This is a genomic window from Winogradskyella flava (assembly GCF_014243395.1).
In the GTDB taxonomy this organism is placed as follows: domain Bacteria; phylum Bacteroidota; class Bacteroidia; order Flavobacteriales; family Flavobacteriaceae; genus Winogradskyella; species Winogradskyella flava.
In genome coordinates this window covers 57,672-115,342 of record NZ_JACLCP010000001.1, presented here as the reverse complement: position 1 = coordinate 115,342, position 57,671 = coordinate 57,672, and the positions used below count along the sequence as shown (strand labels likewise).

Genomic DNA, 57,671 nt, shown 5'->3' with positions numbered 1-57,671 from the left:
TTTAGTCAAGAACATAGCTTCAATAAAACATATTGTTGTTGAAACAGAGAATGATGCTTTATTATTGGAAAACAACCTGATAAAGAAGTATCAACCTAAGTACAATGTGATGCTTAAGGATGATAAATCTTATCCCTGGATTTGCGTGAAAAACGAACGTTTTTCTAGAGTCTTTCCAACTCGAAGAGTAATTAAGGATGGTTCGGAATACTTTGGGCCTTACACCAGTATGAAAACGGTTAAAACACTTCTTGGATTGATAAAAGGGATTTATCAACTAAGAACATGTAATTACGATTTGTCCGAAGCCAAAATCGAAGCTGGAAAATATAAAGTTTGCCTTGAGTACCATCTTGGAAACTGCAAGGGACCTTGTGAGGGTCTTGAAACAGAAGAAGAATACCATGTTAACATCACCGCAATTCGAGAAATTTTAAAGGGAAATTTTAAGGATTCGCTACAGCAGTTTAGAAAGCAAATGAAAGATCATGCCGCTGCAATGCAATTTGAAGATGCCCAAAAAATAAAGGAGAAACTTGAAATTTTAGAAAATTATCAGTCCAAGTCTACAATTGTGAATCCTAAGATTAGTAATGTAGATGTGTTTTCTATAGTGAGTGATGAAACCTATGCCTATATTAATTTTTTACAATTGAGTTATGGGTCTATTATAAGATCTCATACGTTGGAACTTAAAAAGAAACTGCAAGAGTCTGACAAAGAACTTTTAGAGATAGCCATTACTGAAATTCGTCAGCGATTCAATTCTAATTCCAAAGAGGTATACGTGCCACTTAAGGTAGATCTAGGAGATGATGTTAAAGTGACCATCCCTAAGCTTGGAGATAAGAAAAGTATAGTAGACTTATCCAAACGCAATGCCATGTATTATCGTATGGATAAGTTAAAACAAATCAAGATTGTTGATCCAGATCGTCATGCCAATAGAATTATGGCACAGATGAAAGCTGATTTGCGTTTGTCTGAAGAACCAAGACATATTGAATGTTTCGATAATTCCAATATCCAAGGTTCTAATCCTGTAGCTGCTTGTGTTGTTTTTAAAAACGGAAAACCAAGTAAAAAAGATTATCGCCATTTCAATATAAAAACGGTTGAAGGTCCAGATGATTTTGCCTCAATGGAAGAGGTGGTTTTTAGACGTTACAAACGTTTATTGGAAGAAGATCAACCATTGCCACAACTTATAATCATTGATGGTGGGAAAGGACAACTATCTTCTGCTTTAAAGAGTCTTGATCTGTTGGGATTGAGAGGAAAAATAGCAATCATCGGAATTGCTAAACGTTTAGAAGAATTATTTTATCCAGATGATCCAATTCCACTATATTTAGACAAGAAAAGCGAAACTTTAAAAATCATTCAGCAATTACGTAATGAAGCACATCGCTTTGGTATAGAGCATCACCGAAATAGACGAAGCAAAGGTGCTTTAAAGACTGAACTCGAAGATATTCCAGGTGTTGGAGAACAAACAATTATCGATTTAATGAAACGTTTTAAAACCGTAAAGCGAATCGCCAATGCCAAATTAGACGAACTAGAGGCTGTCGTTGGCGTATCTCGAGCTAGCAAAGTGTATAATTATTATCATAAAGAATAAAGCTAATTGAAGTTGCCCCTAACATATTGCCTAAGGAATAGAATAGTGCTGCTGGTATTTGTACTGTTATGTTTTGTTTTAAGTACAAACAGTTCATATGCCCAAGAGGAAAATGAACCAAAAGTTGGATTGGTGCTGAGTGGTGGTGGCGCTAAAGGTTTTGCACACATAGGAGTATTAAAGGTAATCGATAGTCTTGGTATAAAAATAGATTATGTTGCAGGTACGAGTATGGGTGCCATAATAGGGTCGTTATATGCTTCTGGTTATTCGGGTAAACAGCTTGAGGAACTTTTCAATAAACAAGATTTTGATGTATTGATAAATGATGCTTTTCCTAGGGCGTCTAAGCCATTTTATGAGCGCGAAAATGCCGAAAAGTATGCTGTAAGCTTACCTTTTGAGAATTTTAAAATCAGCCTACCTTCTGCCTTATCTAGAGGGCAAAATGTATATAATCTTTTGTACGAATTGATGCTTCCGGTAAATGAGATAAGAGATTTTAAGAAATTACCTATTCCTTTCTTTTGTATAACCACAAATATTGAAACTGGTGAGTCTATCGTTATGGAGAACGGTAGATTAGCCGAAGCAGTTACCGCTAGCGGAGCTTTGCCCTCATTATTTCAGCCTGTAGTTTTAGGCGAGGATATTCTCATAGATGGAGGTGTCACCAATAATTTCCCTGTTGAACAGTTAAGGGCCAAGGGCATGGACATTATAATTGGCGTAGATGTCCAGGATGCGCTTCGGGATAGGGAATCCTTAAAATCTGCACCAGATATTCTATTACAGATCAATAATTTCCGTACCATAAATGCCATGAAAAACAAGGCGCCACTTACGGATATCTACATTAAACCGGACATTAGCAATTATTCTGTAGTGTCTTTTAGTGAAGGTGAAGATATTATTGCTAATGGAGAAGCTGCAGCAAGAGCTAATATCTCTCAGTTGAAAAGTATCAAGAAAAATAAGAACTCATTTGTGGAAAGACAAAAAATTGAGCTTTTGGACAGCATAAAAATCAACTCGATTAAAATACAGGGTAATGATCATTATACGCGATCTTATGTACTGGGCAAGTTAAAATTTAAAAATGATGAAAAATTAAGCTATGAGGATTTTAAAGACGGTATTAATAATCTCATTGCGACCAATAACTTTGATACATTTAGATACTGTTTAGAGCCAAGTAAAGATAATTTGGGCTATAAGTTAACAGGTGAATTGAGAGAGTCTGAAACCACCACATTTCTTAAGCTTGGTATACACTACGACGGACTTTATAAAAGTGCTATATTGGCAAACCTTACAAAAAAACGGTTATTATTTAATAACGATATTGCTTCCTTGGATGTTATTCTTGGCGATAACTCTAGATACAATTTTGATTACTTTATTGACAAAGGGTTCTATTTAAGTATTGGTGTAAAATCTAGATATAATCAATTCAATAAAAATGTAAATGCACTTTTAGCTTTAGAAGAAGATTCTCCCTTACTGGAAGATTTGAATAAAATAGATGTAGAACTTACAGATTTTACCAATCAAGTCTATTTACAGACCATATTCAGAAAGGATTTTGCTTTGCGTTTAGGTGCTGAGCATAAGCGACTTAAGATTACATCAGAAACGCTAATTGATGAAAATCAAGAAGATGAAGTAACGTTTGATAATACTGATTATTTCAGTGTTTTTGGTAACTTGATTTTTGATGATTATGATAATCCATTATTTCCTAAAAGAGGATTTTATTTTAACGGTGACTTTCATTTATATTTAAATGCCGCAGGACTTAATAAGGATTTTGAAGAATTTTCAATAGCAAAAGCCGATATAGGTTATGCGTTTAGTTTTAATAACAAGGTGGCCTTAAAGACAGAAGCTAGTGGTGGTTTTAAAATAGGAGATAATTCTACAACGACCTTAGGTTTTGGTTTAGGTGGCTATGCCAATAATTTTATCAATAATTTTCAATCATTTTATGGATATGATTATCTAGCACTTTCTGGAGATAGTTTTGTGAAAGCGATGTTTACTTTGGACTATGAGATTTTTAAGAAGCACCACATTCTTTTTTCTGCCAATTATGCGAATATAGAAGACGGAATTTTTGAAACAGGTGAGTGGCTAACAGCTCCCGATTATAGTGGTTATGCTCTAGGATATTCACTAGAAACTTTTCTTGGTCCATTAGAGGCCAAATATACCTATTCACCAGATATAGGTGAGAGCTATTGGTTTTTTAATCTTGGATTTTGGTTTTAAGGCAAAAATCATCAACTTTGTAATACTATGAAATCATTCTGGGAAAATCTAAAACTTCATTTACACTTCCTTATCAAAAGGAATCCAGAATAGATATGCATTTTTTGTACCTTTAATCAGTTTTATTTATACAAATAAACGTATAAACAATTCAACATTTAAACAAAACGACAAATGCCATTTTATCATAAATTAGGAGAAATTCCACCAAAGCGACATACCCAATTTAAAAAACCAGATGGTAGCTTTTATTACGAGCAATTATTCGGCACCATTGGTTTTGATGGTATGTCTACAAATAGCTATCACGAGCAGCGTCCAACTCAGGTTAAGGACATAAGAAAACAATACAGCATTGCACCAAAAGTTGCAAAAGCAAATAACATTCAATCCTATCGCTTTCATGGCTTCAAAGTTAAGCCAGAGCAGGATTATCTAGATAGTAGAAAAATAGTTTTAACAAACACGGATTGTAATATTATCCTAGCTGCACCAAAAGAATCTACAAGAGACTATTTTTATAAGAATACTGATGCCGACGAATTAATCTTTATCCATAAGGGTTCAGGTAAATTAAGAACACATCTAGGTAATCTCGATTTTAAATATGGTGATTATCTTTTAGTGCCAAGAGGAATTATCTACAAACTCGATTTTGATACGGAAGACAACCGATTATTTATTGTAGAATCCTATAGACCAATTTATACACCTAAGCGTTATCGCAATTGGTTTGGACAATTATTAGAACATTCACCATTTTGTGAGCGGGATTTGCGTCAACCACAAGAATTGGAAACATATAACGAATCGGGCGATTTTCTTATCAAAATAAAAAAGCAAGACGAGATTATAGAAATGGTTTATGCGTCACATCCGTTTGATGTTATAGGTTATGATGGTTATAATTATCCTTATGCTTTTTCAATTCATGATTTTGAGCCAATAACTGGTCGTGTACATCAGCCACCTCCTGTCCATCAAACTTTTGAAACGGATGCTTTTGTGGTTTGTAGTTTTGTGCCACGTTTATATGATTACCACCCATTAGCTGTGCCTGCACCATATAATCACAGCAACATTGATAGTGATGAGGTACTATATTACGTAGATGGAGATTTTATGAGTAGAAATGATATTGAAGCTGGGCATATATCATTGCATCCTGCTGGTATTCCGCATGGTCCACATCCAGGTGCGATGGAACGTAGCATAGGCAAGGTAAAGACAGATGAATTGGCTGTGATGGTAGATACCTTTAAGCCGTTAAAAGTTACCGAAGAGGCAATTAAAATTGCTGACGATGATTATTTTAAATCTTGGTTAGAGTAGTTTAATAAGGATATTACATTTATGAATCACAATAAATTACCGGCAGATCCTTTATCATTAGTTTTAGGAATTTTAGCGTTAGTTATAGGCATAGCAGGTTGCTGTTGTTATGGAATTACGGCCATTGTGCCTTTAATTTTGGGAATCATAGGTTTGGTAACAGCCAATAAAAGTTTGAGGCAATATGGAGAAAACCCTGAGTTCTATTCATACCAATCTAGAAGCAATGTCAATACCGCAAAGGTTATAAATATTATTGCTATTGTAATGAACGGTATTATCGTTCTTTTTGCAATTGCCGCAATCGCCTTTTATGGTACAATGTTATCGTCAGGTGTCTTTGAAGAGTTGCGAAAGAATTCTAGATATAATGATTTTGACAATTACGATGAAGAAATGGATACAATTTGGGATGACGATTATGACATGGAAATTGAGGAAGATTCCGTGAATATAGATGCCTTACTTAAAGAAGAAATAGAAACTAAAGAATCAGATATAAATTAATTTATAATGAGTAAAGAAGTTAAAAGTGTAAACTACGGTTTAGAAAAAATATTTGAAGGAGCCCAAGATTTTTTACCGCTTCTAGGAACGGATTATGTCGAATTTTATGTGGGTAACGCAAAGCAAGCAGCCCACTTTTATAAAACGGCATTTGGATTTCAGTCATTTGCATATAGAGGATTGGAAACGGGAAGTAAAGACACGGTGTCTTATGTTTTAAAGCAAGACAAAATTAGACTCGTACTCACTACACCTTTAAATTCAAAAAGCCCGATAAACGACCATATCGTTAAACATGGTGATGGTGTTAAAGTTGTAGCACTTTGGGTGGATGATGCGCGTAAATCGTATGAAGAAACAACCAAACGAGGCGCAAAATCTTATATGGAACCCGTGGTTGAGAAAGATGAATTTGGAGAGGTTGTGAGAGCTGGAATTTGCACATATGGCGATACAGTGCACATGTTTGTTGAAAGAAAAAATTATAATGGTGTATTCATGCCCGGCTTTGAAGAATGGAAGAGTGATTATAATCCAGCCTCCGTTGGTTTAAAGTATATTGACCACATGGTAGGTAATGTCGGTTGGGGAGAAATGAATACTTGGGTAAAATGGTATGAAGATGTCATGGGATTTGTGAATTTCCTTTCGTTTGATGATAAGCAAATCCATACGGAATATTCTGCATTGATGAGCAAGGTAATGAGTAACGGAAATGGAAGAATAAAATTTCCAATAAACGAACCAGCAGAAGGTAAAAAACGTTCTCAGATAGAAGAGTACTTGGATTTTTATGAAGGTCCAGGTGTACAGCATATTGCTGTTGCAACAGACGATATCATAAAAACGGTCTCAGCATTACGTAAAAGAGGTGTGGAGTTTTTATCTATACCTCCAGAAGAATATTACAGAGCAGTACCAGGACGACTAGAGGAGTTTAGCCATGAACTTCGAGAAGATATTGAAACTTTGAAAAGTTTAGGTATAATGATTGACGCAGATGAAGAAGGTTATCTACTTCAAATTTTTACAAAACCCATTGAAGATCGCCCTACCTTGTTTTTCGAAATTATTCAGCGCATGGGAGCACGTGGTTTTGGTGCTGGAAACTTTAAAGCTTTGTTTGAAAGTATTGAGCGAGAGCAGGCGAAACGAGGCACGCTGTAAAAATAGAAAGCACGTTTAGTCCCCTATGGCTAAACGTGCTACTAAAAAACCAACTCTAAAATTACAAATACACATTAACCGATGTAAAGTGTGTGTATGATGGTTTGCTCTATTTTAGTATCGCGGAAATATAAAAATGTGAGCATTTATCGGAAAAAATCATAAATCAACTAAGGTTTTTGCGTGTATTTCAGAGTTTTAATAGATTTGGAATAGTAATTGTATTTAAGATAATTGTAACATAATAATTGTTGCACATTATTTAAATTTACAAACTGGAGGTTATGAAATATCTATTTACATTAATACTATTTTTTGCTGGGCTAAATGCATTGACGACGCAAAAGGATTCCGCCTTTCAGGAAGGTGAATGGTTTAAATTTAGAATGAGCTATAGTGGTTGGTTTAAAGCTGGTGAAGCCACTTTAAACGTCAGTCAAAAAAAACTAAAGGGTAAGCAAGTGTATCACGTTGTGGGCAAAGGGAAAACTACAGGTGCAGTTAATTTATTTTTTAAAGTAAGGGATCGATATGAAAGCTATTTCGATAAAGAAACCGGTACACCTTATAAATTTATAAGAAAAATTGATGAGGGCGGACACACAAAAGATATCGAGATAAATTTTAACCATAGAGAGAAAAAAGCTATTGTAAATAACAAGAAGAAGAAGAAAGTAGATACATTTACTACTACCCAAGATGTTCAGGATATGGTGTCCATGTACTATCATTTAAGAAATAATATCGATGTATCTTCCTTAAGACGTGGAGATGAAATAAGGACCAATATGTTCTTTGATGAAGAAAACTACGGTTTTAAGTTAAAATATTTGGGAAGAGAAACCGTTGAGGTTGATATTAATGGTACAGAAGTAAAAGTAAAATCACTAAAGTTTAGACCTTATGTTATGGCGGGACGTGTGTTTAAAGAAGAAGAAAGCTTAACACTTTGGGTTAGTGATGATAAAAATAGAATACCACTAAAAATAAAAGCGGATTTGGCTGTTGGTTCACTTCGAGCGGATCTTGTTGCTTTCAAGGGATTAAAGCACTCTTTTAAGACCATACATTAAAATTAATTTATGCCAGACCAACATAATTACGATGACATTATAGGAGCGCTTCAAGAGAAGTACAATAAAATAGACCAAGATACAGACGACCATTTATACGGCTTGCTTTATAGCAAGCCGATTACATATTGGGACTATATACAAACCGATGCATTGCTTAATCTTCAGATTCAGCGTACAACCCTTCCAGATGAGATGGTATTTATCGCATATCATCAAATTAACGAGCTTATTTTTAAAATGATACTCTGGGAAATCTCCCAAGTTGCCGAAAAGAACAACTTAGATGTCATCTTTTTTGAAAATAAAATAATGCGTATCAGTCGTTATTTTGATATGTTAACTACTTCCTTCAATATTATGAGAGAAGGTATGGAGGTAGAACAATACATGAAGTTTAGGTATACCCTAACTCCAGCCAGTGGTTTTCAAAGTGCTCAATATCGATTAATTGAGTTTGCTTCAACTGAACTTATCAATCTTATTGATTATAGATTCCGAAAAGATATTGATAGAAATACGCCATATACACATGCCTTTGAGCATTTATATTGGCAAGCTGCAGGAAAAGATCATAAAACAGGAAAAAAATCAACGCTTTTAATTAATTTTGAAAACCGTTATAAGGACGAGTTTCTAAGATTTATGGAAGCGTACAATACCAAAAATCTGTGGACGCGGTTTAAGGAGTTGCCACAAGATGATCAAAAAGATATAGACTTGGTAAAAGCAATGCGTCATTTTGATTATACGGTAAACGTCACTTGGGTAATGGCACACTATAACGCGGCTAGGCATTATATCGATAGTGGAATTGGTGATGGTGAGGCTACAGGGGGAAGTGATTGGAAAAAATATATGCATCCAAAGTATCAAAGACGTATATTCTTTCCGGATCTATGGACCGAAGAAGAATTAAAAAATTGGGGAAATAATTAATAATTAGCATAATTAATGCACTTAAGACGACTAATGGCAATTACTGCAATAGCAGTATTTGTTTTTGCATGTAAAGAAGATAATTCAGCAGAAGAGACTTACGAAAAGGAGATTGCCGAGATAGCAGAAGAAGAGACAATTCTTGAGTTCGGTTATGATCTTAAGCAGTACGAATTTAAAAGAGATACAATAAAAAAGGGAGATACCTTTGGTATTATTTTAGAACGGAATAATATCGGTTATCCTAAAATTTATCAAATAGCTGAAAAAGCAAAAGACACTTTTGATATTGCTACTAAACTTCAGGTTGGTAAGCCATATACCTTATTGTTTTCAAAAGAGAATTTAAGCGATAGTCTTCAGAAACCTACAACATTTATCTACCAGCAAACTTTGGAAGAATACGTGGTCATAGACTTCAAAGACTCTATTCAAGCCTACACAAGTAGAAAACCAATAACTTATGTTCAGAAAACAGCTACTGGTGTCATAGAGAACAATATTTCAGAGACGTTAGAGAAAAAAGGCTTAAGTCATATGTTAGCTTATAAAATGGCAGATGATATTTATGCATGGACCATTGATTTTAGACGTCTTCAAAAAGGAGATCGCTTTAAAGTTATGTATACAGACAAATATATTGACGACACTATTTATGCTGGAGTACATAACGTAAAAGCAGCCTATTTTGAACATAATGGGGATTCGCTTTATGCCTTTGAGTTTAAAACGGATTCTATTAAAAATATTATAGATTATTTTAATGAAGACGCTAAAAATTTGCGCCGTGCATTTTTAAAAATGCCTGTCAAGTTTGGACGATTGTCTTCACGATACAATCTTAAGCGAAGAATTGCTTATTACGGATATAAAGTAAGACCTCATAAAGGAACTGATTTTGCAGCACCAATTGGCACACCTATCATGGCAACAGCAAACGGAACTGTTGTTGAATCCCGGAGAAGAGGAGGCAATGGGAAATATGTAAAAATTAGGCATAATGATACTTATAGTACCCAGTATTTACATATGAAAGCCCAAAATGTTAAAAAAGGTCAGTTTGTAAAACAAGGAGATATAATTGGATGGGTTGGTATGACGGGTAATTCTGGTGGTCCTCATGTGTGTTATCGTTTTTGGAAGAACGGAAAACAGGTTGATCCTTTCAGACAAAAATTGCCTGAAGCCAAACCGATTTCAGATAGCTTAAAGGTGAGGTATTTAGAATATATTAAACCCATAAAACAGCAACTGGATAACATACATTTCTTAGAAGCTGAACCAATAGAGCAAGAAAATACCATAACCGAAGACCAAATTACAGATATCCAATAAATGGCATTACAGGCTACCAATCCGACAACTACAAAATCTTGGAAGAAACTACAATCGCACTTTCAGGGCATAAAGTCTAAAGATTTAAGAGAATTGTTCGCGTCTGACAACAGTAGAGCAAATGATCTAACAATTAAATGGGATGATTTTTATGTTGATTTCTCCAAAAATCGGATATCAACTGAAACAATCAACCTGTTGACTGAACTGGCAGATGAGGTGGATTTGAGAGATGCTATCTCAAAATATTTTGAAGGAGATGTCATCAACGCTACAGAAAGTAGAGCAGTATTACATACGGCTTTAAGAGCTTCAAAGTCGGCACAAGTGTTTGTAGACGGCGAAAATATAATTCCAGAGGTTTATGAGGTAAGACAAAAGATTAAAAATTTTACTAAAGCTATTGTCACTGGTGATCATAAAGGATTTACTGGTAAGACCATAACCGATGTTGTTAATATAGGTATAGGTGGTTCAGATCTTGGTCCAGCTATGGTTGTAGATTCGCTTCAGTATTATAAAAATCATCTGAGCACGCATTTTGTAAGCAATGTAGATGGAGATCACTATCAGGAAATAATAAAAAATTTAAACCCAGAGACTACGCTTTTTGTTATAGTTTCTAAAACCTTTTCTACGCAAGAAACCTTATCTAATGCTAATTCCATTAGAGCTTGGTTCTTGGAATCTCAACCTAAAGAAGCAGTGTCAAAGCATTTTGTAGCAGTGTCTACAAATATAGATAGCGTTAAAGCATTTGGTATTGATGAAGGCAATATTTTCCCAATGAAGGATTGGGTTGGTGGTCGTTTTTCTCTTTGGAGTGCTGTTGGCCTATCTATAAGTTTAGCTTTAGGCTATGAAAATTTTGAAAGCTTGCTGACTGGTGCTCGAAAAATGGACGAACATTTTAGAGACACCGATCTTGATCAGAATATCCCTGTGATTTCGGCACTGTTAACCATTTGGTATAACAATTTCTTTAATGCTGAAAGCGAGGCTATAATTCCTTACACCCAATATCTAAACCAATTCGCAACTTATTTACAGCAAGGTATTATGGAAAGTAATGGTAAATATGTAGATAGAACAGGTAAAGAAGTAGACTATCAAACGGGCACGATTATCTGGGGTGAGCCTGGAACAAATTCGCAACATGCTTTTTTTCAGTTAATCCATCAAGGCACTAAATTAATTCCTGCTGACTTTATAGGTTTTGTAGAATCACTTCACGGAAATAAAGATCATCATGACAAATTAATGTCTAATTATTTTGCGCAGACAGAAGCATTAATGAATGGTAAAACTAATGCCGAAGTCTCAACTGAGTTAAAGGAACAAAACCTTTCAGAAAAGGAAATCGAAAAGTTATTGCCTTACAAAGTCTTTAAAGGCAATAAGCCTACTACTTCTATTCTAATCCAAAAATTAACACCTGAGAGTCTAGGGAAACTTATAGCGATGTATGAACATAAAATATTTGTTCAAGGCATTATATGGAACATCTATAGCTATGACCAATTTGGTGTAGAATTGGGTAAACAACTAGCAAAAACAATACTTAAGGAACTTGAGGTTGGAAAAAATTCTACAGGTCACGATTCATCTACTCAAAACTTGATAGACTTTTATAAGAATAATTGTTAAAACTTGTTAAAAAGTTTTAATAAATTTTGCTATGCGCGCATATTAATTGGTAATTCAATAATTAACTTCGTACCCTTAAATTGTTAACATTTTCTTAATGTTTTAGAACTAGTATTGCGTAATTTTGCGCTGATTTAAAAAACCAATTAACTTAAATTTTATATGAAAAAATTTAATCAATTTTTATTTGCAACTGTATTGATGCTCTTCACTACTGTTGCTTTTGCTCAAAGCACTATCAAAGGTAAAGTTATTGATGGTGACTTGAATTCGCCGCTTCCTGGTGCGAACATCATCGTAAAAGGAACAACTAATGGTGCGACTTCAAATTTTGATGGTGATTTTACCTTGACAGCAGAATCTAATTCTGGTGAAATTGTAATTTCTTATGTAGGCTATGTGAGTCAAACATTAGCTTTCAATGGTGATACTGACTTAGGAACTATTACCCTCATGTCAAGCGATGTAGGCTTGGATGAAATTATGATTGTGGCATCTGTTGCTGTCGATCGTAAGACGCCTGTTGCTGTTTCAACAGTAAAAGCTGCGGACATTCAGTTGAAGTTGGGTACTCAAGAGTTTCCTGAAGTATTAAAATCTACACCTGGTATTTATGCTACTAAAGCCGGTGGTGGTTTTGGTGATGGCCGTGTTAACTTGCGTGGATTTAGCTCAGAGAACGTTGCAGTTATGATCAATGGTGTTCCTGTTAATGATATGGAAAACGGTCGTGTATTTTGGAGTAACTGGGCAGGTCTTGGTGACGTGACAAGCTCTATGCAGGTGCAAAGAGGACTTGGTGCTGCAAGAGTTGCTGTACCATCAGTTGGAGGAACAATCAATATCTTAACAAAGACAACTGACGTTGAAGCAGGTGGAAATATTTTAACTACTTTGGGTAATGACGGTTACCAAAAATTTGGTGTGACTTACTCTACAGGTTTAATGGATAATGGTTTTGCTGCAACAGTTTCTGCGGCTAAAACAGATGGTGACGGTTATGTAAGAGGCACGCAGTTTAACGCAGTATCTTACTTTGTTAATATATCTAAAGAGATCAATGACCAACATAAATTAGCTTTCACTGCTTTTGGTGCAAAGCAACGTCATGGTCAAAGACAAAACAGACACCTAATTGATACTTATAGAAGAAGCGAAGATGGAATTAAGTATAACTCAGATTGGGGTTACAAAAATGGTGAGGTAACTTTCATTGAGGATAACTTCTATCATAAACCACAAATTTCTTTAAATCACTATTGGGATATAAATGATAATACAAGTATCTCAACGGCTGCTTATGTTTCTTTCGGAACTGGTGGTGGAGGTGGTACTCTAGGTAGTGACGCTGTAACTTTAGGTGATGATGCAGATGGAAGATTTAAGTTCCAAAGTTCAGAATACCGTATTGGTGAGTTCGGACCTTTAGATTTTGACCGTATAGTTGAGGAGAACATTGCAAATGGAGCCAATGGTTCTAGCGCGGCTCTTAGAGCATCCCGTAACGACCACAACTGGTATGGTGTTTTATCTACTTTGAAGTCAAATATAAATGATGACTTGGTGTTATTAGCAGGTCTTGACTGGAGAAGTTATACAGGGAAACATTTTAGAGAAGTTACAGATCTATTAGGTGGTCAGTTCATTATCAACGAAGATGATGTTAATAATCCAACAGGAGTTGCGAGAGTTGGCGATAAGGTGGCTTATAATAATGATGGAATAGTTGGCTGGTTAGGCTTTTTCGGTCAATTAGAGTATGATGTTAATGAAAACTTTAATACTTTCATCGCTCTTAATGCTGCGAATACATCTTATAAAAGAAAAGATTATTTCAACTATTTAGATGGAGACGATTTACAAGAAACAGATACTTATAATTTCTTTGCTTTCGGAGCTAAAGGTGGTGCTAATTATAGATTAACGCCAGAGCACAATGTATTTGCAAATTTTGGTTATTTTGAAAGAGCACCGGATTTTGATGCGGTTTTTCCAGAATTTAACAATGAAGAAATTAATGATGATGCCGAGAACCAAAAAATTATTAGTTTTGAATTAGGTTATGGTTATAGAGGTGAGCGTTTATCTGCCAATGTCAACGTTTATAGAACATCATGGAGAGATAGAACGGAAACTATTCCATTTCAATTAAACCCGGATGAGACAGGATTTGCGAATATTTTAGGGGTAAATGCAATTCACCAAGGTATTGAAGTTGATTTTGTATACAAAGCAACAGACAAATTAAACCTAACAGGTATGTTGTCTTTAGGTGACTGGAGATGGGAAGAAGACATCACAGATGTTAATATTTTGGACGAAGATCAAAACGTTGTAGAGGTTGTTAATTTGTTTATTGAAGATGTACCAGTTGGTGATGCTGCTCAAACCACTTTTGCTCTTGGTGCAGATTATAGATTTGGATTAGATACTAGGTTATCATTAGATTACAATTACTTTGATCGTTTGTATGCGGATTTCGATCCAAGTGATAGAGGTGATGAGAATGCAGCAGATCCATGGCAGGTTCCAGCTTATGGTGTTTTTGACGTTGCTATGACGCACGGGTTTGATTTTGGTCCCTTTAGAGCTTCATTAATTGCCAGAATGAATAATATATTAAATACGCATTATATTGCAGATGCATTAGATGGTTCAGGATCTAATGCCCAGACTGCTTTGGTATATTATGGTTTTGGTAGAACATTTAGTGTAGGCGCAACCTTAAAATTTTAAAAAAATAGAAAAATGAAAAGAATAGTTTATTTATTAATCGCTATTTCGGCTATAATTTCAATAGGTTGTAACCCTGTTGAAGATATTAATAGTGATCTAGCGGAACAGGCAGAACCTATTATTGGTACTGATGAGTTTACACTTACTTCAGATGATTATGCTGATCTTGTTGATCAAGGAGATGGAGATCCAGATTTTTACGAAATGTTTGAGGCATTTAGCGATGTTGACGATGCAAAGGTTATTTTACCGCCATTCTTAGCGGATAAATATCCGTTTTGGGGAGACGGATCATCAGTGACAGTTATTTTTAACTTGTTTGATGGTAATCCAGAAGATGTTAGCGCATTTACTGGTGCGGATGTTTACAATCTTGGTTCTGGTGATTACCCAACTAGTAATAGTAATGCGTTTTTGCTAGAGGAAGATCCAGAAATGACACTAGAAGACGTATTAGCGGATCAATTTGGGACACCTACCGATGGACAAGTTGTAAGATTGGGATATAATAGATTCACACAAGCACCTGAAGTTGGTTTAGCTAGTGTTTATGAGGTCGCTTTTCCAGATAGTTATGATGATTTTGAGTTAGTTTCAGTTTCAGGTCCTGATGCCCTTGGTTGGACAGTGGGTTCTGCAAATGTTCAGGGTTCTGGTTTTGATGGTGGAGCAAATGCCCTTGAGGAATGGCTAATATCTCCAGGAATTGATTTAACCGGAGAATCGGGTTTATCTTTTCAAATTACTCAAGAAATAGATTTCTTAGGTGATCCTGATCTTATTGATATTTTAATATCTACAGATTATACTACTGGTTCAGACCCTATGATGGCTACATGGACAGCCTTACCTTTTGATAAAACAATATATGGCAGTTTGACAATATCAGAAGATTTCGATTTCTCAGCATATGATGGTGAGAGTATTCATGTGGGTCTTAAGTATAGTTCTACAGATTCTGATTCTCCAAGATGGAGAGTTCAAGATTTTGCTATAAGAACGACTGGTTTTTCTGGTTCTACTGAGTCTTTATCTGCATACTACAAATATTCAGACGGTTCTTGGGATGATGTAGATGGTGTATACTATTTGAGTGCAGCAGATTACGATTCTATGGGTGAATCTTCTGGGCAACCTGGACGTTTTGATAATTTTAGTGGATCAACGCTTCCTGCGAACTACTTACCTCAGTTTTTAAACATCACTTATCCATTTGCACAAGAAGAAGATGAGCTATTTGTTATCTATAGATTCTTTCAAGGAGGTGATGTAGGAACTGTTACTAAAGGAAATCTATACACTTTTACGAATGGTGAGTGGGTTCCAAGTATATCATCCCTACAATTTGGTTTAGAAGCTGGAATTTGGGTACCAGATAATACTATAAGATATACGTTAACTGCAGGAGATTATGCTGCGGTAGTGAGTGGACTAACAGGTGTGGCAGGTTTTGAAGCTGCTGTAGGAAACCTTGACAGTTTTGGTAATTTTAGTAGAACAGGTGGTAGTACCAATTGGTCTGATGAAATGATATTAACAGCCTTAAACATAGTACTGGATAATTTAAATCCAAGTGCAGAAGAAGGACAAAAATATATCGTAACAGTCGCAACATGGGCTCCAGGTAATTCAACTGAGGACTTCGCAGTTATTAAAACAGGCGGAGAATGGATTTACCAAGAGTAATAATTATATCACAAAATAAAATAAAAGCAGCCAACTACTGGCTGCTTTTTTTATGTAGCTAAATGAGGTCTCATACTTTCCAAGGTAGACATTACATAATTCGCTCAATATCCTTTTTTAGATAGTCTGAAGAGATAAATACAACTGTGTAGTAGTTCCTCATTTAAAGAATATAAAATAGAATGCAAGGTCTTAATACGTAAAAACTTTATGTGTAAACTATAAAAGGTAAATGTTATTTAACTAAAAAAAGCCGAAACTAATGTTTCGGCTTTTTTAATGATTAATAGCACATTAATATACTAACAAAGCTTTTTTGTCTTAACTTTAATTTGAAGACTTTTTCTGTAAGCTTTAATACTTATAATTTCATTACTTTTTTTACGGTTGATTTTTAAAACCTTAGCTTTCGTCTTAGCGGAGATAGTAGCTTTCTTAACGATAGGCTGGTCGACTTTAATAGTCTCAGCGATTTCAGTTTTACTGTGAGCTGCAACATCTTGCTGAGCTAATCCAGCGAAAGACATTGTTAAAAATAATATGATGACTAAACTTTTTTTCATAATATGTGAGGGATTTGGGTTCATTTCCACAACAAAGAAACATCGGTTTGTGTGTTAATGATGAAATTTTTGGATGAAAGCAGTGATAATTAGATAACTGACATTTGTTAGCCAAAAATATCGACGAAATGCATAAAATGGACTTGTAGCCCTTTAAAATCACTATTTTTATTGATAAAAAAACGTGAGAATTGGACTAAATGAGGCGGTTTGTCAATAATATCGATGAAGTGCACCATATTGATAGAATGTTATAAAAAGATAAATAAATAGATGAAAGATTATCCAGATAATCCCTATTTCAAGTTGTTTAAAAAACAACAAGAAAAGCAATTGAATATTGGACAAACAAGCTATACCTATAGAATAGGACTTTTAAAGAAGTTACAACTAGCTGTAGAAAAAACATATAGGAGTCAAATTATTGACGCTTTACATAAAGATTTAGGAAAGCCAAAAGTTGAAACTGAACTTACAGAAATCTATCAGATAATTAGTGAGATTAAATTTGCAAAACGTCATTTGCATCGATGGATGCGAAAGCAAAAAGTTAAAACACCACTGTCAATGCTAGGGGCAAGCTCTTACTATATCTATGAACCTAAAGGTGTCTGTTTAATTATTTCTCCATGGAATTTCCCATTTAATTTAACCTTTGGTCCATTGGTTTCTGCAATAGCAGCAGGTTGTTCTGCAATTATAAAGCCCTCCGAAATGACACCAAATGCATCTGCCTTAATGAAAGATATTGTTAATGACATATTTTCTGAAGATGATGTCGCTTTGGTTGAAGGCGAAGTCGAAACTTCTACGCAATTATTAGAACTCCCTTTTAATCACATATTCTTTACAGGTTCCCCAAATGTTGGAAAGATTGTAATGACAGCTGCCGCTAGGAGCCTCTCTTCAGTAACTTTAGAACTAGGAGGAAAATCGCCTACGATTATAGATAGATCTGCAGATATAGACAAAGCAGCTAAAAGAATTGTTTGGGGAAAATTCATCAATGCAGGACAAATATGTGTATCTCCAGATTATATATTGATAGATGAGACTCTTAAAGCGCAGTTTATTGAGGTATGTAAAAAATGGATCAGTCATTTTTATACGGAGCAAGCCCAAAACTCTGATGCTTATGGAAGAATTGTGACTCAAAAGCATTTTGACCGATTAAAATCCCATATTGAAAATGCCAAATCGTTAGAAGCTAATGTGGACATTGGAGGTAATTTTGAAAAGGCATCGAAATTTATAGAACCGACCATAATGTCTAGTTTAAAACCGGAAGCTACATTGTTGAACGAAGAAATCTTTGGCCCGATTTTACCAATAGTAACTTATAATACCTTAGACGAGGCTATAGATTACATCAACTCGAAAGAACGCCCTTTAGCTTTGTATATCTACAGCAAGAGTAGAACCAACGTTAAAAAAGTAATGCAACATACTAGAGCAGGAGGCACATGTATTAATAGCAATGTCATTCATTATGCCAACCACAACTTACCATTTGGTGGTGTTAATAACAGTGGTATAGGCAAGAGTCATGGGTTCTACGGATTTAAAGCTTTTAGTAACCAACGTGCAGTCGTGAAACAATATACATTTGGTATCAACGAATGGTTATTTCCACCTTATACTAATTATAAAGAGAAGCTAGCTAGATTCACAGTAAAGTGGTTTTAAGCTTTATTAAAATAATCGGACTGAATCTGCTCATTGACTCCATATTGAAATTTGGTCACACTAAACCATTGATGAATTGAGTAACTTCCTATATCTCCTTTTTTGTTTACTGCAATATAACCCACTTGAAAATCTTTATAGTTACTATTGGGCTTATTCACAATTCTACTAATTGCTTCTTCACAAGCGTTTTGAGGTGATTTACCTTGGCGCATTAATTCTACAACTAAAAAGCTGCCAACGGTTTTCACAACTTCTTCACCTAATCCTGTAGCCACACAAGCACCAATCTCATTATCTACAAATAAACCTGATCCTATTATTGGAGAATCACCAACGCGTCCACCCATTTTGTATGCTAATCCGCTAGTAGTACAAGCACCAGAAATATCTCCGTTTTGGTCTATCGCTAACATACCGATGGTGTCATGATTTTCAATATTGATGATAGGTTTATACTTGGCTTCAATTTTCCATTTCTTCCACGCTTTTTTGGAAGCATTAGTTAATAAATCCTCAGGTTCAAAACCTTTTGAGATGGCAAATTGTTTGGCGCCTTCACCAGCTAACATGACGTGAGGCGTATCTTCCATCACCTTTCTAGCCACAGAAACCGCATGTGTAATATTTTGAAGATAAACAACCGAACCACAGTTACCATAATTATCCATAATGCAGGCATCCAACGTGACATTACCATCGCGATCCGGTAGCCCTCCTTTACCAACGGACTGTCCTTTTTCATTGGCTTCTTCGACTCTGCAACCTTCCTCAACAGCATCGAGAGCATTACCTCCTGCCTGTAAAACTTCCATTGCTTTAGCTGTGGCTTCTTTAACATGCCATGTGGCAATGACTAAGGGTAACTTGGCTTTAGAGCTACTTTCAGAACTAACAATCGCAGTTTTAGAATCTTCAGCGGGTTTGTCAGCACAGCCTATTAAAGACTTACCTATAGTTAATCCTGCTCCAGTTAATGCGGTATTTTTAATAAATTTTCTACGATTCATAACTAGACTATTTTAGTATTCTACACCTTGCTTATCAAGCACTGTTTTCGTTCTAAATGCATAAAATAGTAGGTACACGAAACAAGCCACAGCAATCCAATAAGACGACTGAATAGTAAATACATCAGCCAATTTTCCTTGAACAGGTGGTATTATGGCACCACCTAAAATCATCATAATTAAAAAAGCAGAACCTTGGGAGGTATATTTTCCTAAACCTGCAATACTTAATGTGAAAATACACGGCCACATGATTGAACAGAATAACCCGCCAGATAAGAAAGCAAATAAGGCCACATTCCCTGAAGCGAATAAGCCAATTAGCATCGCTACAATTCCAAACAAACTAAATATTTTCAAAGTCTTAACGGGTTTGTCTTTAGCCAAAAAGAACCCAAATATTTGAACGGCGATACAAATCGCAAAGAATACCATTTCGTTAGTGCTGAAATTTAATTCAAATGATGTTGATAATGATTGTGCTGAATTGGCTAGAATAATAACAGCAAATGCAATATAAGGTACAATAATGAGTAAGATTTTCTTTAAACCTTTGCTTGGATTAAAAACGGTTATAGCTCCAACCCAACGGCCAATCATTAATCCGCCCCAATATAAAGAGATGTATTTTCCTATTTCTGAATCACTTAGAATAGGTAGATCAATGGCGTTTAAATTGGTGTTTCCAATAGCTTGCTTCAAAAGTTCTCCTAGGTTACTGCCAATGGTAACTTCTACACCAACATACATAAAGATAGCTAACATCCCTAAAACGAGTTGCGGATATTTCATCGCTCCCCAACCTTCTGGTTTTTTAGAAGCGCTAGAATTAGCAATAAAAACGGCTGCAATTACAGCAAAGAGTGCAACGAATAAAACGATTAAACGGGTTTGCTCTAGATCTTCTGTAGCTTTTGCATTACCAGAATAAGTACTAAATATATATCCGAAACAACCTACAATTACAAGTGTTAATATGATTAATAAGTTACGTGCTTTATTGGCCGGTTCAAAAGCAGTATCAGATTTTAATGCAGGTAATTTTTTTGAGAAATGGAATAGTGCAGCAGCTGCTAAAAACAAAGCTCCGACACCTAAATACAAACTTTGCACAGTGACTAAGGTGATCTCATTATTAGTAATCATTTGTGCCAACTCGTCTGTACTCCAAGTTGCAGAACCAAAAATAACAAGACTAACAACGATAGGTCCAATGGTTGTTCCAAACGAATTGATACCACCTGCTAAGTTTAAGCGATGAGAGCCTGTTTTTGGATCTCCTAGTGCGATGGCAAAAGGATTTGCTGCCGTTTGCTGTAAGGAGAAGCCCAAGCCTACTATGAACAGGGCTACAAGCACTAAATAAAACACACCAGTTTGCCCTTGTTCTGCTCCAGCAGTTGATGGATACATCACAAATGCGCCGATAGCTGAGAGCAACAATCCATATACGATTCCATTTTTATAGCCCCAATTGTTTAATATATCTTTTTTGATCGAACCTGATAAAATAAATAAAAGTAAAGCGCCTATATAGTAAGCACCATAAAACGCAAAATCTACCAGTTGCGATTGAAATTGATCGATATTAAAATAGGTTTTACAGAATGGAATAAATACACCGTTGGATGCGGCTATAAAGCCCCAGAAAAAGAATACGGTGACTAAAGTTGCTAATGCAGATTTGTTGTTTTGATTGCTCATATTTAGTTATTGTTAGTTAGGTTCTAGTTCTTGACCGAATTGAATTCTATAGCCATTACAGTCGTAAATGGCAAATTCACGCATGCCATATTCAAAAATTTCTATGGGATAGCAAATATCAACCTTGTCTTTGAGTATTTGCCAAATGACATCGATATCATCGACATAAATATATAAACCACCAGTGAAAACGGGTTTGGGATGTTTGTCTTCATGAAACCTTGAAGACAGCATAATGCCAACATCATCCTTTTGTACAAAAGCCCATTTATCATTGTCGCGACTAATACACTCAAAGTCGAGTAGCGATTGGTAGAATGTTATGGTTTCATCCATATTCTCAACCTCTAATGTTGGTACCAATGCGTTAAATGCCATATTTAGTCAATTGAAATTTCATCTACAAAAATCCAGGTCCTACCATCCATAGGATAACCCAAATGCCATTCGGGAAGTGCTCCCATTTTCTTGGCAATAATCTTTACATATTTATAACTATCATCTGGAACTTTAAATTCAATGGTTTTTATATCCAGATTACTATTTCGCTTTGCGGCATCAATTTTTTGTGATGGTAAAGCTTTAAAGTTTTTGTTGTCTTTAGAAACTGAACATTCTACTTCTGTAGGATAAAAAATCCAAGCGCTTTGATCTTGCAAAAAGTTTACGCTTACGGTTGAAATTGCTTTTTTAGACCCTAAGTCAACTATAGCAACCAAGTCTTGGTCATGATAGCCTTGCCAGCTACCCGTTCTATAGTTTTTTGTACTTCGTATGCCATCGATCAGGGCGTCATTGCCACCTGCAGAATATTGATTGGCGTAGTCGCTTTCTAGGCTTATACTCAGGTTTGGATCTATTTTATAAAAAGGTGTGGTGAGTTCAGGGCTTTTTAAATCACCTTTTTCAGAGTATAACTTCAGTTCGGTATCGTTTATAATTGTAAAAGGCTTTGTGTAAGTTTGAAAATCACCATTATCTAGCGCAAAGAATATTTTGGCATCAGCTTCTGAAGTATTTAGAACCACTTCAGTAGAATCTCTAAATGTGATATCTCCTTTGGCAATAAATGGCGATGGTAATATTATGTGATCTGTAATTTCAGTTTTTGGATGTTGTACGTCTTTAGTTCCCCAAACCCCTGGACTATGGGTCATGTAAAACTCTAGTGTGCCACCACTCATTATTTCATCATGAGTGATATAGGTTCTTTCTAATTTTTCGCCATTTAGGTATACATATTCAATGTATATAGAGGTATCACTAAGGTTGTGACTTTTTATAGTAAAGGTATTCCCATTCTCTAGATGGATAGAGGCTTTATCAAAAAGTGGAGTACCAATGATATATTGATTACTTGCAGGCGTTACAGGATAAAATCCCATTGATGAAAATACATACCAAGCACTCATTTGACCGCAATCTTCGTTGCCTGAAACACCATCTGGGTCGTTTTTATAGAGTTCAGTTAAGATTTGATGAACTTTCTCTTGTGTTTTATGAGGTCGTCCTACAAAATTATAGAGATAGGCCATGTGATGGCTAGGTTCATTGCCATGTGCATACTGACCAATTAAGCCTGTGATATCCGATTGTTCCCGACCAGAAGTTTCAGTCTTGGCATTGAACAATTCATCAAGTTGAGCTTCTAGTTTATCTTTTCCTCCTAGCAGATTTATAAAACCTGAAATATCCTGAGGTACATAAAAACTGTATTGCCAAGCGTTTGCCTCGGTATAATTAAAGTTGACTTCATAAGGGTCGAAAGGTGCAAACCAAGTGTTTCTAAAACGACCTCTCATAAATTTAGTTTTAGGATCAAAGGTGTTTTTATAGTATTGTGCACGTTGAATATAGGTCTTATAATCTTCAAATTTACCCATTTCTTTCGCCATTTGTGATATCGTCCAATCGTCATAAGCGTATTCTAGCGTCTTTGAAACAGATTCACTTTCTTCATCCACAGGAATAAAGCCATATGTTTTATAAGCCTCTAAACCAAACTTATCTCTGGTGGCTGAATGCTTCATAGCTTCAAATGCTTTTTCTATATCATATCCTCTAATCCCTTTTAAATAAGCATCAGCCAATACAGGAACAGCATGGTAGCCAATCATGCAGTCTGTATAGTTGCCTGCTAAATCCCACATTGGCATGATACCTCCTTCATCGTATTTAGCCAGAAACGTATTGATGAAATGATTGGTGCGTTCTTGTTCAATAATGGTGTATAAAGGATGTGCAGCTCTATAAGTATCCCAAAGCGAAAACACCGTGTAGTAGTCAAAATCGGCTTGATGAATTTCTAAATCCATGCCTCTGTAACGACCGTCTACGTCCTGATATCGGTTTGGAGCTATCATGGTATGGTATAGTGCCGTATAGAAATTGGTTTTTCTATCTAAGTCATCACTTTCAATAACAATTTTTTCCAGTTGATTTTCCCAATACTTTTGGGCTTCTTTTTTTACAGTTTCAAAATCTTTATTACCAATTTCGGCTGTCATGTTTTCTTTTGCTCCATGCTCATCCACAGCGCTAATTCCGGTTTTAACATATAAAGGTTCATTATTGGGATTGTCAAAAAGTAGAACTGCTTTTTTGCTTTCAAACTTGTAATTTTTTGAAATCGCTGTGCCATCATCATCATAAACAATGGTTTTAATAGGATGTGAAAATTTTATATGATAAAACAAACGCTGATCCTTTGCCCAAGCTTCAGAATGCCTGAAACCATTTATTTCGTAGTCGTTTAACTTGTTGATTCTATAATCCAATAACTTATCTCGGTGAGCTAAATCTAAAACGATATACTGATTGTCACTTGCAGGAAATTGATACTTGTGTATGCCACTTCTCAAGGAAACAGTAAGTTCAACATCAATTTTGATAGAATCTAAATGCACTTTATAATAACCTGGTTCGGCAATTTCATTATCATGGGAAAAATGTGCGCGATAGCCACTTTTGCCATCAGACCCATTATTGAAAGTGATCTTATTTGTTGGCATTAACAACACATCACCATAATCACTGATACCTGTACCACTTAAATGTGTATGTGAAAAACCATAAATATAGTCATCAGTGTAGTGATATCCAGAACAGCCATCCCAACCTTCTAATCGTGTATCTGGACTGAGTTGCATCATGCCATAGGGCAATGTCGCACCAGGATAGGTATGACCATGACCACCTGTGCCAATAAAAGTGTTAACATAATTTATTAAGGGCTGGTCTTTTTGTGCTTCGGGAATTGTAGATGACTCTTTGCAGCTTAAAACTAAAGCAAGAACAATTAAAACACTGGTTAGTTTAGAGGTCATCAAAAAGATTGCTAATTTTAATGCATCTAATATACTAAAATGGATGCCAAGAAAGTAGCTATACTTTTCCTTTTATGCTTTATCTTTTTAGGATGCAAAGAAAAGACTGCTCTCGAAATTGAGCCTAAGATTATTCCTATTCCACAAAATCAAACAGTGGGTGAAGGGAGTTTTGTGATCAACCAATCCACAGGAATACAATATTCAAATACGTTTAAAACTTCTGCTGAATTTCTAATCGCTTTTATTGAAGGTGGAAGTACTATTAGACTTAAGGATTCGAACGATATCGAGTTTATTTTGGATACTACAATAGAAAATGACGAAGGTTATGCTTTAAAAATTCAACCCAATAAAATTGAAATAAGGGCAAAAAAAGACCGAGGTGCTTTCTATGCAGTTCAAACACTAAGACAATTATTTCCAGAGAGATTTGAAAATGAAAGTTATTTTAAAGATGAAGTTATAATTCCTAGTTTAACAATTAAAGATCAACCGCAATTCTCTTATAGAGGCATGCACTTAGATGTAGGGCGTCATATGTATTCCGTGGAATTTATTAAAAAATACATCGATGCTTTAGCCATGCTGAAGATGAACACTTTTCATTGGCATTTAACTGAAGATCAAGGTTGGCGCATCGAAATAAAGAAGTATCCAAAACTTCAAGAGGTTGCTGCTTTCCGAGATGAAACTTTAGTTGGTCATTATAGTGATCAACCGCATCAATTTGATGGTAAAAAATACGGAGGCTTTTACACCCAAGACCAGATAAAAGATATCGTTGCTTATGCGGAAGAACGTTTTGTAACTATAATTCCCGAGATTGAAATGCCAGGTCATAGTCAGGCGGCCATTGCGGCTTATCCAGAATTGGGTTGTACAGGAGAACAAGTTAAGGTCGCTAATAAATGGGGCGTTTTTGAAGACATTTATTGCACAAAAGATGACACCTTTAAGTTTCTCGAAGATGTTTTGGACGAGGTCTTGGAGCTCTTTCCAAGCAAATACGTTCATATTGGCGGTGATGAAGCGCCAAAAACGCGCTGGAAAGCTTGTGAGAATTGTCAAGCACTAATCAAGTCTGAAGACTTGAAGGATGAACACGAACTTCAAAACTATTTTATTACAAGAATAGAGAAATATCTCAATTCCAAAGGACGACAAATCATTGGTTGGGATGAAATTTTGGAAGGTGGTTTAGCACCAAATGCCACCGTAATGTCTTGGCGAGGAATCAATGGCGCCGTGGAAGCAGCAAAATCTGGTCATAATGTGGTGATGACACCGACATCTCATTGTTATTTTGATTATTATCAATCTGATAATGAAGATGAACCAACTGCTATAGGTGGATTTCTGACTTTAGAAAAAGTCTATGGATTCAATCCAATTCCTGAAGTGCTAACCGATGAAGAAGCTAAATATGTACTTGGTGCTCAAGGCAATATTTGGACAGAATATATGCCAACAGAAGATCAGGTAGAGTATATGGCATTCCCGAGACTATTAGCTATGAGTGAGGTTCTTTGGTCAAATTTTGAACAGAAAAATTATGATGATTTTGTACTGAGATTAGAGAACTTTCATAAAAGATTGGATGCTCTAGATATTAATTATGCCAATCATTTATATGAGGTTGATGGTGAAATAATAAAGGAAGAAGGAGAGACAAAATTAGCTTTAAATACCTTGATTAAAGATGGTAAGATAATTAGAGTAACTTTAAATGGTGATGAACCTAACTATGAATCTAGAGTATATACTAAGCCAATCGTTTTGGATACGTCAAGAACAATTAAAGCAGCAGTTTTTAAATATAATTCAAAAGAAAAGTTAGGAAAAACGTTTATGCAAAGCATTAACTATCATAAAGCTATTGGCGCAAAGATTTCCATAAATAAAGCACCACACAAAGCATATTCTGGGAGTGGTGCAGAAGGTCTAGTTAATGGAATTAATGGAAGTGACTCGCGTTTTGGAGATAAGGAATGGTTAGGGTTTTGGGGAGAAGATATTATAGTAGAAATTGATTTAGGTGAAGAAAAAAAAATTAATTCCATCGAGACTAGATTTTATAATGGCAATGGGCAATGGATCTACGCTCCTAAAGAAGTTTTATTTGCTTTTGACAATGAACAATACCAATCATTTAAATTAAATGATGAAAGCTTATTGATCAATTTTAAATCTGATTTTTCAGGTAAAAGAGCTAAGAAGATATATGTAAAAGTCCAAAATTTTGGGACTATCCCTGAAGGCAAGCAAGGCGCTGGTAATAAAGCTTGGACCTTTATTGATGAGATTATAATCAACTAATATGCTTCTAGAAATCTGTGCCAACTCATACCAATCCGCAAAAAATGCTCAAGAGGCGGGAGCACGTCGTATCGAATTGTGCCAAGAATTATCGGTTGGAGGGATTACACCTTCTTTTGGTTTTATGGCCAATGTTTTGTGTAATTTGACAATACCGGTTTTTGTTTTAATAAGACCACGAGGTGGGAATTTTGTATACACAGAAGATGAATTCGAAATCATGAAGCTCAATATTCAAAAAGCTAGAGATATCGGTTGTCAAGGTATAGTTTCAGGCGTTTTAAATACCGATAATACTATTGATGTAGATCGAACAAAAGAGTTAATTTTTTACTCAAGACCATTGTCATTTACATTTCATCGTGCCTTTGATGAGGTCGTTAATCCTAAGGAGTCTTTAAAGCAATTAATTGACTTAGGGGTGAATCGTGTGTTGACTTCAGGGCAACAACCAACTGCTGAAGAGGGTCTAGAACTATTAAAAACGTTGAATGAAATGACAAATGGAAGAATTACAATTCTTGCTGGTGGAGGTATACATTCTAAAAACGCCATCAAATTCAAGGAAGTTGGTTTAAAGGAGATACATGCCTCAGCGTCATCCCAACACCAAGATGATAATTCATTATTCTCTATGCCGCTAACGTATTCAGATCCTATAAAAATCAAAGCTATTTTAGATGTTATATCTTAACAGTGCTGTCATTTCGAGCGCAGTCGAGAAGTCATTATTAGTGTTGATACTAATATGTTTTAGTTGTCAGCCTAAACATGATGTCCCTGTAACTATTGAGCTGAACAATAATTGGCAATTCAAGAAAGCAACAGATTCTGTTTGGCATTCTGCAACCGTTCCTGGCAATGTATTTTCAGATTTACTCGACCATAAGCTGATTGAAGACCCGTTCATTGGTAATAACGAAGAAAAAGTACAGTGGGTTTCGGAAACGGATTGGGAGTATAAAACAACATTTTCATTAAATGAAGAAACACTGCAAAAGAAACATTTAGAACTCAATTTTGAAGGCTTAGACACCTATGCTTCGGTATATTTAAATGATAGCTTAATCCTAAAAGCTAATAATGCATTTAGGGCATGGGATGTAGATGTAAAACCAATTTTAAAAGAGGAAAATGAATTGCGATTGATATTTGAACCTACTTTAAAATATGAAGAGGCTGAAAAGGAAAAACTACCTTATGAGCTGCCCGAGGGTAATCGTATTTTTACTCGAAAAGCGCAGTTTCAATACGGTTGGGATTGGGGACCAAAATTAAATACAACTGGGATTTGGAGACCAATAGAATTAATCGCCTGGAATAATGTTAAGACGGATGACATACTTATTATCCAAGAAGAACTGAGAGATGATATGGCAATTATAAGTGTTGGTTTGTTAACTCAATTTGGAGATAAAGAGGACCTAACTTTAGATTTTTACATAAATGATTCACTATATAAAACCTTTGATTCTTATAAAGGTCCTGGTATTACATTTAGTATCGAAAATCCAAAACGTTGGTGGCCGCACAATATAGGCAAACCTTATCTATACGATTTAAAATTTATTTTTAGAGATGGAAGAAATATTTTAGATAGTACTTCTGTAAAAACAGGTTTGCGAACTATAGAATTAATCACCGAAAAAGATAACATCGGAGAGTCGTTTTATTTTGAAGTCAATAATGTACCTGTATATGCCAAAGGCGCGAATTACATTCCACAACATAGCTTTCAAGATAAAGTCACATACGCTCATTATGAAAAATTGTTAAACGATGTTGTTGATGCCAATATGAATATGCTTAGAGTTTGGGGAGGCGGTATTTATGAGAACGATATTTTTTATGACTTATGCGATGAAAAAGGAATACTAGTGTGGCAAGATTTCATGTTTGCTTGTGCCATGTATCCTGGTAATGAGGATTTTTTAGAGAATGTGCATCAAGAAGCTTCTTATAATATAAATCGATTAAGAAATCATGCGTCAATTGCCCTTTGGTGTGGTAACAATGAAAGTTCCGAAGGTTGGCAGCGTTGGGGCTGGCAAGCGGATAGAAGTGAAACCGAAAAAGAAGAAATTTGGAGTAACTATTTGAAAGTCTTTGACTCTATTTTACCGAATACGGTTTCAACTTTAACCGATACACCTTATTGGGAATCTTCACCCAAATACGGAAGAGGAAATCCCAAATACAAAACTGAAGGTGACGCGCATGATTGGTGGATTTGGCACGATGGCTATCCTTTTGAACATCTAGAAGAGAATGTACCACGCCTTATGAGCGAGTTTGGCTTTCAATCCTTACCTAGTTATGAGACGATTCGCTATATCAATCAAAATGATGCTATTGAAATAGCTCCTGCAGGTTTTAAAAATCATCAAAAGCATTCTAGGGGGTTTCAAATTATTGAGGATTATATGAAACGTGATTTTCCGGTACCAAATAACGCTGAAGATTATGTGTATATGAGTCAGTTACTTCAAGCTCATGGAATAACCAAGGGTATAGAAGCACAACGAAGGGCTAAACCCTATAATATGGGAACTTTGTATTGGCAACTCAACGATTGTTGGCCGGCAGTGTCATGGTCTAGTATTGATTATTTTGGCAATTGGAAAGCACTGCATTATAAAGCAAAACATAGTTTTGAAGATGTTTTAATTTCTTCAAAAGTTGAAAATAATATATTGAAAACTTGGATAGTCAACGATAATCTAAATTCTGAAAAAGGAACACTTTCAACGCAACTGATGACTTTTGATGGGACCGTTCTCTGGAAAAATTCCAAAGAAATCAAGGTGGATTCTATTTCGAGCGTAATAAAGCGTCAATTGGATTTAAGAACTATAAAATTCAACAAGAATGAAACGGTGTTAGTTTCAACATTCAACAATTCAACATCTAACTTTTATTTCGCTAAGCCAAAAGAGTTAAAATTAAAACAAGAGTCCATTCAAAAAAAAATAACCAAATCAAAAACTGGTTTTACGATTGAACTACGCAGTAAAACACTTCAAAAAGATGTGTTCGTATTTACAAAAAGTAAAGGGCATTTTTCGGATAATTATTTTGATTTGCTTCCAAACCAAACTAAAACGATCGAATTTTTAACGGAAAATGAGGATTCAGTCAATTTTAACATCAAGAGCTTTAACAATTTCATAAGATAAGGCGTTTGGCATATTAGTATCTTTGTGGGCTAAATTACAAGTATGGCACGTTGGGTTATTTTTATAATCATCTATCTATTGTTATCAGTTTATGGTTTTCAAGCTATAAAAACGATAACCAAACAAAGTTGGATACATTATGTATTTATAGCTATTGCTATACTTGTTGTAGGTAATTTTATATTTCAGTTCGCGGCATCCTCAGAAGGTCGTGTTTTAACTCCAGCAAAAAGTTATGCTTTCGGATTTTTATTAGCTTTTATGTCATTAACTCTTGTGCTGGTTCCCATTCTTTTAGGTGAAGACATTATAAGAGGTGCTCTAGGTTTATATGACAAGTTGGTTACTAAAGAAACTTTCTATTTGCCATCGCGTAGAAGATTTGTAAGCCAGATTGCATTGGGCTTAGCAGCAATTCCTTTTGCGTCGTTACTTTATGGTATGTATAGAGGTAAGTATCAATTTAGAGTTTTGAATTATACATTGCATTTTGATGATTTACCAGACGCATTCGATGGTTATCGCATTACGCAAATAAGTGATATTCATTCTGGTAGTTTTGATAATAAGGAGAAGATAGAATATGCTATTGATTTAATAAATGAGCAGCAATCAGACGTTCTGTTATTTACTGGAGATATGGTAAATAATAAGGCTTCTGAAATGCTACCTTGGAAAGAAACGTTTTCGAAACTTAAGGCCAAGGACGGGAAGTTTTCAGTTTTAGGCAATCACGATTACGGTGATTATGTAGACTGGTCCTCAAAAGAAGAGAAAGCGCAAAACCTCGAGGATTTAAAAGCTATTCAGAAAGAGATTGGTTTTGATCTGTTATTGAATGAGCATCGCTATTTGAAAAAAAATGGTCAGCAACTGGCTTTAGTAGGTGTAGAAAATTGGGGCAAAGGCGGTTTTAAGAAAGCAGGCGATTTAAAGAAAGCTTCTAGTTTAATAGACAAAGATGATTTTAAGATACTTATGAGTCACGACCCAAGCCATTGGGATGCTGAAGTTGTTAATGATGATTACCACTATCACCTTACGCTTAGCGGTCATACACACGGCATGCAATTCGGTATAGAAATTCCGGGCTGGATTAAATGGAGTCCTGTAAAATGGCGGTATAAGCAATGGGCTGGTATATACGAGTCCGTTGGGCAATATATCAATGTTAATAGAGGTTTTGGATACTTGGGTTATCCTGGTCGTGTCGGGATATGGCCAGAAATTACTGTTATAGAGCTTAAAAAAGGAACAAAAGACTCATAATTGCTAACAATTGCTTATTTTTATCTTGTTGATTACAAAGGCACTAGATTTGATATTAAAAATTCTAGAAGACTTGTAAAACACATTTGACTAAAACTATAACCTATGTCAAAATTTGGGGAATTAATAGATGTCGATATTCCGGTGCTATTAGACTTCTATACGGAATTGAATGACCAATCCGTAGCCATGCATCCTGTGCTAAGGGATGTAGCTGCAGCTCTTGGCGATAAGGCAAAAGTCATTAAAATTAACGTAGATAAGAACAAAGAGTTGGCAGAAGCACTTCGCGTTAAAGGTTTACCAACGTTAATTATCTATAAAAATGGTGAAATGAAATGGAGGCATAGTGGAGAACAAGATGCTGACACTTTAATAGGTATCATTCAAGAGTACGTTTAGGCCAAGGTCATAAAGACATATCCCTTTTTTTTATAATATTCCAAGATTTTCGGTAGTGTATATTTTAGGTTCTTTGATGCCTTTACACTATCGTGAAAAACAATAATACTCCCTTCTTTCGCTGCTGAAATCACATTGCTAAGACATTGTTCTTCGGACACAGATTTATCCCAATCATAGGACAACACATCCCATAGAATAATTTTGTATCCTAACTCTTGAAGTTTTTTACTTTGCTTGGTTTTAAATTTTCCATATGGAGGTCTAAAAAGCTTGGAAGAATTTAGATCATATGATTCTGCAAAATGAGAATTTTGAATTTGAAATGTTATTACAGAATCAGTAAGTTCTGTGTTACCTACATAGCCTTTAGTCTTGCTTTTCCAACCTTTCAGATGGTCATAAGTATGATTGCCGACGGCATGACCTTGGGACAAAATGTTTTGAAAAATATCGACATTGGATTCAATATTCTTACCAATGCAGAAAAAGGTAGCTTTGGCATTATACTCTGCCAAAACATGTAGTACCCAATCCGTAATTTCCGGAGTCGGACCATCATCAAAAGTCAAATACAATTCTTTTTTGTCTGTATTTATACTCCAGACAAAATTTGGAAATAATGTTTTAACAAATCCAGGTGTCTTGGCTGGAATTATCTTCATATTTTAATTTTCTGGAGCGATAGAATCTGGGATACTATCTCTTAAAATTGAATTGATGTCGAGATCATCTATGCTAGTCGGCACTTCTTCTTCAGCTGGTCCCATAAGTTTATCTAATAGACTTAAATAACTATTGAATTTTTTGGTTTCTTCCAAGGCAAAGTCCTTTTCATCATAAATTACCAACAAGTCTACAAGTGCTCTATAACGCTGAACATCTAAATAAATATCTTCTATTAATCGCATTTGGTCATTTTCGTCCATGCTACTGTAATAGATTAAATTTTCTTGATATTTTTTGGCTACATCCTTGTAAAGAGCACGTCCTTTTTCAACATTCTCAACTTCATAATAAGCACTTATGTAGGGTTCTAATAATGAATAGAAACCAAAAGTATCAACTGGCATTTTATCCATAGCCAAATCCGCTATTTCTTCAGCTTTTTCTAACTTATTTTCATTAATTAGGATTTCAATTAATCTGGCCAAATTACCTCTGTAAGTAATACCATTTCTTCGTGTCTCAATATCATGATAGATATCTTCTCCACTACCACCCCAATTCCATTCTTTTACCATATCGTACATAAGATCTGAATCGACACGGCCCATATCGTAAGGATTAGCTCTATCCACAGGAGTTTTGATAGGAACCAACTTATAGCACATACCGTCTAGTTGAAGATAATCTTTAAGCCATATGTAATCATCAGCACCAAAAGCACCACCCGTAAAATAAATAGGACGTTCCCAATTGTTGTTGGCAATGATATCCAACATCAATAATCTATTCTTATAGATGTAACTGCCTTCAATTTCTGCATAGAGGTTATCTACTATTTTATCGGCATCTTTTGATTTAACAGTGCCATTTTTAAGCACTTCAGCTTTATTAACTGGGATACTTATATTTCGTGTTGGAAAGTAATTTGTATTTAAAAGATGGCTTGGATATTGTCTAGAGTCTTCGCCTTGTTTTTCTACAACAAACTTAAATTTAGTACTTGCCTTTTCGCTTGAGATAAAATCCATGAAATCCTTAATAGGTAGAGTATCCTTTGTGATTTCACGTCTAATTATAACGTCTCTTGTGCCTCCTCTATACTGTTTGTGGGTTAATTGTGATGGTATTGGGTCGCTCTCATAAGCTTTGCGCTTCATTTGATCTATATACCAATCTGTTTGGAACAGACTTGTGTTAACCACACGTACATCTGTTCTTACGCCTTCAATTTCTTGCAGATACCATAGTGGGAATGAGTCATTATCTCCAATGGTAAAAAGTATGGCATTAGGCGCACAAGATTCTAGGTATTTTCTAGCCATGGCATTTGCTGTATACTTACCAGAACGATCATGATCATCCCAATTATTAGCTGCTAAGATGCCTGGCACAACAACTAAACAAGCTAATGTCACAGCAGGAGCTAATAATTTAGATTTGATGTTCGACTTTAAAAGATCATAAATCGCATAAACGCCGAAGCCTATCCAAATGGCAAATACGTAGAATGAACCCACAACGGAATAATCACGTTCGCGTGGTTCAAAAGGTCTAACGTTGGTGTAGAATTGAATGGCGATACCAGTCAACAAGAAAAATACCAATAGCACCCAAAAACGTTTGGCGTCAGAATATAATAAAAAGAAGAAACCAACAAGACCTAGTAGTAATGGTAAAAAGTAATAGGTATTTCTAGCTTTATTATCTAGTACATCTGTAGGCAGATCATCTTGAGATATGCCTAAGTGAATTTCGTCAATAAATTTTATACCAGAAATCCAGTTACCATTAAAGTCATCATATCTTCCTTGTATGTCATTTTGTCGCCCAGTGAAATTCCACATAAAATAACGCCAATACATATAACCAAACTGATACTGAAACATGTACGTGATATTATCAAAAAACGATGGCTTTTCTATTTCCAAATATTGTTGACCATAGCGTCTTAAAAATTGATCATAACCTTCATAATCTATCTCTCCATTTCTTACGCGCATTCTAAAGTCATTCACAATTTGGTCGAAACGGCGCTTTTCCTGCACAGAATATTGCCCAGCTTCTTCCTCAGAATAGCCATAATTTAATGCTTCATTGTAGGCGCGTGTTTGTAAATCTGGTTTGACCTTAAAATCAATAAGACCTGTAAACATCATATAATTTTCCGCATGTTCGCTACTCCACATTCTAGGAAGTATTGAAGCATGATCGTGATTATAATTTTGCTTGCTGTTTTCCCAGTCATTAATAATGGCATATTTGCCTAACTCTTCATCACGTTCATAATTCTTTTTGTCATCTACGAAAGGTTCGTTATCATCTGCTCCAGAATAAATCTCAGTAAACTGAGGTCCGTAAAACAAATGCGTTTCAGGATATTGTTCTAGATTGTAATAGGCTAGAAGCTCTCGTGCATCTGATGGATCATTTTCGTTTATTATGACATTGGCATTAGCACGAATTGGGAGCATCATCCACGACGAAAACCCAATAAAAATAAACATTAAGCAAAGTACCAAGGTATTGGCATGGATCATACCTTTTTTGCGCGTATAGTTCAATCCAAAATAAAATAGGGCAATCACCATTAAACCTGTAATAATAGTTCCTGAATTAAAAGGTAATCCAATGGAGTTGACGAAGAAAACTTCTAAATACCCAAACAATTTTAAAGTAGAAGGTAATAATAGTTTGAATATGAAAAGAAGTATTGCAGCAGAAGCTACATTAGCAATAATAAAGTTCTTAACTGTTATGGTTTTATAGTTCTTAAAGTAATAAATAAGACCAATGGCAGGAATAGTCAATAAGCCCATAAAATGAACACCAAATGATAAACCAATAACAAACGCGATAAGGATGAGCCAACGATTACCTCTAGGTTTGTGCATGTCTTGTTCCCAACGCAGGGCGAGATAAAACATGATTGCCATAATCAATGTTGCCATGGCGTATACCTCTGTTTCAACAGCATTGAACCAAAAAGAATCCGTAAATGTGAATGCTAAACTACCAACCAAAGCACTTCCTAAAATAGCCATGCCTTTGCTTGAACTAGAATCTTTATCGTATTTGACCAGTTTGACCAATAGTATACCAATGGTCCAGAACATAAAAAGAATAGTGAAAGCACTTGCGGTAGCACTCATCATATTCATTATCATTCCTATTTGAGAAGGCTCCAATGCAAACATAGAGAAAAAAGCTCCCATCATTTGAAATAAAGGCGCTCCGGGTGGATGTCCAACTTGTAACTTGGATGAGGTTAGGATATACTCCCCTGCATCCCAAAAACTTACTGTTGGCTCAATGGTTAGGGCATAAGTTACAAATGCGACCGCGAATGCGAACCATGCCAATATGTTATTCCACTTTTTAAAGTTAAAATCTGTCATTCAAAATGGTAGTTATTGATGCTGGCGAATTTACTAATTATTATAGTAATGCCTAAGTTTTTAAGTTAACGTTAAGTAATTTCAATTATTTTTCTTCATTTTTTTTGCCCAAGACAAACTTTGTTTTAAATTTGCACCCTCAATTTGAGAGATTGGCCTATGGTGTAACTGGCAACACGTCTGGTTTTGGTCCAGAAGAGTCTAGGTTCGAGCCCTAGTAGGCCAACAAAAAATCCTAATCGAATTCGATTAGGATTTTTTATTTCAAAATAATTCAAAGTTAGATTTTAAACGTAATCACAGGTCGTTTAGCATGGTTAACCAAATCCTCACTTATACTACTGTTAAAGAAGTGAGCAATACCTTGCCTGCCGTGAGTGCTGATACCAATAAGATCGGCATCGATTTCTGCAGAAAAGTTCAATATCCCTTGTTCTACGCTAACATCATTATGCACATTGGTAGTGTAATTTTCAAACGTCTGTCCTGAGATAAAATCATTGATTCTCACTCTTGATTCGTAGGTTGTTAAAAAATTATTGGCCGTATTAACCAATAGCAAGTGAATTTTAGCATCAAATATTTTAGCAAATGCAATGGCCTGCTCATATGTTTTTTTATTGTCGTTTTTAAAGTCAGATGCAAACACAAAATCCTTAATGTTAAAACTAGCATGATAATTTTTTATAACTAACACAGGGACATCAGAAGTTCTGACAACTTTTTCGGCATTAGACCCAATAAACATTTCCTTAAGTCCTGAAGCACCATGAGATCCCATAACTATAAGGTCAATATCAAATTCTTTGCAGGATTCTTTAATTTCATTAAATGTAATATCAGCTTTCACAGTTTCGTATACCGTGATACCCTCTAAAAAATCACGCTCCATCAAATCTTCAAACTTTTTGTGTGCCAATTTCATAAAGAATAGGGTCTCTGGGATGTCGCTCTGCACGGCTCCAGGATCTATTTGCTGCATAGGTATTTCCATCATATGCAATAAGTAAATCTCGGCATTGTGCTTTTTGGCCAGCATCGCTGCTACCCTCAACGCATTTTCTGCTTGCTCCGAGAAATCGGTAGGGACTAAAATTTTATTCATTGTGTTGTTGATTTGTGTTAGTCTTATAAATTTAGGAAAATAAATCCACTTAAATGAGCTTTGAAAAATTAATATAAATATTGTATATTTGCACCGTTGTTTACGGAAACGAAAAGGCGAGAGGACGAAAAGTCCTCTCTTTTTATATTGAAAAATGTTCAGGAAAAAGGTAGAGGATTTACTACAAAATGCATTAGAGGAAAGACAAGATTTATTCTTAATAGATTTTAGTTTGTCAGAAAATAATGCTGTCAAAGTAGTAATTGATGGTGATAATGGCGTTTTAGTAGAGGACTGTATGTTCATAAGTAGAGCTATTGAGCATAATCTAGATAGAGATGAGCACGACTTTTCTCTAGAAGTATTATCCTCTGGTGCTACAACCCCTTTGATCTTACCAAGACAATACACAAAACATGTAGGTAGAAGTTTAGAGGTAAAGACTACTGACGGACAAAGTTTTGAAGGCGAGCTGATAGAGGCCAATGATGAAGGTGTAATTCTAAGATGGAAAGCCAGAGAACCTAAACCAGTAGGCAAAGGAAAAGTAACGGTTACAAAGGAGGCAAATGTTGCCTTTAACGATATTAAAGAAGCAAAAGTTAAGATAAAATTTTAATTCATATCAATTATGGAAAATGTAGCGTTAATTGAATCATTTTCAGAATTTAAGGACGATAAATTAATAGATAGAGTTACGCTGATGGCAATTCTTGAAGATGTATTGCGTAATGCCTTAAAGAAAAAATATGGTGATGACGATAATTTTGATATTATTATAAATCCAGATAAAGGAGATTTAGAAATTTGGAGAAATAGAATAGTTGTGGCAGATGGTGAAGTTGAAGAGCCAAATCAAGAAATTGAATTATCTGAGGCACAAAAAATAGAACCTGATTTTGAAGTTGGTGAAGATGTTGCAGAAGAAGTGAAGTTGATAGATTTAGGACGTCGTTCTATTTTGGCATTGAGACAAAACTTGATTTCTAAAATTCATGAGCATGACAACACCAATATTTACAAGCAATTTAAGGAGTTAGAAGGAGAAATTTATACTGCAGAAGTACACCACATTCGCCATAGGGCAATTATTTTGTTAGATGACGATGGTAATGAAATTATTCTTCCAAAGGACAGGCAAATACCTTCAGATTTCTTCAGAAAGGGAGAAAATGTGAGAGGAATTATTGAGAGTGTCGAATTAAAAGGCAGTAAGCCAGCAATAATAATGTCTAGAACATCTCCTATGTTTTTGGAGAAATTATTTGAACAGGAGATTCCTGAGGTATTCGATGGTTTAATCACGGTGAAGAAAGTAGTACGTATTCCTGGTGAGAAAGCAAAAGTGGCTGTGGATTCTTATGATGATAGAATTGATCCAGTTGGAGCTTGTGTTGGTATGAAAGGATCTAGAATCCACGGGATTGTTCGTGAATTAGGAAACGAAAATATTGACGTTATCAACTATACCAATAATATTCAGCTTTTTGTAACTAGAGCATTAAGTCCAGCACGTGTCACTTCATTAAAGCTTGATGAAGAAAATATGAGAGCTGAGGTATTGCTAAAACCAGAAGAAGTATCTAAAGCTATTGGTAGAGGTGGTCACAATATTCGTTTAGCTGGTCAATTAACAGGTTATGAGATAGATGTATTTAGGGAAGGTGCAGAAGAGGATGTAGAATTAAAGGAATTCTCTGACGAAATCGATTCTTGGATTATAGACGAATTCAGCAAAGCTGGTTTAGATACAGCAAAAAGCATTCTAGAACAAGATGTGGATGATTTAGTGAAGCGAACAGATCTTGAAGAGGAAACAATATTAGAAGTTATTCGAATTCTTAAGGAAGAGTTTGAAGACTAAACAATTTAACTTTTAAAATCATATGAAGTTAAATTGATAAAACAGATTTAAGTATATTACAGCGATTTATGGCTCAAATTAGAATAAATAAAGTATTAAGGGAATTAAATATCTCATTGGATCGTGCCGTGGACTTTTTAGAGTCCAAAGGTATCGAAATTGAGAAGAGTCCTAATACTAAAATTTCACAAGAGGTTTACGACACGCTTTCTGATGAATTTCAGACGGATGCAACTAAGCGTGAAAAAGCTCAAGAAGTTAGTGAAGCTAAACTCAAGGAGAAAGAGAAACTTCGTGAGGAGCGTGAACGCGAAATAGAAGAAAAAGAAAAGGTAGAAGCCTCAAAGGAAACTGTAGTAAAGGCCAAGGCAGATTTAAGTGGTCCTAAGCAAATCGGTAAAATCGATTTAGATAAAAAACCAAAGGCTAAGGAAGAGAAAAAAGAAGCAGAAGAGAAGCCCAAAGAAAAGGTAACTGTAAAAGCTGAAAAGCCTGAAAAGAAAGAAGAAAAACATAAGAAAAAGACTGATAAACCAGAGCCTACAAAGAAGAAACAGGAAAAAGAAGAAGTACCTGCAGAACCCGTTGAGGAAACATTAAAGACACAATATAAAAAACTTTCAGGTCCAACGACTACAGGAAAGAAAATAGACCTTACCCAATTTAATAAACCTAAAAAGAAGAAAGAAGAAAAACCAGCAGACTCCAAAGACGCTGGTAATAAACGCAAAAGACGTCGCATCAGCAAAGGCGGTGCCGATTCGGGTAAACCAAATTTCGATAATAGAAGAGGAGGGCAAAAAGGAAGAGGAAATACTAGACCTAAAGTGGTTAAGGAAGAGCCTAGCGAAGAAGAAGTGCAGAAGCAAATTCGTGAGACTTTAGAGAAACTACAAGGAAAGTCGAGTAAAGGAAAAGGTGCAAAATACAGAAGAGAAAAGAGAGATCAACACCGTCAACAGACAGAAATTGATCAGGAAATAGCAGCAGCAGAAAGTAAAACACTTAAGGTTACAGAATTTGTAACGGTAAGTGAAATTGCAACTATGATGGATGTTGGTGTTACGGAAGTAATTTCTGCATGTATGTCTTTAGGTATGATGGTGACCATGAACCAAAGACTAGATGCCGAAACTTTAACTATTGTAGCCGAGGAGTTTGGCTACGATGTAGAGTTTATTACTGCAGATATTGAAGAATCTATTGAAGAAGCTCAAGATGATCCTAAGGATTTAAAACCTAGAGCTCCAATTGTAACGGTAATGGGTCACGTTGACCACGGTAAAACATCTTTATTGGATTACATTCGTGAAGAGAATGTAATTGCAGGAGAATCTGGAGGAATCACACAGCATATTGGTGCTTACGGTGTAGAACTACAGGATGGGCAAAAAATAGCATTCTTAGATACACCTGGTCACGAAGCCTTTACGGCGATGCGTGCCCGTGGTGCACAAGTCACGGATATTGCTATTATTGTTGTGGCAGCAGATGATGCTATAATGCCACAAACAAAGGAGGCCATTTCTCATGCGCAAGCCGCTGGTGTTCCTATAGTTTTTGCAATAAACAAAATTGATAAACCCGATGCTAACCCAGAAAAGGTAAAGGAACAATTAGCAGCCATGAATCTTTTAGTAGAAGATTGGGGAGGGAAAATTCAATCTCATGACATTTCTGCTAAAATGGGAACTGGTGTTAAAGAATTACTAGAAAAAGTATTACTTGAAGCCGAATTGTTAGAGCTAAAAGCAAACCCTAATAAACCGGCAATCGGTACTGTAGTAGAAGCTTACCTAGACAAAGGTAGAGGTTATGTTTCTACGATATTAGTACAGGCTGGTACTTTAAGAGTTGGTGATTATGTATTAGCAGGAAAGAATAGTGGTAAGGTAAAAGCCATGCAAGATGAGCGTGGTAATGATGTCGAAGCAGCGGGTCCTGCGACTCCAGTATCTATACTAGGTTTAGATGGAGCACCACAAGCTGGTGATAAATTTAATGTCTTCGAAGATGAGCGTGAAGCGAAACAAATTGCCACCAAACGTACTCAATTACAACGTGAGCAGTCGGTGAGAACACAACGTCATATTACACTTGACGAGATTGGAAGACGTATCGCTTTAGGTGATTTCCAAGAATTGAATATTATCCTTAAAGGTGATGTGGATGGTTCTGTTGAAGCATTGACTGATTCATTCCAAAAATTATCGACTGAAGAAATACAGGTTAATATTATCCATAAAGGTGTTGGTGCCATTACTGAAAGTGATGTGCTATTGGCTACAGCTTCCGATGCAATTATTGTCGGATTTAACGTGCGACCAGTTGGAAATGCAAGGATGATAGCCGATAAGGAAGAAATTGATATTAGAACATACTCAATTATCTATGCAGCCATTAACGATCTTAAAGACGCTATGGAAGGTATGCTATCTCCAGAGGTTAAGGAGGAAGTTACTGGTACTGCCGAGATTAGGGAAACCTTTAAAATTTCTAAAATAGGAACCATCGCAGGTTGTATGGTGACTAACGGTAAGATTTATAGAAATTCAGGAATTCGTTTAATTAGAGATGGTGTTGTTGTGCATACTGGTGAACTAGCCGCTTTAAAGCGATTTAAGGATGATGTTAAGGAAGTTGCCAAAGGCTACGATTGTGGTATGCAAATAAAAGGTTTCAATGATATTATTATTGGAGATATTATAGAAGCATTCCAAGAGGTTGAGGTTAAAAAGAAATTGAAATAATTCAGATATTGAATGATAATGAAAGCGACTTTATGGTCGCTTTTTTGTTTCAAAATTCAATGGAAACAGTAAAAAAATACCTACACTACAAGCCAGTTAAAAAATATGGCGAAGGCCTATTAGATAGGCGTTCGTGTCTTATGATTCTCTTAGCAGAGGCAAAATTAAGTGGTAGAATTGCTGTCGTGCCAAAATTTAGGTTAGGTTCGCATCATAATAACGGGAAAGACTTAGAAAGCTACCTCATTGGAGACTATTTTGAAATAGACAGACTCAATGTAGACTATATCTTGGAAGAAGATTTTTCAGTGATTCAATATAACCTTAAGTCAGAATCTATTCTTAATATTGACGAAGCTAAATTTGATTATAGCACGGACCAAATATTGGTACAAAGACATCTCAAAGACGACAACTATTGGCGTTTAAAGCTCTATGATGTATTTCCTTTGGCAAAATTGTACCATGGTGTAGGGGTTAAATTTGTAATACCAGAAGTCACACCAACGCGAGAAATTGAAAAACTTGGCAATGAAATTTTAAGTCGATTAGAAAAACCAACTATCGGTCTGCACTTAAGAAGAGGTGACCGCTTAAACCGGAAGTTAAATGACAGTATGAATGGTGAGACTTTTTTAAATAAACTTAACAAGTTTAGTTATAGCTCGGTGTATTATGCCACTAACGATACAGATTATAAAATAACTAATAGGAAGTTTTTTTCTAGTAGTGATTTTCCAGATGTTTTGGGAGATATAATTGACAATTATTTGTTGTTTGCAATAGAAATGTACGTGATTGATAACTGTGATATTTCCGTAAGAACATTCAATGATTCTTCACCGTTTTATTATATCAAAGATAAGTCTAATAAAAATTATTCAATCTGTAATTATAGCATGCATGGCTCCAACAATAGTTTTAAGAAAGTTCCTATGCAATTAGTGAAATGTAGTTATGAGGATAAGACCAAGATTAATAGAAAGTCTTTCGTAAAACGAACACCATTATTGCCAAGATTAATCATGGCAATAAAAAGAAAGTTAAAGTTAGTTTAGCGGCTTATCTTTTGTCCGACTTGGGTTGAAAGATAATCGCATTCATGTAGTTCTTTTTAATCTTAGCTAAAGCTCTATCAGCTTCTAATCGTGTAGCAAAATTTCCTACCCAAACTTTATAATTAGGCGTGTTCCAAACGGTTTCAACCGGCCATTGACTATAAGCATTCAAGAAATTGGATTTCTCGCGTTGCGCTTTGTCAGGATCAACACTTTGATAGACTTGTATACGGTATACCTTGGTTGTTTTCTTTATGTCTTTTTTGTATTCAAGGAGTCTATCGATATCACTATCTTGCTCTACATTGACCTCGCCTTGTTGGGCAAACAGTGAAAACGATAGAAATAGTGCCACTATAGATGCGCTTATATATTTGATTTTTAGACTCATAATTTAATGTTTAAATGCAAAGGTATTATATTCAACGAAACGAGTTGTCAAAAATTATTTTATCTCTAATTATATTAAGATTAATACGTTGGATGTGACAAAATTAAAAAATTAAAATCTTGCGCTACAAAACGCTTAAAAAATATTATTTAGAATTGGTATAAATTATATATTAACAGTTCTCTAAGATTTCTAAAATCGACTTTATATCTTACTTTTGCATGAGTTTTTGGAAACATGACTTTTGTCATATTTATCTGAAAAAATCGTACCAAAGTTTAGAAGATAATTCAACTAAGAATATGAAACAGGTGATCTACCGTAATTTAACCTCAAAGATACTCAGTCTAGGTTTTATTTTATTACTCACGTTTTCAACCTCACTTAACGCTCAAGATGGCGATCCAGTAAACGGAAAATCCTTATTTAATGCCAATTGTGCAGCATGTCACAAATTAGATAAAGACATGACTGGTCCTATGCTTCGTAACGTTGAAGCACGACTTGCTGAAGAGGGATTGGATAGAGAGTGGATTAATGCATGGATTAGAAATAGCAATGCACTTATCAAGGCAGGAGATGCTTATGCTAATAAAATTTACAACGAGTGGAACCAAACTGCAATGAATGCGTTTCCGCAGTTGAGTGATCAAGATATTACTAACATTTTAGCGTATACAGCGCAGCCAAAACCAGAGCCTGTTGTTGTGGATAATGGTCCAATTAATGGTGGGGGAGATCAAGGAGGTGTTTCAAATAACTTAATTCTAGGGGCATTAGCCGTTTTATTCGGTCTTTTGGCTATGGCTTTAGTTTTAGTTAAGCGTACTTTAAATCGCTTTGCTGAGGCTAAAGGTATTGAAGCGGTAGCAGAGTCTAAGGGTAAACCAATTTGGAGAGCCTTTGCAGAAAACCAATTCTTAGTATTGGTTACAGCTATTTTCTTTTTATTAGCAAGTGGTTATTTTGTGTATGGTTATTTTATGCAAGTGGGCGTGAATCAAGGTTATGAACCAGTTCAGCCAATACACTATTCACACAGAATACATGCAGGTGATAATGGCATCGATTGTAAATATTGTCACTCTTCGGCTAGAGTAAGTAAGCATTCTGGTATTCCATCATTGAATGTTTGTATGAACTGTCACAAATCAATTTCAAATGTCTCAGCTGAGACATTAGCGGAAGGAAAGACTAATTACGGCGTTGATTATGATGCTGAGATTCAGGAGCTCTATAAGGCTGTTGGATGGGATGGACAGAAGTATACTGGTGATTCAAAACCTGTTAAGTGGATTCGTATCCATAATTTACCAGACTTCGCCTATTTTAATCACTCGCAACATGTTTCCGTTGCTGGTATTGAATGCCAAACATGTCATGGTCCTGTAGAGGAGATGGAAATCATGTATCAGCATGCGCCATTGACCATGGGCTGGTGTATTAACTGCCATAGAGAGACTAATGTTAAGGTGAAAGATAATGGTTACTACACCAAAATCCATGAAGAGTTGTCTAAGAAGTATGGTGTGGATCAGTTAACTGCGGCACAAATGGGTGGATTAGAATGTGGTAAGTGCCATTATTAATTTTAATAAGAAGTAATTCAGAATTATATGTCATCAAACAAGAAATACTGGAAAAGTGTTGAAGAGCTAAACGATAATAGCTCTATTGTTGAGACGCTGCAACAAAACGAGTTTGTGGAAGAAATTCCAACAGATGAGTTTTTAGGAGATAAAGAAGCGTTAGAGTCTTCATCTACTTCGCGTCGTGATTTCTTAAAGTACGTCGGATTCAGTACAGCTGCGGCGTCTCTTGCTGCATGTGAGGGTCCTGTGATAAAATCAATTCCTTATGTAGTGCAACCAACGGAAATCATTCCAGGCGTTGCTAACTATTATGCGACAACGATTGCCAATGGCTTTGATTTTGCTAGTGTTTTAGTAAAAACAAGAGAAGGACGTCCAATAAAAATAGAAAACAATACTGATGCTGCTACAAATGGTACAGCAAATGCTAGAGTCAATGCATCGGTTCTTGGATTATATGACAATTTAAGGGTAAAAACACCAATGAAAGGCGACAGCGCAATTTCTTGGGAGACCTTTATGTCTGAGACAACGTCTAAGTTAAATGGACTTAGCGATGGCAAGCAAATAGTATTCTTAACATCTACTTTGCCGAGCCCATCAACCAATACATTAATATCAGAATTTGCTTCTAAATTCGGTAATGTCAAGCATGTTGTTTATGATGCGGTATCGGAATCTGCAACTTTAGATGCTTACGAGGCCAAATATGGTTCTAGAGGAATGGCGAATTACGATTTCTCTAAAGCTCGAACAATTGTATCTGTAGGTGGAGATTTCTTAGGAGATTGGCAAGGCGGAGGTTTTGATTCTGGTTATGCTAAAAAGCGTATTCCAGATCATGGTAAGATGTCTAGACATATCCAGTTCGAATCTAATATGTCGTTAACTGGAGCTAACGCAGATAAGCGTGTGCCATTAACACCTAGCCAACAAAGACTAGCTTTAGCTAAGTTATATAGTCTTGTCGTAGGTGGTGCTGTTTCTGTTGATTTACCGAAAAGTATAGCAGAGGCTGTTCAACAAGCAGCAAACGAAATCAAATCAGCTGGCAGTAATGCGGTTGTAGTTACAGGTATTCAGGATGTCAATGCACAAACCGTTGCTTTAGAAATTAACGAGCACTTAAATAGTAAGGCATTCGACCCTAAGACTACTATTAATACAAGACACGGTAGCGACAAAGCAGTAATGCAATTGGTTGCTGATATGAAAGCTGGTAATGTTGGTGCGCTTATTACAAATGGTGTGAATCCAATGTATACGTTGCCTAATGCATCAGATTTTAAAGATGGTTTAGGTAAAGTGGATTTATCTATAGCTTTTTCTATGAAGCAGGATGAAACAGCTTCGAACTTTGAATATATAGCAGCAACACCTCATAATTTAGAATCTTGGGGGGATTTCGAATTCAAGTCTGGTCATTATTCGATGATGCAGCCAACCATTCGACCATTATTTGATACTAAGCAATTTCAGGAAGTACTTTTAGCATGGACTGGAAATGCTTCTACATATAGAAATTATATTAAAGCCCATTGGACAAACAACATTTTAAATGGCGCTTCTTTTAACAAGGCTGTTCAAGACGGTGTGTTTGTAGGTACGTCTGCAGATGCTGAACCTTTAGTTGAAACTGGTTCAGAATCAAGTGAAGAACAAGAAATTGAAACACCAAGTGGAAATGCAGCAAGAGCTCTTGCGCGTTCAGCGAGTTCTAATGGTATGGAATTATCATTGTATACCAAAATTGGAATGGGTGATGGACAACAAGCGAATAACCCTTGGTTACAAGAGTTTCCAGATCCAATCACAAGAACAACTTGGGATAATTACTTAACCGTGTCTAAGGTCGATGCTGATGCCATGGGCTTAGTCAACGAAAATGTTGCTAATGGTGGATTAAATGGTAGTTATGTTAACGTCACGGTTAACGGTGTAACTATCGACAATGTGCCAGTAATCATTCAGCCAGGTCAGGCAAAAGGTTCTGTAGGTTTGGCGTTTGGTTACGGAAGAACATCGGCTGCACTTAAAGAAGAAATGAAGACAGGTGTTAACGCGTATTCGTTCTACCAAAACTTCAATTCGGTACAAAATGTTACTGTAGAGAAAGCAGCTGGAATGCATGAGTTTGCTTGTGTACAATTGCACAATACTTTAATGGGTCGTGGAGACATCATTAAGGAAACAAATTTAGAAATTTTCAATACTAAGGATAAACATGTATGGAACAAAGTTCCAGAGGTATCCTTAAATCATATCGAAACTCCTGTAACATCTCCTGATGTAGATTTATGGGAAGAGTTCGATCGTTCAGTAGGACATCATTTTAACTTATCTATTGACTTAAATGCTTGTACAGGCTGTGGTGCTTGTGTTATTGCATGTCATGCAGAGAACAACGTGCCAGTAGTTGGTAAGACTGAAATGAGACGTAGTAGAGATATGCACTGGTTGCGTATAGACAGGTATTATTCTCATCAAGATACTTTTGAAGCTGATGATACTAAAAAAGAAGAATTCTCTGGTTTATTTGGAGATAATGGTTCGTTAGGTGGATTTGGTGAGATGGAAAGTCCTGCGGATAATCCTCAAGTAGCGTTCCAACCAGTAATGTGTCAGCATTGTAATCATGCACCTTGTGAGACGGTTTGTCCTGTTGCAGCAACAGCACACGGTCGCCAAGGTCAGAATCATATGGCATATAACCGTTGTGTAGGTACAAGATATTGTGCCAATAACTGTCCTTATAAAGTGCGTCGTTTCAACTGGTTCTTGTATAACAAGAATGATGAGTTTGATTACTATATGAATGACGATTTAGGACGTATGGTATTAAACCCAGATGTTACTGTAAGATCTCGTGGTGTTATGGAGAAATGTTCTATGTGTATTCAAAAAACACAAAAAACAATCCTTGATGCAAAGCGTGATGGACGTCCAGTAAAAGATGGTGAATTCCAAACAGCTTGTTCTGCGGCATGTGGAAATGGAGCTATGGTATTTGGGGATATCAATGATAAAGACAGCAAAATTGCTGAATTGAAAGAAGATGATCGTATGTATCACTTATTAGAGCACGTAGGTACAAAACCAAATGTGATCTATCAGACTAAAGTGAGAAATACAGCTAAAGCATAAATAAATTAAAGAAACACGTATATAATTATGGCGTCTCATTACGAAGCACCTATTAGAAGACCTTTAGTTACTGGAGAAAAATCGTATCACGATGTTACGGTAGACGTAGCAAGACCAGTGGAAGGCAAAGCTAACAGAGCATGGTGGATTGTTTTCAGCATTGCTTTGGTCGCATTCCTTTGGGGAATAGGTTGTATAATTTACACCATCTCTACAGGTATTGGAGTTTGGGGTCTTAACAAAACCGTAAACTGGGCTTGGGATATTACTAACTTCGTTTGGTGGGTTGGTATTGGTCACGCAGGAACACTGATTTCTGCCGTACTTTTACTCTTCCGTCAAAAATGGAGAATGGCAATTAACCGCTCTGCCGAGGCCATGACGATTTTCTCGGTTGTTCAGGCAGGTTTGTTCCCAATTATTCACATGGGTCGTCCATGGTTAGCCTATTGGGTACTTCCAATTCCAAACCAATTTGGGTCTTTATGGGTAAACTTTAATTCACCATTACTTTGGGATGTATTCGCGATCTCTACGTATTTATCAGTATCATTGGTATTCTGGTGGACAGGTTTATTACCAGATTTTGCCATGATTAGAGATAGAGCGGTAAGACCTTTCCAAAAGAAAATCTATTCATTACTAAGTTTCGGTTGGTCAGGTAGAGCTAAAGATTGGCAACGTTTTGAGGAAGTGTCATTGGTACTTGCTGGTTTGGCAACACCATTAGTACTCTCTGTACATACTATTGTATCGTTTGATTTCGCAACTTCAGTAATACCTGGTTGGCATACGACAATATTCCCACCATACTTCGTTGCAGGTGCGATTTTCTCAGGATTTGCCATGGTAAATACGCTGCTCATTATCATGAGAAAAGTATGTAGCTTAGAAGATTATATTACAGTACAGCACATCGAATTAATGAACATAGTCATTATGATTACAGGTTCTATCGTAGGTGTGGCATATATCACAGAGTTATTTATTGCATGGTACTCTGGTGTAGAGTATGAGCAATATGCGTTCCTAAATAGAGCAACTGGTCCTTACTGGTGGGCCTATTGGGCAATGATGACTTGCAACGTATTCTCTCCTCAATTCATGTGGTTTAAGAAACTCAGAACAAGTATCATGTTCTCATTCTTTATTTCAATTGTAGTAAATATTGGAATGTGGTTCGAGCGTTTCGTGATTATTGTAACATCATTACATCGAGATTACTTACCATCGTCTTGGACAATGTTCTCACCAACATTTGTAGATATAGGAATCTTTATCGGAACTATAGGTTTCTTCTTTGTATTATTCCTATTATACTCACGAACATTCCCAGTAATTGCTCAAGCAGAGGTTAAGACCATTTTGAAGTCTTCGGGCGAGCGTTATAAGAAAATTAGAGAGCGAGGAGATAGTTTAGTAGGTACAGGAGCTGATTCTAGAACCTCTGGTGGTGTAGTATTAAATGTAGCACCACCTCCAGTAGTGAATTCGGGAGATAATTCTGAGAAAGTCAATAGTCTTTTAGGAAGTATTGGGTCTTTTGACGCTACTACTGAAACAGCGGATGATTTAAAGAAAATTAGCGGTGTTGGCCCTAAAATGGAAGAGGTACTAAATAGTATTGGTATCTATACGTTTTTACAGGTAAGTAAGATGACAAAAACGGAATACGACTTGTTGGATTCAATTACTGGTTCTTTCCCGGGAAGAGCAGAACGTGATGATTGGGCTGGGCAAGCTAAAAATTTATTAAATAACTAAATATAGTCTATGGAAGCTTCAAAAGTAATTCATGCTATTTATACAGATGATGATGTATTAATGTCTGCCGTAAAAAAGGTGAAGGCAGAAAAACATCACATTGAAGAAATATATACACCTTTTCCAGTTCATGGACTAGATAAGGCAATGGGCTTAGCGCCAACCCGTATTGCAATAACATCATTTATGTATGGTTGTGTTGGTCTTACAGTTGCTATTGTAATGATGAATTTTATTATGATTAAAGATTGGCCACAGGATATTGGTGGTAAACCAAGCTTTAGTTATTTAGAGAATATGCCAGCTTTTGTGCCGATTATGTTCGAGCTCACGGTCTTTTTTGCGGCACACTTAATGGTAATCACATTTTACTTAAGAAGTAGAATGTGGCCATTTAAGAAAGCTGAAAATCCAGATCCAAGAACTACAGACGATCATTTCTTGATGGAAATTGCTGTTCATAATAATGAAAGCGAATTAGCATCATTGTTAAAAGAGACAGGAGCGGTTGAAATAAATATAGTTGATAAAGACGAAGATGCACATTAATATGAAGACATCCTTAAAATATATCGTAGTATTAGTAATGTTGGTAGGTTTCGTGTCTTGTCAGAAAAACTCAAGACCTAACTATCAATATATGCCTAACATGTATGAATCTGTTGGGTATGAGGCTTATCAAGAATCTGATGCGTTCGCCAATGGTGTAGAAGCGCAATTACCAGCGGAAGGCACAATCCCAAGAGGTGATTATATGCCGTATGAAATAGCAGACACTAATGAAGGGTACGAATTGGCCAAAACAACGTTGACAAGTCCTCTGGACTCTACCCAGGTAGATTACGAACAAGGTAAAGTTTTGTATGACGTTTATTGTGGTATTTGTCATGGAACTAAGGGTAATGGTGTTGGTAAATTGGTGGAACGAGAAAAAATATTAGGTGTACCTAGTTATGATGATGTAGGTAGAGCAATTACTACAGGTAGTATATACCACGTCATTTACTACGGTAAAAACACCATGGGCTCGTATGCAAATCAATTGAACGAAAGTGAGCGTTGGCAGGTAGTAGCTTATGTTGAAAAGCTAAAAGCAGATTTAGAGAAATAAGATTTAGATAAAGATTATATAATGGAATATAAAATTTCAAATCGATTAAGAACAGGAGCAATCATTATGATAGTCTTAGGACTATTAGGTGTTGGTTATGGCTTTATGGATTCGCATCATTATCAAACCGTTGATGATGTTAAGGAGCTTTTAGCTGGTGAACACCACGATGGTCATGCTGATAGTGCTCATGCTACTAATGACCATGGAGATGATCAAGGAGTTACTGCATCTCATGGAGAAGATAGTCATGCTGATGAAGCCCATGTAGATGAGGGACATCAAATGTCTCATGAAGAGCATGTTTTACACCAAATCCACAACAGGCCTTGGTCGGCATTATATGTAGGCGCATTCTTTTTCTTTATGATAGCCTTAGGTGTTTTAGCTTTTTATGCCATTCAGTATGCAGCACAGGCAGGATGGTCTCCAGTACTATTTAGGGTAATGGAAGGTATTACGGCCTATGTATTACCAGGGGCAGTGATAGTACTATTAATAGCTGTTGCTTCGGGAACAATTGGTCACTATAACATTTTTGTTTGGATGGATCCAGAGGTTGTAGAGCATGATAAATTGATTCAAGGAAAATCAGGATATTTAAATATAACATGGTTTGTTATTAGAGGTATTATTTTTATTTCTGGTTGGGCGCTGTACAGACACTTTTCAAGAAAATTTTCATTGGCTCAGGATCAGGCAGATGATAATAAAAACTTTAAAAAGAACTTTAGAATTTCAGCTGCGTTTCTAGTATTTTATATCTATACCGAATCGATGATGGCTTGGGATTGGGTTATGAGTGTAGATCCTCACTGGTTTAGTACATTATTCGGTTGGTACGTATTTGCAAGTATGTTTGTAAGTGGTATTACTGTTATTGCTATGATTACTATTTATCTAAAATCTAAAGGATTATTGGAATTTGTAAATGATAGTCATATTCATGATTTGGCTAAGTTCATGTTTGGAATTAGTATATTTTGGACGTATTTATGGTTCTCTCAATTTATGCTAATTTGGTACTCGAATATACCAGAGGAGGTCACTTACTTCGTGACAAGAATAGAGCATTACAAGTTGCCATTCTTCGGAATGCTTGCAATGAACTTTATATTCCCATTGCTATTACTTATGAATAGTGATTACAAACGTATCAATTGGTTCGTAATCATGGCAGGTATTGTAATTCTTTGTGGACATTATTTAGATGTGTTCAATTGGATTATGCCTGCAACCGTTGTAGACAGATGGTTCATTGGAGCTCCTGAAATTGGTGCGATATTATTATTTGGTGGATTGTTTTTACTAGTTGTATTTACGGCTTTAGGAAAAGCACCACTATTGGCAAAAGGAAACCCATTTATCAAGGAAAGTGAACATTTCCATTATTAATTTTTAAAAAAGAACAGAAACGATAATGACTGCTTTATTAATAATTATAGTTGTACTCTTTGTAGCCGTTGCCATTTGGCAGCTCGTAAAGATTTTTGATTTGGCTCAAGTTGGTGCTAATAATACGCAAGTGGCCGACGATAAGGACAATAGAATTAATGGATACTTAATGATGGGCTTTTTAGCATTCATTTATATCATTACAATTCTTTGTTTTGTATACCTGGGTGACTTACCATTGACCTCTAACGCGGCTTCTGAACATGGTACAGGACTGGATAGTCTTATGATCATTTCAATGGTAGTGATATTCATAGTACAAATAATAACGCAATTTCTATTGCATTATTTTGCTTTTAAATATAAAGGTGAAAAAGGTAAAAAGGCCCTTTTCTACGCAGATAATAATACATTAGAGTTTATTTGGACTATTATTCCAGTTATAGTTTTGGCTGGTTTAATTATCTATGGATTATTTACATGGAACGATATCATGAATGTTGATGAGAGTGAAGATCCAATGATAGTAGAACTTTACGCGCAGCAGTTTAACTGGAAAGCAAGATATGGTGGTAACGATAATGTTTTAGGTAAGGCCAACGTTAGACTGATTGATTTAGATAAAGCGAATATTTTAGGAGTAGATGAGGAAGATCCAAACGCGCAAGACGATGTTATTGTAACAGAGCTTCATTTGCCAGTGGGGCAACCTGTACTATTCAAGATGCGTTCCCAAGATGTGTTGCATTCAGCTTACATGCCACATTTTAGAGCTCAAATGAACTGTGTTCCAGGTATGGTCACCCAATTTGCTTTTACACCTACGGTTACTACGACGGAAATGCGTCAGAACCAGGATATGGTTGATAAGGTTCAAAATATTAATGAAATAAGAATGGACAAGAGTAAGGTATTAACAGCAAATGGAGAAGAAGCCTTAGATCCTTATGAGTTTGATTACTTATTATTGTGTAATAAGATTTGTGGTAAATCACATTATAATATGCAGATGAAAATTATTGTGGAGACACAGGAAGAATTTGATGCATGGATGAAAGAGCAAAAAACATTTGCAAATTCATTAAATTAGTAAAGAAAAAAATTAAGAAAAAGATAGATTATGTCAGCAACAGCAGATAGTCACGTTCATGATGATCACGACGTACATCATCATAAAGAAACTTTTGTAACTAAATATATATTTAGCCAAGACCATAAAATGATAGCCAAACAGTATTTAATTACTGGTGTTATTATTATGGGTATCATCGGCATTTTAATGTCTTTAATGATACGTATGCAGATTGCATGGCCAGAACAGCCTAATGTAGTTTTTGAAACATTATTAGGCAGATGGGCTCCAGATGGTGTTATGGATGCGGATATCTATTTGGCACTCGTTACTATACATGGCACACTAATGGTATTCTTTGTCCTTACGGCAGGACTAAGTGGTACGTTCAGTAACCTTTTAATTCCATTACAAATCGGAGCAAGAGATATGGCTTCAGGATTCCTTAATATGGTATCGTATTGGTTGTTTTTTGTTTCATGTGTAATTATGATCATTTCATTTTTCGTTGAGGCTGGACCGGCTGCAGCTGGGTGGACCATATATCCACCATTGTCAGCATTGCCAATGGCACAGCCTGGTTCTGGAATGGGTATGACGCTTTGGTTAGTGTCTATGGCTATATTTATTGCTTCCTCTCTATTGGGGTCATTAAACTACATCGTAACTGTTATTAATTTGCGTACAAAAGGTATGTCAATGACAAGATTGCCATTAACCATTTGGGCATTCTTTGTAACGGCTGTAATTGGTGTAATTTCATTCCCAGTGCTTCTTTCGGCTGCATTATTATTAATAATGGATAGAAGTTTTGGTACATCGTTCTTCCTTTCGGATATTTTTATTCAAGGTGAAGTATTGCATTATCAAGGTGGTTCGCCTGTATTATTTGAACACTTATTCTGGTTCTTAGGGCATCCAGAAGTTTACATTGTATTATTACCGGCTTTAGGTATTACATCAGAAATCATCGCTACAAATTCTAGAAAGCCAATATTTGGTTATCGTGCAATGATTATGTCCATTTTAGCAATAGCATTTTTATCAACTATTGTTTGGGGACACCATATGTTTATTTCAGGAATGAATCCATTTTTAGGGTCTGTATTTACATTTACAACATTATTGATTGCAATACCTTCAGCGGTTAAAGCATTTAATTATATTACCACACTATGGAAAGGTAATCTACAATTGAATCCTGCGATGCTATTCTCTATAGGTTTAGTATCAACATTTATTACTGGAGGTTTAACTGGGATTATCTTAGGAGATAGTGCTTTAGATATCAACGTACATGACACGTATTTCGTAGTAGCACATTTCCACTTGGTTATGGGTATTTCTGCACTATATGGTGTATTTGCTGGTATATATCATTGGTTCCCAAAGATGTTTGGACGTATGATGAATAAGAACTTAGGTTACTTACATTTCTGGGTAACGGCTATATGTGCTTACGGTGTATTCTTCCCGATGCACTTTATAGGTATGGCTGGTCTACCAAGACGTTATTATACCAATTCAAATTTCCCATTGTTCGACGATACAACAAATACACAATTGGTAATCACAATGTTTGCACTAGTTGGTGGACTTGTACAATTGGTATTCTTATATAATTTCTTTAGAAGCGTATTTTATGGTAAGAAAGCAGAACAAAATCCATGGAAGTCTAATACGCTTGAGTGGACTGCACCAGTAGAGCATATGCATGGTAATTGGCCTGGAGAGATTCCTCATGTATATCGTTGGCCATACGATTATAGTAAGCCAGGTCATGAAGAAGACTTTGTACCTCAGAATGTGCCACTATATGATGGTGAAGAAGAACTACAGCATTAAATGCTTTTAATAATAATATTAATGAAAAGCCTTTCTAATTCAGAAAGGCTTTTTCTTTATATTTGTTTGGTATGAACGAAAATCTAAATCCTTCCAACGATAGTTTTAGTCCAGAAGATCTGGATGTCGAAAAGAAGTTAAGACCCTTGACTTTTGACGACTTTACAGGTCAAGATCAGGTGTTAGAAAATTTATTGGTGTTTGTACAAGCCGCTAATCTTAGGGATGAAGCATTAGACCATACGTTGTTTCATGGACCACCTGGACTTGGTAAGACGACTTTAGCCCATATCTTGGCAAATGAGTTGGATGTTGGTATAAAAGTCACTTCAGGACCAGTATTGGATAAGCCAGGAGATTTGGCAGGTCTATTGACCAATCTCGAGGACAGAGATGTGCTTTTCATTGATGAGATTCATCGTCTAAGCCCAATTGTAGAAGAATATTTGTACTCGGCGATGGAGGACTATAAAATTGATATTATGATCGAGTCTGGCCCAAATGCTAGAACCGTTCAAATTAATTTGAATCCATTTACTCTAGTAGGAGCAACAACACGTTCAGGATTACTTACAGCACCAATGCGTGCACGTTTCGGTATTAGTAGTCGATTGCAGTATTACAAAACAGATCTGTTGACCACAATCGTTCAGAGAAGTGCTTCCATATTAAACATGCCAATTTCCATGGAAGCCGCTATTGAAATAGCAGGACGAAGTAGAGGTACACCAAGAATTGCTAATGCTTTATTGAGGCGCGTTAGGGATTTTGCACAAATAAAAGGTAATGGACAAATAGATATCAAGATTGCCAAGTTCGCCCTTGAGGCATTACATGTAGATGCTCATGGTCTGGATGAAATGGATAATAAAATTTTATCTACTATTATTGAGAAATTTAAAGGAGGTCCAGTCGGTATTACGACTTTGGCAACGGCTGTAAGCGAGAGTGCTGAAACCATTGAAGAAGTTTACGAACCGTTTTTGATTCAGCAAGGTTTTATCATGCGTACACCACGAGGAAGGGAAGTCACCGAACAGGCTTACAAGCATTTAGGCAAAATAAAAGGACCGACTCAAGGTGGGTTATTTTGAAAAATGATGTCATTCTGAATTTGTTTCAGAAGCTCTTCGTATGATAGACAATAAATCAAAATATGCGCATCTAATTAAAACCGAAGCCAAACGCCTCGGTTTTTTGTCTTGTGGAATTTCAAAAGCGGAATTCTTAGAAGAAGAAGCACCAAGATTAGAGAATTGGCTAGAGCAGAATATGCATGGCGAAATGCGTTATATGGAAAACCATTTCGATAAACGTCTAGATCCAACGTTGCTCGTTGAGGGTTCTAAAAGTGTGGTTTCGTTGTTGCTTAATTATTTCCCAGAAGAAACCCAAATCGAAGATACCTTTAAGATCTCCAAATATGCTTTTGGTACAGACTATCATTTTGTTATAAAAGACAAACTCAAATCATTATTGTCACATATTCAAGATGAAATTGGTGATGTATATGGTCGGGCTTTTGTGGATTCAGCGCCAGTTTTGGATAAGGCGTGGGCAGCAAAATCTGGTTTGGGTTGGATTGGAAAACATTCCAACTTATTGACGCAACAAGTAGGTTCCTTTTATTTTATTGCCGAACTAATCATCGATTTAGAATTAGAATATGATACGCCTGTTACAGATCATTGTGGTACTTGCACAGCTTGTATAGATGCATGCCCAACGGAAGCGATTACGGCACCTTATGTTGTGGATGGTAGTAAATGTATTTCTTACTTTACCATTGAACTTAAGGATAATATTCCAACAGAATTCAAAGGTAAATTTGATGATTGGATGTTTGGCTGTGATGTTTGTCAAGATGTTTGCCCATGGAATCGATTCTCAAAATCGCATAGCGAACCTTTGTTTAATCCGCAGCCAGAACTCTTATCCATGACTAAAAAAGATTGGGAGGAAGTAACAGAGGATACCTTTAAGAAAGTATTTAAAAAGTCGGCTGTGAAGCGAACTAAGTTCTCAGGATTAAAACGGAATATTAAGTTTTTAGAAGATTAGTTTTGTTCTCATTTTTCAGTTAAAATAAGGATGAATCCCTTGCTGAAATATAAAATAGATGCCTGATATTAGAATATTTTATCTAGAATTTGGGGTCAGAGTTTTTTATCTGTAGTTGAAACGTTTATTGGGGTGATGTAATGTATAATAAAAAACTTGTAAGATTCGTATTGAATTTCGAGGATTAGATGTATTATTAAGATTTAACTTAAACGAAAAATTAATATAAGTGCTTGGTAAAAATATAGCCATTAAAGTTGTGCATACAGTCTTTTTCCTATTGAGCTTTTTTTCTTTAGCTCAAAATTATGAGTACCCTTATATAGATGAATACAATAAGTTAAGGTTAGAAGATATAGATAGTGCCGAGTCCTTTTGTAATGACTTAATTAATAAAGGGACAGTTCAGGAAAAAACCTTTGGTTTAGCAGGTAAGGCCCATGTTTATGCCTATAAGTCTGATTATGGTGCGGCAGATAGCTTGTTTAGAGAGTCAAAACTAAAATTTAAAGAAAACAATTTAAACAAACACATAGAGCTTAAGGCAAACATACATTACTTAATGGCGTTACGCTATATTGAAACCCATGAATTTGAAATTGCTCAAAACATTTTAAACTCCGCATTAGAGTTTTGTTTTGAAAAATGTTCATTAGTTACAAATAATAAACTACGCTCTAACT

Annotated in this window: 41 protein-coding genes and 1 tRNA gene (2 of these 42 cut by a window edge); 33 read left to right on the top strand and 9 right to left on the bottom strand. The window is 35.8% G+C overall.

The genetic code is table 11. The features are described from left to right. The 11 genes from uvrC to H7F21_RS00380 all read left to right on the top strand — a co-directional run. Positions 1 to 1,624: the 3' portion of an excinuclease ABC subunit UvrC gene (gene uvrC, locus H7F21_RS00430; RefSeq protein WP_185787273.1), read on the top strand. Its footprint begins 170 nt before the window's first position; 1,624 of the gene's 1,794 nt are visible here — the last part of the coding sequence; its start codon lies beyond the left edge, outside the window; its stop codon occupies positions 1,622 to 1,624. Positions 1,625 to 1,636: 12 nt separating this feature from the next. Further along, on the top strand, positions 1,637 to 3,895 hold the full coding sequence (locus tag H7F21_RS00425; RefSeq protein ID WP_246431389.1) for a patatin-like phospholipase family protein: 2,259 nt from the start codon (positions 1,637 to 1,639) through the stop codon (positions 3,893 to 3,895). Positions 3,896 to 4,069: 174 nt separating this feature from the next. Beyond that, entirely contained in the window at positions 4,070 to 5,227 is a 1,158-nt protein-coding gene (locus H7F21_RS00420) for a homogentisate 1,2-dioxygenase (RefSeq protein WP_185787272.1), read from the top strand. Between the two features lie 21 nt (positions 5,228 to 5,248). Beyond that, positions 5,249 to 5,734, top strand: coding sequence for a CCC motif membrane protein (locus H7F21_RS00415; RefSeq protein WP_185787271.1), 486 nt, complete (start codon positions 5,249 to 5,251; stop codon positions 5,732 to 5,734). A 6-nt stretch (positions 5,735 to 5,740) separates the two neighbouring features. After that, positions 5,741 to 6,901, top strand: a complete 1,161-nt coding sequence (hppD, locus tag H7F21_RS00410) for a 4-hydroxyphenylpyruvate dioxygenase (RefSeq protein WP_185787270.1) — start codon at positions 5,741 to 5,743, stop codon at positions 6,899 to 6,901. Between the two features lie 284 nt (positions 6,902 to 7,185). Beyond that, entirely contained in the window at positions 7,186 to 7,974 is a 789-nt protein-coding gene (locus H7F21_RS00405) for a DUF3108 domain-containing protein (protein ID WP_185787269.1), read from the top strand. A gap of 9 nt (positions 7,975 to 7,983) precedes the next feature. Beyond that, complete coding sequence (locus H7F21_RS00400) at positions 7,984 to 8,913, top strand: tryptophan 2,3-dioxygenase family protein (protein WP_185787268.1); 930 nt, start codon at positions 7,984 to 7,986, stop codon at positions 8,911 to 8,913. A 33-nt stretch (positions 8,914 to 8,946) separates the two neighbouring features. Beyond that, positions 8,947 to 10,248 (top strand): M23 family metallopeptidase, encoded by a 1,302-nt coding sequence (locus H7F21_RS00395; protein WP_246431388.1) that lies wholly within the window; start codon positions 8,947 to 8,949, stop codon positions 10,246 to 10,248. Beyond that, on the top strand, positions 10,249 to 11,895 hold the full coding sequence (gene pgi / locus H7F21_RS00390) for a glucose-6-phosphate isomerase (RefSeq protein ID WP_185787266.1): 1,647 nt from the start codon (positions 10,249 to 10,251) through the stop codon (positions 11,893 to 11,895). Between the two features lie 162 nt (positions 11,896 to 12,057). Further along, on the top strand, positions 12,058 to 14,631 hold the full coding sequence (locus H7F21_RS00385) for a TonB-dependent receptor (protein ID WP_185787265.1): 2,574 nt from the start codon (positions 12,058 to 12,060) through the stop codon (positions 14,629 to 14,631). Positions 14,632 to 14,643: 12 nt separating this feature from the next. Then, the gene (locus H7F21_RS00380) at positions 14,644 to 16,317 is read left to right on the top strand and encodes a choice-of-anchor J domain-containing protein (protein WP_185787264.1); all 1,674 of its coding nucleotides are present in this window, start codon (positions 14,644 to 14,646) and stop codon (positions 16,315 to 16,317) included. A gap of 302 nt (positions 16,318 to 16,619) precedes the next feature. On the opposite strand, the gene H7F21_RS00375 is transcribed toward H7F21_RS00380, so the two are convergent. After that, positions 16,620 to 16,880, bottom strand: coding sequence for a hypothetical protein (locus H7F21_RS00375; protein ID WP_185787263.1), 261 nt, complete (start codon positions 16,878 to 16,880; stop codon positions 16,620 to 16,622). Between the two features lie 273 nt (positions 16,881 to 17,153). Here H7F21_RS00375 and H7F21_RS00370 point away from each other — a divergent pair, with 273 nt between their 5' ends. Then, a complete protein-coding gene (locus tag H7F21_RS00370; protein ID WP_185787262.1) occupies positions 17,154 to 18,566 on the top strand; it encodes an aldehyde dehydrogenase family protein in 1,413 nt (470 codons plus the stop codon). Here the strand turns inward: H7F21_RS00370 and H7F21_RS00365 are convergent. From H7F21_RS00365 to H7F21_RS00350, 4 genes are read right to left on the bottom strand one after another with little or no spacing between them, the layout of a single operon-like run. Next, positions 18,563 to 19,576 (bottom strand): glycosylasparaginase, encoded by a 1,014-nt coding sequence (locus H7F21_RS00365; protein ID WP_185787261.1) that lies wholly within the window; start codon positions 19,574 to 19,576, stop codon positions 18,563 to 18,565. The two genes, H7F21_RS00370 and H7F21_RS00365, sit on opposite strands and share 4 nt — an antisense overlap. Positions 19,577 to 19,588: 12 nt before the next feature. After that, complete coding sequence (locus tag H7F21_RS00360; RefSeq protein ID WP_185787260.1) at positions 19,589 to 21,280, bottom strand: MFS transporter; 1,692 nt, start codon at positions 21,278 to 21,280, stop codon at positions 19,589 to 19,591. A 12-nt stretch (positions 21,281 to 21,292) separates the two neighbouring features. Next, the gene (locus H7F21_RS00355; RefSeq protein ID WP_185787259.1) at positions 21,293 to 21,658 is read right to left on the bottom strand and encodes a VOC family protein; all 366 of its coding nucleotides are present in this window, start codon (positions 21,656 to 21,658) and stop codon (positions 21,293 to 21,295) included. Positions 21,659 to 21,660: 2 nt separating this feature from the next. Next, complete coding sequence (locus H7F21_RS00350) at positions 21,661 to 24,606, bottom strand: GH92 family glycosyl hydrolase (RefSeq protein WP_185787258.1); 2,946 nt, start codon at positions 24,604 to 24,606, stop codon at positions 21,661 to 21,663. Positions 24,607 to 24,645: 39 nt separating this feature from the next. On the opposite strand from H7F21_RS00350, the gene H7F21_RS00345 reads away from it, so the two are divergent. The 5 genes from H7F21_RS00345 (at position 24,646) to H7F21_RS00325 (ending at position 31,772) form a co-directional block, all read left to right on the top strand. After that, on the top strand, positions 24,646 to 26,925 hold the full coding sequence (locus H7F21_RS00345; RefSeq protein ID WP_185787257.1) for a beta-N-acetylhexosaminidase: 2,280 nt from the start codon (positions 24,646 to 24,648) through the stop codon (positions 26,923 to 26,925). 1 nt (position 26,926) lies between these two features. After that, positions 26,927 to 27,619, top strand: coding sequence for a copper homeostasis protein CutC (locus H7F21_RS00340; protein ID WP_185787256.1), 693 nt, complete (start codon positions 26,927 to 26,929; stop codon positions 27,617 to 27,619). Next, positions 27,606 to 30,101 carry a beta-mannosidase gene (locus tag H7F21_RS00335; RefSeq protein ID WP_185787255.1) on the top strand — a complete coding sequence of 832 codons (2,496 nt, stop codon included), beginning with the start codon at positions 27,606 to 27,608 and terminating at the stop codon, positions 30,099 to 30,101. Before H7F21_RS00340 ends, H7F21_RS00335 begins: the two co-directional genes overlap by 14 nt. Before the next feature lie 42 nt (positions 30,102 to 30,143). Next, a complete protein-coding gene (locus tag H7F21_RS00330; protein WP_185787254.1) occupies positions 30,144 to 31,370 on the top strand; it encodes a metallophosphoesterase in 1,227 nt (408 codons plus the stop codon). Between the two features lie 105 nt (positions 31,371 to 31,475). Then, entirely contained in the window at positions 31,476 to 31,772 is a 297-nt protein-coding gene (locus H7F21_RS00325) for a thioredoxin family protein (protein ID WP_185787253.1), read from the top strand. Here the strand turns inward: H7F21_RS00325 and H7F21_RS00320 are convergent. Continuing rightward, positions 31,769 to 32,437, bottom strand: a complete 669-nt coding sequence (locus H7F21_RS00320) for a polysaccharide deacetylase family protein (RefSeq protein ID WP_185787252.1) — start codon at positions 32,435 to 32,437, stop codon at positions 31,769 to 31,771. The two genes, H7F21_RS00325 and H7F21_RS00320, sit on opposite strands and share 4 nt — an antisense overlap. Before the next feature lie 3 nt (positions 32,438 to 32,440). Then, positions 32,441 to 35,836, bottom strand: coding sequence for a glycosyltransferase family 117 protein (locus tag H7F21_RS00315; RefSeq protein WP_185787251.1), 3,396 nt, complete (start codon positions 35,834 to 35,836; stop codon positions 32,441 to 32,443). 153 nt (positions 35,837 to 35,989) lie between these two features. On the opposite strand from H7F21_RS00315, the gene H7F21_RS00310 reads away from it, so the two are divergent. After that, positions 35,990 to 36,062: transfer RNA gene (locus H7F21_RS00310), tRNA-Gln, on the top strand. Between the two features lie 54 nt (positions 36,063 to 36,116). Here the strand turns inward: H7F21_RS00310 and H7F21_RS00305 are convergent. Further along, positions 36,117 to 36,941, bottom strand: a complete 825-nt coding sequence (locus H7F21_RS00305; protein ID WP_185787250.1) for a universal stress protein — start codon at positions 36,939 to 36,941, stop codon at positions 36,117 to 36,119. A 154-nt stretch (positions 36,942 to 37,095) separates the two neighbouring features. Here H7F21_RS00305 and rimP point away from each other — a divergent pair, with 154 nt between their 5' ends. The 4 genes from rimP (at position 37,096) to H7F21_RS00285 (ending at position 42,613) form a co-directional block, all read left to right on the top strand. After that, positions 37,096 to 37,560 carry a ribosome assembly cofactor RimP gene (rimP, locus tag H7F21_RS00300; RefSeq protein WP_185787249.1) on the top strand — a complete coding sequence of 155 codons (465 nt, stop codon included), beginning with the start codon at positions 37,096 to 37,098 and terminating at the stop codon, positions 37,558 to 37,560. Positions 37,561 to 37,572: 12 nt separating this feature from the next. Further along, entirely contained in the window at positions 37,573 to 38,805 is a 1,233-nt protein-coding gene (gene nusA, locus H7F21_RS00295) for a transcription termination factor NusA (protein ID WP_185787248.1), read from the top strand. A gap of 68 nt (positions 38,806 to 38,873) precedes the next feature. After that, positions 38,874 to 41,555 (top strand): translation initiation factor IF-2, encoded by a 2,682-nt coding sequence (gene infB, locus H7F21_RS00290; RefSeq protein ID WP_185787247.1) that lies wholly within the window; start codon positions 38,874 to 38,876, stop codon positions 41,553 to 41,555. A 59-nt stretch (positions 41,556 to 41,614) separates the two neighbouring features. After that, positions 41,615 to 42,613: an O-fucosyltransferase family protein gene (locus H7F21_RS00285; RefSeq protein ID WP_185787246.1), complete on the top strand. Its 999-nt coding sequence runs from the start codon at positions 41,615 to 41,617 to the stop codon at positions 42,611 to 42,613. Positions 42,614 to 42,617: 4 nt separating this feature from the next. Here H7F21_RS00285 and H7F21_RS00280 read toward each other — a convergent pair whose 3' ends face one another. Further along, positions 42,618 to 43,004, bottom strand: coding sequence for an SPOR domain-containing protein (locus H7F21_RS00280; RefSeq protein WP_185787245.1), 387 nt, complete (start codon positions 43,002 to 43,004; stop codon positions 42,618 to 42,620). 302 nt (positions 43,005 to 43,306) lie between these two features. Here H7F21_RS00280 and H7F21_RS00275 point away from each other — a divergent pair, with 302 nt between their 5' ends. The 11 genes from H7F21_RS00275 to H7F21_RS17535 form a co-directional block, all read left to right on the top strand. After that, entirely contained in the window at positions 43,307 to 44,593 is a 1,287-nt protein-coding gene (locus tag H7F21_RS00275; RefSeq protein ID WP_185787244.1) for a c-type cytochrome, read from the top strand. Positions 44,594 to 44,620: 27 nt separating this feature from the next. Then, positions 44,621 to 47,740: a TAT-variant-translocated molybdopterin oxidoreductase gene (locus tag H7F21_RS00270; protein WP_185787243.1), complete on the top strand. Its 3,120-nt coding sequence runs from the start codon at positions 44,621 to 44,623 to the stop codon at positions 47,738 to 47,740. Between the two features lie 27 nt (positions 47,741 to 47,767). Further along, complete coding sequence (gene nrfD, locus H7F21_RS00265) at positions 47,768 to 49,504, top strand: NrfD/PsrC family molybdoenzyme membrane anchor subunit (protein WP_185787242.1); 1,737 nt, start codon at positions 47,768 to 47,770, stop codon at positions 49,502 to 49,504. Positions 49,505 to 49,513: 9 nt separating this feature from the next. Then, a complete protein-coding gene (locus H7F21_RS00260; RefSeq protein ID WP_185787241.1) occupies positions 49,514 to 50,053 on the top strand; it encodes a DUF3341 domain-containing protein in 540 nt (179 codons plus the stop codon). 1 nt (position 50,054) lies between these two features. Then, positions 50,055 to 50,615, top strand: a complete 561-nt coding sequence (locus H7F21_RS00255) for a c-type cytochrome (RefSeq protein ID WP_185787240.1) — start codon at positions 50,055 to 50,057, stop codon at positions 50,613 to 50,615. Positions 50,616 to 50,636: 21 nt separating this feature from the next. Beyond that, on the top strand, positions 50,637 to 52,010 hold the full coding sequence (locus H7F21_RS00250) for a quinol:cytochrome C oxidoreductase (protein ID WP_185787239.1): 1,374 nt from the start codon (positions 50,637 to 50,639) through the stop codon (positions 52,008 to 52,010). 25 nt (positions 52,011 to 52,035) lie between these two features. Then, positions 52,036 to 53,100, top strand: coding sequence for a cytochrome c oxidase subunit II (locus H7F21_RS00245; protein ID WP_185787238.1), 1,065 nt, complete (start codon positions 52,036 to 52,038; stop codon positions 53,098 to 53,100). Positions 53,101 to 53,130: 30 nt separating this feature from the next. Next, positions 53,131 to 54,927, top strand: coding sequence for a cytochrome c oxidase subunit I (locus tag H7F21_RS00240; RefSeq protein ID WP_185787237.1), 1,797 nt, complete (start codon positions 53,131 to 53,133; stop codon positions 54,925 to 54,927). Positions 54,928 to 54,998: 71 nt separating this feature from the next. Next, positions 54,999 to 56,021 carry a Holliday junction branch migration DNA helicase RuvB gene (gene ruvB, locus H7F21_RS00235; protein ID WP_185787236.1) on the top strand — a complete coding sequence of 341 codons (1,023 nt, stop codon included), beginning with the start codon at positions 54,999 to 55,001 and terminating at the stop codon, positions 56,019 to 56,021. Positions 56,022 to 56,061: 40 nt separating this feature from the next. Beyond that, positions 56,062 to 56,988, top strand: coding sequence for a tRNA epoxyqueuosine(34) reductase QueG (gene queG / locus H7F21_RS00230; protein WP_185787235.1), 927 nt, complete (start codon positions 56,062 to 56,064; stop codon positions 56,986 to 56,988). A 229-nt stretch (positions 56,989 to 57,217) separates the two neighbouring features. Then, positions 57,218 to 57,671, top strand: the 5' portion of a protein-coding gene (locus H7F21_RS17535) for a helix-turn-helix domain-containing protein (RefSeq protein ID WP_185787234.1). The gene runs 1,268 nt beyond the window's last position; 454 of the gene's 1,722 nt are visible here — the first part of the coding sequence; its start codon is at positions 57,218 to 57,220; its stop codon lies beyond the right edge, outside the window.

Bases quoted from the DNA above. Each gene is read 5' to 3' on its own strand.
- H7F21_RS00420 (WP_185787272.1), top strand. From the start codon at position 4,070: ATGCCATTTTATCATAAATTAGGAGAAATTCCACCAAAGCGACATACC.
- H7F21_RS00415 (WP_185787271.1), top strand. From the start codon at position 5,249: ATGAATCACAATAAATTACCGGCAGATCCTTTATCATTAGTTTTAGGA.
- hppD (WP_185787270.1), top strand. From the start codon at position 5,741: ATGAGTAAAGAAGTTAAAAGTGTAAACTACGGTTTAGAAAAAATATTT.
- H7F21_RS00405 (WP_185787269.1), top strand. From the start codon at position 7,186: ATGAAATATCTATTTACATTAATACTATTTTTTGCTGGGCTAAATGCA.
- H7F21_RS00400 (WP_185787268.1), top strand. From the start codon at position 7,984: ATGCCAGACCAACATAATTACGATGACATTATAGGAGCGCTTCAAGAG.
- H7F21_RS00395 (WP_246431388.1), top strand. From the start codon at position 8,947: ATGGCAATTACTGCAATAGCAGTATTTGTTTTTGCATGTAAAGAAGAT.
- pgi (WP_185787266.1), top strand. From the start codon at position 10,249: ATGGCATTACAGGCTACCAATCCGACAACTACAAAATCTTGGAAGAAA.
- H7F21_RS00385 (WP_185787265.1), top strand. From the start codon at position 12,058: ATGAAAAAATTTAATCAATTTTTATTTGCAACTGTATTGATGCTCTTC.
- H7F21_RS00380 (WP_185787264.1), top strand. From the start codon at position 14,644: ATGAAAAGAATAGTTTATTTATTAATCGCTATTTCGGCTATAATTTCA.
- H7F21_RS00375 (WP_185787263.1), bottom strand. From the start codon at position 16,880: ATGAAAAAAAGTTTAGTCATCATATTATTTTTAACAATGTCTTTCGCT.
- H7F21_RS00370 (WP_185787262.1), top strand. From the start codon at position 17,154: ATGAAAGATTATCCAGATAATCCCTATTTCAAGTTGTTTAAAAAACAA.
- H7F21_RS00365 (WP_185787261.1), bottom strand. From the start codon at position 19,576: ATGAATCGTAGAAAATTTATTAAAAATACCGCATTAACTGGAGCAGGA.
- H7F21_RS00360 (WP_185787260.1), bottom strand. From the start codon at position 21,280: ATGAGCAATCAAAACAACAAATCTGCATTAGCAACTTTAGTCACCGTA.
- H7F21_RS00355 (WP_185787259.1), bottom strand. From the start codon at position 21,658: ATGGCATTTAACGCATTGGTACCAACATTAGAGGTTGAGAATATGGAT.
- H7F21_RS00350 (WP_185787258.1), bottom strand. From the start codon at position 24,606: ATGACCTCTAAACTAACCAGTGTTTTAATTGTTCTTGCTTTAGTTTTA.
- H7F21_RS00345 (WP_185787257.1), top strand. From the start codon at position 24,646: ATGGATGCCAAGAAAGTAGCTATACTTTTCCTTTTATGCTTTATCTTT.
- H7F21_RS00340 (WP_185787256.1), top strand. From the start codon at position 26,927: ATGCTTCTAGAAATCTGTGCCAACTCATACCAATCCGCAAAAAATGCT.
- H7F21_RS00335 (WP_185787255.1), top strand. From the start codon at position 27,606: ATGTTATATCTTAACAGTGCTGTCATTTCGAGCGCAGTCGAGAAGTCA.
- H7F21_RS00330 (WP_185787254.1), top strand. From the start codon at position 30,144: ATGGCACGTTGGGTTATTTTTATAATCATCTATCTATTGTTATCAGTT.
- H7F21_RS00325 (WP_185787253.1), top strand. From the start codon at position 31,476: ATGTCAAAATTTGGGGAATTAATAGATGTCGATATTCCGGTGCTATTA.
- H7F21_RS00320 (WP_185787252.1), bottom strand. From the start codon at position 32,437: ATGAAGATAATTCCAGCCAAGACACCTGGATTTGTTAAAACATTATTT.
- H7F21_RS00315 (WP_185787251.1), bottom strand. From the start codon at position 35,836: ATGACAGATTTTAACTTTAAAAAGTGGAATAACATATTGGCATGGTTC.
- H7F21_RS00305 (WP_185787250.1), bottom strand. From the start codon at position 36,941: ATGAATAAAATTTTAGTCCCTACCGATTTCTCGGAGCAAGCAGAAAAT.
- rimP (WP_185787249.1), top strand. From the start codon at position 37,096: ATGTTCAGGAAAAAGGTAGAGGATTTACTACAAAATGCATTAGAGGAA.
- nusA (WP_185787248.1), top strand. From the start codon at position 37,573: ATGGAAAATGTAGCGTTAATTGAATCATTTTCAGAATTTAAGGACGAT.
- infB (WP_185787247.1), top strand. From the start codon at position 38,874: ATGGCTCAAATTAGAATAAATAAAGTATTAAGGGAATTAAATATCTCA.
- H7F21_RS00285 (WP_185787246.1), top strand. From the start codon at position 41,615: ATGGAAACAGTAAAAAAATACCTACACTACAAGCCAGTTAAAAAATAT.
- H7F21_RS00280 (WP_185787245.1), bottom strand. From the start codon at position 43,004: ATGAGTCTAAAAATCAAATATATAAGCGCATCTATAGTGGCACTATTT.
- H7F21_RS00275 (WP_185787244.1), top strand. From the start codon at position 43,307: ATGAAACAGGTGATCTACCGTAATTTAACCTCAAAGATACTCAGTCTA.
- H7F21_RS00270 (WP_185787243.1), top strand. From the start codon at position 44,621: ATGTCATCAAACAAGAAATACTGGAAAAGTGTTGAAGAGCTAAACGAT.
- nrfD (WP_185787242.1), top strand. From the start codon at position 47,768: ATGGCGTCTCATTACGAAGCACCTATTAGAAGACCTTTAGTTACTGGA.
- H7F21_RS00260 (WP_185787241.1), top strand. From the start codon at position 49,514: ATGGAAGCTTCAAAAGTAATTCATGCTATTTATACAGATGATGATGTA.
- H7F21_RS00255 (WP_185787240.1), top strand. From the start codon at position 50,055: ATGAAGACATCCTTAAAATATATCGTAGTATTAGTAATGTTGGTAGGT.
- H7F21_RS00250 (WP_185787239.1), top strand. From the start codon at position 50,637: ATGGAATATAAAATTTCAAATCGATTAAGAACAGGAGCAATCATTATG.
- H7F21_RS00245 (WP_185787238.1), top strand. From the start codon at position 52,036: ATGACTGCTTTATTAATAATTATAGTTGTACTCTTTGTAGCCGTTGCC.
- H7F21_RS00240 (WP_185787237.1), top strand. From the start codon at position 53,131: ATGTCAGCAACAGCAGATAGTCACGTTCATGATGATCACGACGTACAT.
- ruvB (WP_185787236.1), top strand. From the start codon at position 54,999: ATGAACGAAAATCTAAATCCTTCCAACGATAGTTTTAGTCCAGAAGAT.
- queG (WP_185787235.1), top strand. From the start codon at position 56,062: ATGATAGACAATAAATCAAAATATGCGCATCTAATTAAAACCGAAGCC.